At 61.0% G+C, this 57,671-nt stretch carries 44 protein-coding genes and 2 pseudogenes (2 of these 46 running past the window's edge); 21 read left to right on the top strand and 25 right to left on the bottom strand.

Features of this window, described 5'->3' with window-relative positions; all coding sequences use genetic code 11:
- The 10 genes from ACA047_RS08690 to ACA047_RS08645 all read right to left on the bottom strand — a co-directional run.
- Positions 1 to 692: the 5' end (the start) of a glycosyltransferase family 2 protein gene (locus tag ACA047_RS08690; protein WP_497358438.1), read on the bottom strand. The gene continues 2,230 nt to the left of window position 1, outside the view; 692 of the gene's 2,922 nt are visible here — the first part of the coding sequence; its start codon is at positions 690 to 692; its stop codon lies off the left edge, out of view.
- 117 nt (positions 693 to 809) lie between these two features.
- Positions 810 to 4,388 (bottom strand): glycosyltransferase, encoded by a 3,579-nt coding sequence (locus ACA047_RS08685; RefSeq protein ID WP_497358436.1) that lies wholly within the window; start codon positions 4,386 to 4,388, stop codon positions 810 to 812.
- A gap of 109 nt (positions 4,389 to 4,497) precedes the next feature.
- Positions 4,498 to 6,063, bottom strand: coding sequence for a flagellar hook-associated protein 3 (locus ACA047_RS08680; RefSeq protein ID WP_497358434.1), 1,566 nt, complete (start codon positions 6,061 to 6,063; stop codon positions 4,498 to 4,500).
- Between the two features lie 13 nt (positions 6,064 to 6,076).
- Positions 6,077 to 8,143, bottom strand: coding sequence for a flagellar hook-associated protein FlgK (gene flgK, locus ACA047_RS08675; protein ID WP_497358432.1), 2,067 nt, complete (start codon positions 8,141 to 8,143; stop codon positions 6,077 to 6,079).
- A gap of 10 nt (positions 8,144 to 8,153) precedes the next feature.
- Positions 8,154 to 9,455: a flagellar assembly peptidoglycan hydrolase FlgJ gene (gene flgJ, locus ACA047_RS08670; RefSeq protein WP_497358430.1), complete on the bottom strand. Its 1,302-nt coding sequence runs from the start codon at positions 9,453 to 9,455 to the stop codon at positions 8,154 to 8,156.
- Between the two features lie 10 nt (positions 9,456 to 9,465).
- The gene (locus tag ACA047_RS08665; protein ID WP_497360267.1) at positions 9,466 to 10,536 is read right to left on the bottom strand and encodes a flagellar basal body P-ring protein FlgI; all 1,071 of its coding nucleotides are present in this window, start codon (positions 10,534 to 10,536) and stop codon (positions 9,466 to 9,468) included.
- A 60-nt stretch (positions 10,537 to 10,596) separates the two neighbouring features.
- Positions 10,597 to 11,292, bottom strand: coding sequence for a flagellar basal body L-ring protein FlgH (gene flgH, locus ACA047_RS08660; protein ID WP_497358429.1), 696 nt, complete (start codon positions 11,290 to 11,292; stop codon positions 10,597 to 10,599).
- Positions 11,293 to 11,344: 52 nt separating this feature from the next.
- The gene (gene flgG, locus ACA047_RS08655) at positions 11,345 to 12,130 is read right to left on the bottom strand and encodes a flagellar basal-body rod protein FlgG (RefSeq protein ID WP_497358427.1); all 786 of its coding nucleotides are present in this window, start codon (positions 12,128 to 12,130) and stop codon (positions 11,345 to 11,347) included.
- Positions 12,131 to 12,179: 49 nt separating this feature from the next.
- Complete coding sequence (locus ACA047_RS08650) at positions 12,180 to 12,917, bottom strand: flagellar basal body rod protein FlgF (RefSeq protein WP_497358425.1); 738 nt, start codon at positions 12,915 to 12,917, stop codon at positions 12,180 to 12,182.
- A 242-nt stretch (positions 12,918 to 13,159) separates the two neighbouring features.
- Positions 13,160 to 14,719 carry a sigma-54-dependent transcriptional regulator gene (locus ACA047_RS08645; protein WP_497358423.1) on the bottom strand — a complete coding sequence of 520 codons (1,560 nt, stop codon included), beginning with the start codon at positions 14,717 to 14,719 and terminating at the stop codon, positions 13,160 to 13,162.
- Positions 14,720 to 15,010: 291 nt separating this feature from the next.
- On the opposite strand from ACA047_RS08645, the gene phhA reads away from it, so the two are divergent.
- The 3 genes from phhA (at position 15,011) to ACA047_RS08630 (ending at position 17,444) form a co-directional block, all read left to right on the top strand.
- On the top strand, positions 15,011 to 15,796 hold the full coding sequence (gene phhA, locus ACA047_RS08640; protein WP_497358421.1) for a phenylalanine 4-monooxygenase: 786 nt from the start codon (positions 15,011 to 15,013) through the stop codon (positions 15,794 to 15,796).
- Between the two features lie 98 nt (positions 15,797 to 15,894).
- Entirely contained in the window at positions 15,895 to 16,251 is a 357-nt protein-coding gene (locus ACA047_RS08635; RefSeq protein WP_003184087.1) for a 4a-hydroxytetrahydrobiopterin dehydratase, read from the top strand.
- Positions 16,251 to 17,444, top strand: coding sequence for an amino acid aminotransferase (locus ACA047_RS08630; protein WP_497358419.1), 1,194 nt, complete (start codon positions 16,251 to 16,253; stop codon positions 17,442 to 17,444). Before ACA047_RS08635 ends, ACA047_RS08630 begins: the two co-directional genes overlap by 1 nt.
- 54 nt (positions 17,445 to 17,498) lie before the next feature.
- Here the strand turns inward: ACA047_RS08630 and ACA047_RS08625 are convergent, their stop codons facing one another.
- Entirely contained in the window at positions 17,499 to 18,062 is a 564-nt protein-coding gene (locus tag ACA047_RS08625; protein WP_497358417.1) for an NAD(P)H nitroreductase, read from the bottom strand.
- A gap of 118 nt (positions 18,063 to 18,180) precedes the next feature.
- Here ACA047_RS08625 and ACA047_RS08620 point away from each other — a divergent pair, with 118 nt between their 5' ends.
- The gene (locus tag ACA047_RS08620; RefSeq protein WP_497358415.1) at positions 18,181 to 19,635 is read left to right on the top strand and encodes a TrkH family potassium uptake protein; all 1,455 of its coding nucleotides are present in this window, start codon (positions 18,181 to 18,183) and stop codon (positions 19,633 to 19,635) included.
- Here the strand turns inward: ACA047_RS08620 and ACA047_RS08615 are convergent.
- A complete protein-coding gene (locus ACA047_RS08615) occupies positions 19,592 to 20,650 on the bottom strand; it encodes an AraC family transcriptional regulator (protein ID WP_497358413.1) in 1,059 nt (352 codons plus the stop codon). The two genes, ACA047_RS08620 and ACA047_RS08615, sit on opposite strands and share 44 nt — an antisense overlap.
- Before the next feature lie 160 nt (positions 20,651 to 20,810).
- Between ACA047_RS08615 and ACA047_RS08610 the strand changes: the two genes are divergently transcribed.
- Entirely contained in the window at positions 20,811 to 21,122 is a 312-nt protein-coding gene (locus tag ACA047_RS08610) for an Mpo1-like protein (protein WP_497358411.1), read from the top strand.
- A gap of 136 nt (positions 21,123 to 21,258) precedes the next feature.
- Here the strand turns inward: ACA047_RS08610 and ACA047_RS08605 are convergent, their stop codons facing one another.
- Positions 21,259 to 22,077: a UDP-2,3-diacylglucosamine diphosphatase gene (locus ACA047_RS08605; RefSeq protein WP_497358409.1), complete on the bottom strand. Its 819-nt coding sequence runs from the start codon at positions 22,075 to 22,077 to the stop codon at positions 21,259 to 21,261.
- Between the two features lie 146 nt (positions 22,078 to 22,223).
- Here ACA047_RS08605 and ACA047_RS08600 point away from each other — a divergent pair, with 146 nt between their 5' ends.
- Complete coding sequence (locus ACA047_RS08600) at positions 22,224 to 22,973, top strand: helix-turn-helix transcriptional regulator (RefSeq protein ID WP_497358407.1); 750 nt, start codon at positions 22,224 to 22,226, stop codon at positions 22,971 to 22,973.
- 92 nt (positions 22,974 to 23,065) lie between these two features.
- The gene (locus tag ACA047_RS08595) at positions 23,066 to 23,959 is read left to right on the top strand and encodes a DMT family transporter (RefSeq protein WP_497358405.1); all 894 of its coding nucleotides are present in this window, start codon (positions 23,066 to 23,068) and stop codon (positions 23,957 to 23,959) included.
- On the opposite strand, the gene ACA047_RS08590 is transcribed toward ACA047_RS08595, so the two are convergent.
- Entirely contained in the window at positions 23,953 to 24,240 is a 288-nt protein-coding gene (locus ACA047_RS08590; RefSeq protein ID WP_497358403.1) for an Rdx family protein, read from the bottom strand. The two genes, ACA047_RS08595 and ACA047_RS08590, sit on opposite strands and share 7 nt — an antisense overlap.
- A 72-nt stretch (positions 24,241 to 24,312) precedes the next feature.
- Here ACA047_RS08590 and ACA047_RS08585 point away from each other — a divergent pair, with 72 nt between their 5' ends.
- Positions 24,313 to 26,502 (top strand): patatin-like phospholipase family protein, encoded by a 2,190-nt coding sequence (locus tag ACA047_RS08585; RefSeq protein WP_497358401.1) that lies wholly within the window; start codon positions 24,313 to 24,315, stop codon positions 26,500 to 26,502.
- A 78-nt stretch (positions 26,503 to 26,580) separates the two neighbouring features.
- Here ACA047_RS08585 and ACA047_RS08580 read toward each other — a convergent pair whose 3' ends face one another.
- From ACA047_RS08580 to recQ, 3 genes are all read right to left on the bottom strand, one after another.
- Positions 26,581 to 28,545, bottom strand: a complete 1,965-nt coding sequence (locus tag ACA047_RS08580; RefSeq protein ID WP_497358399.1) for a motility hub landmark protein FimV — start codon at positions 28,543 to 28,545, stop codon at positions 26,581 to 26,583.
- A 112-nt stretch (positions 28,546 to 28,657) separates the two neighbouring features.
- A complete protein-coding gene (locus ACA047_RS08575) occupies positions 28,658 to 29,092 on the bottom strand; it encodes a MarR family transcriptional regulator (protein ID WP_497358397.1) in 435 nt (144 codons plus the stop codon).
- A 117-nt stretch (positions 29,093 to 29,209) separates the two neighbouring features.
- On the bottom strand, positions 29,210 to 31,336 hold the full coding sequence (gene recQ / locus ACA047_RS08570; RefSeq protein ID WP_497358395.1) for a DNA helicase RecQ: 2,127 nt from the start codon (positions 31,334 to 31,336) through the stop codon (positions 29,210 to 29,212).
- A gap of 329 nt (positions 31,337 to 31,665) precedes the next feature.
- Here recQ and ACA047_RS08565 point away from each other — a divergent pair, with 329 nt between their 5' ends.
- Positions 31,666 to 32,253, top strand: a complete 588-nt coding sequence (locus tag ACA047_RS08565) for a UPF0149 family protein (RefSeq protein WP_497358393.1) — start codon at positions 31,666 to 31,668, stop codon at positions 32,251 to 32,253.
- Between the two features lie 8 nt (positions 32,254 to 32,261).
- Complete coding sequence (locus ACA047_RS08560; protein ID WP_497358391.1) at positions 32,262 to 32,657, top strand: YbaN family protein; 396 nt, start codon at positions 32,262 to 32,264, stop codon at positions 32,655 to 32,657.
- A gap of 1,022 nt (positions 32,658 to 33,679) precedes the next feature.
- Here ACA047_RS08560 and ACA047_RS08555 read toward each other — a convergent pair.
- On the bottom strand, positions 33,680 to 40,780 hold the full coding sequence (locus ACA047_RS08555; protein WP_497358389.1) for a retention module-containing protein: 7,101 nt from the start codon (positions 40,778 to 40,780) through the stop codon (positions 33,680 to 33,682).
- A 450-nt stretch (positions 40,781 to 41,230) separates the two neighbouring features.
- Here ACA047_RS08555 and ACA047_RS08550 point away from each other — a divergent pair, with 450 nt between their 5' ends.
- From ACA047_RS08550 to ACA047_RS08540, 3 genes are all read left to right on the top strand, one after another.
- Positions 41,231 to 42,589: a TolC family outer membrane protein gene (locus ACA047_RS08550; RefSeq protein WP_497358387.1), complete on the top strand. Its 1,359-nt coding sequence runs from the start codon at positions 41,231 to 41,233 to the stop codon at positions 42,587 to 42,589.
- A gap of 18 nt (positions 42,590 to 42,607) precedes the next feature.
- On the top strand, positions 42,608 to 44,767 hold the full coding sequence (locus tag ACA047_RS08545) for a type I secretion system permease/ATPase (RefSeq protein ID WP_497360265.1): 2,160 nt from the start codon (positions 42,608 to 42,610) through the stop codon (positions 44,765 to 44,767).
- A gap of 116 nt (positions 44,768 to 44,883) precedes the next feature.
- Positions 44,884 to 46,248 (top strand): HlyD family type I secretion periplasmic adaptor subunit, encoded by a 1,365-nt coding sequence (locus tag ACA047_RS08540; protein WP_497358385.1) that lies wholly within the window; start codon positions 44,884 to 44,886, stop codon positions 46,246 to 46,248.
- Positions 46,249 to 46,305: 57 nt separating this feature from the next.
- Here the strand turns inward: ACA047_RS08540 and ACA047_RS08535 are convergent, their stop codons facing one another.
- Both ACA047_RS08535 and ACA047_RS08530 read right to left on the bottom strand, forming a co-directional pair.
- Positions 46,306 to 46,902 carry a tRNA-uridine aminocarboxypropyltransferase gene (locus ACA047_RS08535; protein ID WP_497358383.1) on the bottom strand — a complete coding sequence of 199 codons (597 nt, stop codon included), beginning with the start codon at positions 46,900 to 46,902 and terminating at the stop codon, positions 46,306 to 46,308.
- A gap of 9 nt (positions 46,903 to 46,911) precedes the next feature.
- Positions 46,912 to 47,805 (bottom strand): LysR family transcriptional regulator, encoded by an 894-nt coding sequence (locus ACA047_RS08530; RefSeq protein WP_135844254.1) that lies wholly within the window; start codon positions 47,803 to 47,805, stop codon positions 46,912 to 46,914.
- 306 nt (positions 47,806 to 48,111) lie between these two features.
- Between ACA047_RS08530 and speB the strand changes: the two genes are divergently transcribed.
- The 3 genes from speB to ACA047_RS08515 are packed head-to-tail and all read left to right on the top strand — an operon-like array spanning position 48,112 to position 51,072.
- The gene (gene speB, locus ACA047_RS08525; RefSeq protein WP_497358380.1) at positions 48,112 to 49,062 is read left to right on the top strand and encodes an agmatinase; all 951 of its coding nucleotides are present in this window, start codon (positions 48,112 to 48,114) and stop codon (positions 49,060 to 49,062) included.
- 9 nt (positions 49,063 to 49,071) lie between these two features.
- Complete coding sequence (locus tag ACA047_RS08520; protein ID WP_497358378.1) at positions 49,072 to 49,497, top strand: YybH family protein; 426 nt, start codon at positions 49,072 to 49,074, stop codon at positions 49,495 to 49,497.
- A 51-nt stretch (positions 49,498 to 49,548) separates the two neighbouring features.
- Positions 49,549 to 51,072 (top strand): purine-cytosine permease family protein, encoded by a 1,524-nt coding sequence (locus ACA047_RS08515; RefSeq protein WP_497360263.1) that lies wholly within the window; start codon positions 49,549 to 49,551, stop codon positions 51,070 to 51,072.
- An 81-nt stretch (positions 51,073 to 51,153) separates the two neighbouring features.
- Here ACA047_RS08515 and ACA047_RS08510 read toward each other — a convergent pair whose 3' ends face one another.
- Positions 51,154 to 51,282 carry a PA1414 family protein gene (locus ACA047_RS08510; RefSeq protein ID WP_256222727.1) on the bottom strand — a complete coding sequence of 43 codons (129 nt, stop codon included), beginning with the start codon at positions 51,280 to 51,282 and terminating at the stop codon, positions 51,154 to 51,156.
- Positions 51,283 to 51,466: 184 nt separating this feature from the next.
- Here ACA047_RS08510 and ACA047_RS08505 point away from each other — a divergent pair.
- Positions 51,467 to 51,589 (top strand): annotated as a pseudogene (locus ACA047_RS08505) (hypothetical protein); the annotation flags it as partial.
- Here the strand turns inward: ACA047_RS08505 and ACA047_RS08500 are convergent.
- Together ACA047_RS08500 and ACA047_RS08495 are read right to left on the bottom strand one after the other, a co-directional pair.
- A complete protein-coding gene (locus ACA047_RS08500; protein WP_497358377.1) occupies positions 51,588 to 53,042 on the bottom strand; it encodes an NCS1 family nucleobase:cation symporter-1 in 1,455 nt (484 codons plus the stop codon). The pseudogene ACA047_RS08505 and the gene ACA047_RS08500 overlap by 2 nt on opposite strands.
- Positions 53,043 to 53,334: 292 nt before the next feature.
- Complete coding sequence (locus ACA047_RS08495; protein ID WP_497358376.1) at positions 53,335 to 54,171, bottom strand: CvfB family protein; 837 nt, start codon at positions 54,169 to 54,171, stop codon at positions 53,335 to 53,337.
- 351 nt (positions 54,172 to 54,522) lie between these two features.
- On the opposite strand from ACA047_RS08495, the gene ACA047_RS08490 reads away from it, so the two are divergent.
- The 3 genes from ACA047_RS08490 (at position 54,523) to ACA047_RS08480 (ending at position 56,569) form a co-directional block, all read left to right on the top strand.
- Positions 54,523 to 54,711: a PFL_1563 family small protein gene (locus ACA047_RS08490; protein WP_018607615.1), complete on the top strand. Its 189-nt coding sequence runs from the start codon at positions 54,523 to 54,525 to the stop codon at positions 54,709 to 54,711.
- A 193-nt stretch (positions 54,712 to 54,904) separates the two neighbouring features.
- On the top strand, positions 54,905 to 55,621 hold the full coding sequence (locus tag ACA047_RS08485; protein WP_497358374.1) for a TorF family putative porin: 717 nt from the start codon (positions 54,905 to 54,907) through the stop codon (positions 55,619 to 55,621).
- Positions 55,622 to 55,702: 81 nt separating this feature from the next.
- Positions 55,703 to 56,569 (top strand): DUF6279 family lipoprotein, encoded by an 867-nt coding sequence (locus ACA047_RS08480; protein ID WP_497358373.1) that lies wholly within the window; start codon positions 55,703 to 55,705, stop codon positions 56,567 to 56,569.
- A 60-nt stretch (positions 56,570 to 56,629) separates the two neighbouring features.
- Here ACA047_RS08480 and ACA047_RS08475 read toward each other — a convergent pair whose 3' ends face one another.
- Positions 56,630 to 57,022, bottom strand: a complete 393-nt coding sequence (locus ACA047_RS08475; protein ID WP_497358372.1) for a transcriptional regulator — start codon at positions 57,020 to 57,022, stop codon at positions 56,630 to 56,632.
- 87 nt (positions 57,023 to 57,109) lie between these two features.
- Here ACA047_RS08475 and ACA047_RS08470 point away from each other — a divergent pair.
- A pseudogene (locus ACA047_RS08470) lies at positions 57,110 to 57,295 on the top strand (DUF899 family protein); the annotation flags it as partial.
- A 21-nt stretch (positions 57,296 to 57,316) separates the two neighbouring features.
- Here the strand turns inward: ACA047_RS08470 and ACA047_RS08465 are convergent.
- Positions 57,317 to 57,671: the end of an exo-alpha-sialidase gene (locus tag ACA047_RS08465; RefSeq protein WP_497358370.1), read on the bottom strand. 2,177 nt of this gene lie beyond the right edge of the window; 355 of the gene's 2,532 nt are visible here — the last part of the coding sequence; the start codon falls outside the window, past its right edge — the gene reads right to left on this strand; its stop codon occupies positions 57,317 to 57,319.

The following is a 57,671-nucleotide window of genomic DNA, read 5'->3' as shown; positions in this document are numbered from 1 at the left end:
GCCAGCTGACCGGCCTCAAGGGTCGAGGGGCTTTCCAGGGCATGCAGCGCATAGGGAATCGGCAAGATACGGACCTTCGCCGCCGCCATCAACGCACAACCATGGCCGAGTTCCTGCCAGGCCGAATCGAAATCCGCGGGCAACGCGGCGTACCAACGCTGAATGATCTCGGTCCGGGCAACAGCATTGATCAACGACAGGGAATGGCTGGCATACGTGGCCAAACGCTCCTGGGCGCACGGTTCGGCGAAATCCTCAACGCCCTTGCGGTCCCGGCGGTAATAATCGACACGCGCCGCGTGGGCCTCGAAGGTCAGGGCATAGCCCTGGCATGCAGAGTAGTCACCATGGCCGGCCAAAAATTCCAGCGCCTGATCGAGCGCTTCCGGCAGCAGGAACGCATCGACATCAACCATCGCCAGATAAGGCGTCGCCACGCACTCAAGCCCGTGGCGCAGCTTGTTGGCGAAGTGACCGGTTTCGGGCCGATGCACATAACGCACACCGGCCAATGCCGCCACGCTGTCAGCATCCGATTCGGCGGACGAATCGAGGACAACCAGGCTGTACGGATAAGCCGCGTAGTAACGCAACGCCCGGCGCAAGGCTTCAGGTTGCTCATGAGCTAAAAGCACCAGGGTGAAACGCTCGTTCAACGGAGCGGATGAATCATGGGCAGTACTGCGTTGCATATGAATTCCTATAACGAGCGCGTCGCCGAATCGGCGGCATTATGTTCTTGGCATCCCGGCTCCAAACACCGGTCGTCGTTCTGTCGATCAGACTAGGACGTACCTCGTCACTGTCAATCAATCTGGCAACCAGCCATCGGCCCAGTAGCGCAGGTTATCGCCGCGCAGCATGAAATCGCGCAGCACCACTTCACGTAGCTGATCACCCATTCGATAACTGGCCTCAGGGTCCGACAGGTGCATGCGAATCGCGTCCAGCCACTCTTGCGTGCTGTTGGTCTTCACCCGAGTACAGGGTAGATGACCGCGATAGGCTTCGGTCTCGGTACAAATGACCGGATAACCGCAAACGCCGTATTCCAACAATCTGAGGTTGCTCTTGCAGTCATTGAAAATATGAAGCTCCAGCGGGGCCAGGGCCAGGTCGAGGTTCAGGCTCGCCAGCTTGGCCGGATACGACGAGAGCGCGACGCCGGCATGGTATTCATGCACATAAGGCCGAAGCGCATCCGGACACATGCCGAAGAAAACCCATTCGACTTCGTCGGCCAGCTCACGCACCACCTCGGCAATGATCTCCAGATCGCCCCGGTGGCTGGTGCCGCCGCCCCAACCAACCCGAGGCTTGATCGAGGTTCGGCGCTGGCTGGTGATACGGTTCCACAGATAGGGCGCCAGCATGTTTGGCACCACACGAATATCGTGATGAAGCTTGGATAACGCATCAGCCAGAGGAAACGTCGAAACCACCACCCGATCACACAAGGCGATGCCGCGCTCCAGCAGAGCCTGGATGTTTTCGGGCATGTTGCGGGTGTGATCGTTCTTTTCAGGGATCCGCGCAACATAGTCATCGAGTTCGTAAATGCGCATGGCATTCGAATAGGTTTTCACCTGGATGATGTCGTTGAACTTGCCGGTGTTGTAGCGCCCCTGAAGCACAATCACATCCGGCGATTGGCGCTCGATTTCGATGATCGAAGGCATTTCATAGGACACCCGCCCGACGATCCGTCCGGCGGCCTGCAATTCAATCAATGGCTGGCTGACGCGATAATGGCCGATGGCTGAACTGTTGAGGGCCAGACCCAGGATCGACGGCAACGGCTGGCTGCACAACGGGTTCCATCCCATGCGCTGGCCCGGCGCCAGGCCGAAGCTGTTACCGGCCAGGCTCAGGTTGCGGTTGTAGGCCGGGTCATTGGCGATCTTGGGTAGCCAGCGCTGATAAAACGACTCCTGCTCCTGCTCCAGACGCTGCTTCCAGGACGCCTCTCGGGCCACCCCGGCGGACGGTTTCAAGACCACGCTCGCATAGGGCGTCGTCACCACCAGATAACCTTGTTTGCCGACCTCCAGGCACAATTCAAGGACGTTGATGCCTGGGGTGTCGATCGCAGGCGGCAGGCCTCCAACGCTATCGAACACGGCCCTGCGCACCAGCAGGCAATGGCCACTCACGGCGCTCCAGTTCTGCACGACCTGCAAGCGCTGCATGTAGCCGCCGGCGGTGGGTTGCTCGTTCGCAAAGGGCCGACCGGCCAGGCCATCGAGCCCGAGCACCAGGCCGGCGTCAATGACCTGGCCCTGCAAATTCAGGGTTCGCGGGCCAACGATCGCCACTTCAGGGCGCTGGCCATGGTTGAGCAATTCGTCCAGCCAGGCCGCGTCATGGATTACACAGAACGGACTGAGCAGCAGCAGGTAATCACCACGAGCCTGCCGGGCGGCAAAGTTCCTGACCTGCGCCTCGTTGCCCGGTTCGGCAGACGTCAGGATTTGCAACTTATCGCTGCCCAGCTCGGCCATGGCCGCCAGCCAGTTGCGCATTTCGGCGGTTTCGCTGCCGTTGTCGACGATGATGACTTCGTAATGCCCATAGGCCGTGGTGGTCAACAAACTGTTGATGCAGCTTTCCAGCGCCGCCAATTGATCCTTGACGCTGATGATGATCGAAACCAACGGACGCCCGGAATGCAGGTATTCGATCCGAGGGATCAACGGCAATGGCCCCGGATGCAGCTGATGCTCCACGCCGATACGCTGCAAATGGGTCGTCAGCAACCTGGGGCTCTGCTCGATCACCTGCGGCAGCGAAAGCCATTGGGCGAACGCCAGTGTCGATTCCACCTGGATTTGCGCCAGATGCTCGATGACCTGCGGGCCATCGGTTTCCACCAGGCGCCAGATCAGGTCATGGGGCGCCAATTCCCCCTGGCCCGCGTCAAAACCGCCCAGCTCCAGCACACGCTGGCGCGAAAAGGCCAGGGCCCTGCCCACATAAGGGTAGGCGCGCATCAGGTCGAGATTGAAATCAGGCTTGAAGATCGGCTCCAGCGATTTGCCATCCTCCAGCGCCCCTTCGTCGCTGTAGACACAGGCAATGCCAGGCATCGCATTGATCCGCTCGGCCAATACCAGTAACGCCGATTCCCTGAGTCGATCACCGGCACGCAGCAGATAAAACCAATGCCCCCCCTCCAGGCGTGGCAACAGCTCATTGAACGCACGAACCCAGTCGGGCTGCAGCGCCACGCGCATCACATTGCCATCGATCGCGCCCCGGCCATTGGAGAACAACACCACCGGTTCGCTGGTGTAGATCTGCGCAGCGATGCTGTCCAGCGTCAGCGCCACCGCCTCGGCGTCCGTATCGAAATCGAACACCACCGGCACAATGCCCGGGCGCGGCGTCCAGAGTTCGACTTGCCGCAAGATGACCCGTTGACGCGTCTTGTCGAACTGCCTGCACTCCAGCCACTGGCTATAGAGTTCGTCGTAGCTCTCGGCAGCGGTGCCGACCTGATAAGCGACAATGGCCTGCCGACTGGCCATCAACGAATACAGGTTCAGCTCTTCCCATTCGTGGGGTTGGTCCGGCTTGACCTGATCAAGGGCCATGTAGCGTACCCAGCCCCACGCCGGCGCCTGCTCGCCGCTGCGCTGGGCCAGCATCTCAGCCAGCCACGTCCACTCGACAATCGACGCATCGACGATGTCGGGGCGTTGAGACAGTCTTTGCGGGTACAACCGCTCGAGGCTGCCAAGGCTGCACAACTCCACCAGGTTGCCGCGGCGCAGCAGACAAATGAACAAAGCCAGATCGAGCAACGCGACAAAACCCTGGCCAACCTGAGCCAACGCTGGCAGCAAGGATACGATGTCGGCCCGACGCATCAGGGCGCCGGTGAAACCACCAAAGATATTACGCGGCGTGTCCTCGATGGACGCCAGCAGGTCTTCGCCCTTGTACAAGGCTTCGAACAAGGCGATGCCTACGTTCTCCAGGCGAATCGGCAAGACATAACCGTCGGCATCGATAAAGTGGCGCTTACTGATGACCAACTGAACGTCGGCGTGCTCGCCGAGGACCTGAGCTTGTTGACGCACGCATGACGTGAGTAACTTATCGTCATCACACAGGAACTTGATGAACTCACCGCCCTCCTCTTCCAGGCAGCGCAGCAGGTTTTGCTGGAAACCCAGCCGCTCGGGGTTACGCAGGTAACGCACGACAACGTTCGAATCATCCTGCAACGCGTCGACGATCTGGCGGATCTCGTCACCGGGGCTGTCATCGCAAACGACGACTTCCAGATTTTCGTAATCCTGATCCAGGGCACTCTTGAGCGCCTCACGAAAAAAGCGAGGGTTGAACGCGGGGATGACGATGCTGACAAGAGGAGTTGGTTTCACGCGAAAGACTCTCGGCTGGCCGGTGCCGCCTCCCACGAGAGGCGACCTCCTGAGCCGTAAAAAAACGAAGGCTGGGGGCTACCTCATTGCACCATAACCCCCACGCCCATCAGATCTTGTTGAACAGGCCCAACTGAGCGATCTTGCTGAACGCCAGTTGCGACGCCTCCAGCATAGTCTGCTGCAGTGTCAGACGCGTCATTACCTCGGCCGAGTCAGAATCGCGGATTGCCGACTGAGTCTGGGTGTTGGCCGAGACCAGGCTCTGGTTAGTGTCGGACTGGGTATCGAGCGACTGACCGCGCCCGCCGACCGAACTCAACGAACTGGTCAATTGGTCAATGCCGCTGGCCAGGTTACTGTTACCCGAGGCCAGTGCCGCATTCAGTTTTTGGCCAGCGATGGCGCTGCCATCGACCGGTGTATTCAAAGCCGCCTTCAACTGGCTCACGGTGTCCAGAACGTTCTGGGTCTGGTGGGTATTGACCGAGATGCTGAATTGATCATCGGCGGCCGGTGCGCCATTGAGCGTGAAACTCACACCTGATGCCGTCGCAACGTTGCCCGCCAGGGTGCCGCTGGACACCGGTTTGCTGTCAGCGGTCAGGGGAGCGGCGTACAGGTCGAAATCGGTGGCGCTGGTGAACTTCAGCACCGCCGAACCCGTCGGGAAACTGGCGTGGTAAGCCGCCGAGTCAGTCACTGTGCTACCGGTGACCTGAGTCGCGGTAGAGTTGCCCGGGCTACGAGCCACGGAAAACGTATCGGGTTTGGCGGCCAGGGTGAAGGTGTGGCCGGGCAATACCGTGCCCGCGGCGTCACCGGTTTTCAGGTTGACGTTCAAGGTCAGGTCGACCCCGCGAAAGTTCACGTTCTGCCCGGCCTGGGTGTTAGGGTCAATTACACCGCCCTGGCTGGCTTCGGAGGTCACGTCGTTGCCACTCGAATCGGTGATTTTCAGCTGGGTGCCGCTGGCAAATTCCACGGTGTACGGCTCGCCACTGCGGAATTGGCTGTTGTAGGTGATGCTGGACGACACTTGGCCGTTAGTCAGCACCACTCGATTGTCGTCCACCGCCGGCGCGGTCATGGTGACCTGGCTACGACTGGTGTTGACGGCCTGCTGGAACACTTCCCAGCCGGTGCTGTTGGTGGCCATCGACATGGTGTCGCCGATTGGCAGGTCGAGGGTGGTCTGGTCACCGTTGTAGCTGTAGGTGCCATCACTGTTGCGAGTGAACGGTACAACATCACCTTTGGAGCCGGCGAAAATGTACTTGCCGTTTTCATCCTTGGTGTTCATCAGACTCAGCAACTGTTCTTCGATCGATCCCAACTCCGACGCAACGGATTTACGGTCATCGTCGGTGTAACTAGCGTTACCGGCGCTCACGGCCAGTTCCTTGGCGCGTTGCAGCACGTTGCCAATGCTGGTCATCACCGCCTCGGTCGTACCCAGGGTCGCCTTGATGGTGCTGACGTTGGCTTCGTACTGAGTCAGCATGGAAGCCTGGGTGCCCAATTGCAGCAGGCGCGAGGCACCGACTGGATCATCGGCGGCAGTATTCACGCGCACCAGGCTGCTGGCTTCTTCGCTGGTCTTGACCACCTTGGCGAAGTTTTTCTGGTAGTTCGCAGCCGTGCTTTCGTAAAACTGGGCGGTAGAAATGCGCATGGGTTACGACTCCTTAAAGACTGCTGATCAATGTGCTGAAAATTTGCTGCGCCGCCTTGATGATCTGCGAAGACGCGGTGTAGTACTGCTGATACTTGACCAGGTTGCCGCTTTCTTCATCCAGATCCACGCCCGACAGCGAGTCGCGAGCGGTCTTGGCGTTGTTCAGGATTGCCTCGGTGGCGGCGCTGTCGAGCTTGCCCTGGGCGGCCTTGGCGCCCACGCTTTCCACCAGCTTGCCGTAGGCATCGTTCAGGGAAATACCCTTGCTGGCAGAGCCGGTGTCCACGGTCTTGGCGGTCTGCAAGGCCGCCAGGGCCGTACCGTTACGGTTATCCATGCTGCCGGCCTGGCTGAGGCTGACACTGATGGAGGCACCATTGGACGGCGAGCCGGCGAAAGACATGTCGAAGGCGACGGTGCGCTGCACGGGCGGCACCGACGAATCCATGATCGGGTTGCCACTGGCGTCCTTGAGCGGAACACTCAGGCTCAAGGTGTTGCTTTCGCCGGGTTTGATCGTGCCATTGCTGATCTGGACGCCTTTGGCATCGAGCAACTGATAAGCCTGGCTGGTGCCATCGGAGGACGTCGCGCCAAACACCACTTTGACCGGCATCGAGTTCTTGATGCCGTTCTGGACGATGGTCGTGGTGGCTTCGTCGTAGATGTCCAGGTCCGACGTAATGGTCGGCTGGCCGCTGGCCGGAATGGTCAGCGTACCGCTGCCGCCTGGCACAATGGCCGCACCCAGCGGCGCGGCAATCGCCAGCCGCTTGGAGTCGGTCATCTCGGTCTTGATGCTGGTCGCCGCGTTGCGGGTCGGGGTGATCTTGAACGAGTCGCCGGCAGCAGCGGTGCCATTGGCGAAGGTCATCGAGAAACCGTCGATGACCGGCGGCGGCGTGGTCGCGGTGTTGAACGTGCCCATCGAAGTGTTGTCGGGCAGGCGCTGGACGACGTAGTCGGTGCCGCTGGTGAACGTCACTTTGTAATCGTTGGTGGTCAGCTTGCCGCTGTCGTCAATGGCAATGTTGAAGTTGCCGGAACCGGCACTGTTGTCCAGCGCGGCAATGCTGCGCTGGCTCATTTGCGCGGTGCTGTTGATGTTGGTGAACAGGTTGGCGCCAAAGTCACCGTTCAGGTCGATGCCCGAGGCCTGGATGGTGTTCATCTGGTCCGCGACCACCAAGGCCACGCGGCCCAGCTCATTCATGGCCGGGTCCAGCACGGTGCTGCGGTAGCGCATCAGGCCACCGATCTCGCCGCCGGACATCACAGAGGTGAGGTCCATGGTACTGGAACCGCTATTGAGCTGGATCCCCATGCGCGACGGGTCGTTCTTGTCCGGCACGGTTTCCAGGGTATTGACGGTAGTGCCCATCACCAACGGCTGGCCGGAACCCAGGTAGATGTCCAGGCTGCTGCCGTTCTCCACGACCTGAGTGCCGGTGAAGGTCGAGATCTGGCGAATGGTCTCGCCACGGGCATCGAGCAGGTCGTTGGGTGCACCGCCGGAGTTGGAGACTTCGGCGATTTTCTTGTTCAACTGGGCGACGGTGGCGGCGAGGTTGTTGACCTGTTCGACCATGCTCGTCAGGTTGCCGTTGATGTTCGAGTTCTGCTCGGTCAACTGGCTGGAGACCGAATTGAAACGGCTGCTCAACGCTTGGGCATCGCTGAGCAGCAACTGACGGGATGCATCGTCCCCCGGCTTGGCATTGACGTTCTGCACCGACGTAAAAAACTTCGTCAGTGCGCCGTTGAGGCCAGTGCCGCTGTCCGACAGCAGGGTATCGAGCGGGGTGATCTGCCCCTGATAAGCCGCCGCGTCGCTGTTGAGCGAGGTCGTGGTTTTCAACTGCGCTTCGAGGTAGGCGTTATACACCCGGCGCACATCGGCCAGGGTTGTGCCGGAACCGATGAACACGTTGCCGTACTGGTTCGACGCCTTGGTCGTCTGCACGGTCTGCTGACGCGAATAACCATCGGTATCGACGTTGGCAATGTTGTTACCCGTGGTCACCAGCGCGGACTGACTTGCGGACAGACCCGACATCCCTATATTGAGCAAACTCATGGTTCAGACCTTATAAAGTCGTGGTGGCGCCTGCAGAAGCGTAAGTTTGGGAACTGGTCATCTGCCGGGCTATATGCGAAATCTTGCGGGCGTAGTTCGGGTCGGTGGCGTAACCGGCCTTCTGCAACTCGCGTACAAACTGTTCCGGGTTATCGGCCGACTTCAACACATCTTGATAGCGACTGTTGCTTTGCAGCAGATTGACCAAGTCATGGAAACTGTCGCGGTACGAGGCGTAGGAACGGAACTCGGCCGTCTCCTTGACCATCTCGCCATTGCGGAATTCGCTGGTGATCGCCCGGGCCGAATCGCCTTTCCAGTTCTGGCTGGCTTTGATGCCGAACAGGTTGTGGCTGCTGCTGCCATCGGGCTGGCGCATGACCGATTTGCCCCAACCGGTTTCCAGGGCGGCCTGAGCCACCAGGTAACGTGGGTCGACACCAATGCGGTCGGCTGCTTCCTTGGCCATCGGCAACATGGCGTCGACAAATTCATCGGCATCGCGGAAGGCTTTGCGGGCCGGCGCCAGGGGTGGCTGTGCCACGGCGCGTCCATAAACCTGCATATCGCCGCTCGGTTGCGAAGCCTTGAGCGCAGCCAGCCAGTCGCCATTGGCCAGTTCGCCGCTGGCAGACTTGGTGGCGGTAACGGCGCGGTCTGGCAAGACGTTTTGCGCAGGGACCTCGGCATTGGCCGACGCCGAAGGCACCAGCCCGGCGAGCAGGCGGTCCGCCAGTTTCGGCGGCAAGGCCAGGCGGCGCTGGTTGATCAATTCCATATCGTTGCGGTGATCGCCCTCCCCTTGCGGCGCGCTCACTGCCCGCGAAGCCCACAGCGGGCGCTGGCCGTTGCTACGCGACAGAGGCCCGCCGGTGGGCTGCGTCCCGGCAGCTATCGGCGTCGGCACCGCAGCCTTGGCGACCTTGTCCAGCGCCTCTTGTTGCTTGGCGGCCGACAACGTTGCCGCCTCACCTGGTGCAAGGGGTTTGTTCTTGGACATCTGGCGCAGCAACACATCGGCCAGACCGATACCGCCGCCCTCGCGGGACATGGAAACGGCCAACTGCTGGTCGTACATTTCCTGGTACTGCTTGGCTTCAGGCGTATTGAGAGGGTTGTCCTTACCCAGGACCTCGGTGGCCGAACGCATGGACTTGAGCATTTCGCCGAGGAACAGCGACTCGAATTCCTGAGCCACTTTACGCAGGTTGCCGTCGCTGTTCTTGTCGCCGACCTTGAGCTGGTTCAGGCGGTTCAGGTCCGAGTAGGACCCTGAATCCACGCTGATCGAAGCCCCCTTGCGCATGTCCATGGCTCGCTCCTCAAATCACGATCAGGTCGGCTTGCAACGCGCCGGCCTGCTTCAAGGCTTCGAGAATCGCCATCAAGTCACCCGGCGCCGCGCCGACCTGGTTCACCGCCCGGACGATTTCATCCAGGGTAGTGCCCGGGCCGAACTTGAACATCGGCTTGGCTTCTTGTTCGGCATTGACCCGCGAACGGGGCACCACGGCGGTCTGGCCGTTGGACAACGGACCCGGCTGGCTGACGATCGGGTCTTCGGTGATGGTCACGGTCAGGCTGCCATGGGTCACGGCGGCCGGTGAAACCTTGACGTTCTGGCCGATCACGATAGTGCCGGTGCGCGAGTTGATGATGACTTTCGCCACCGCCTGGCCCGGGTCGACTTCGAGGTTTTCCAGGATCGACAAATAGTCGACCCGCTGGCTCGGATCCAGGGGCGCGGTGACACGGATCGAGCCACCGTCGATGGCCTGGGCCACGCCTGGGCCGAGCATGTCATTGATCTTGTCGACGATGCGCTTGGCGGTGGTAAAGTCGGAACGGTTGAGGTTCAGCGTCAGGCTGTTGCCCTGGTTGAAACCGCTCGGCACCGCACGCTCCACCGACGCACCGCCAGGGATGCGACCGGCCGACGGAACGTTGACAGTGATCTTCGAACCGTCACGCCCCTCGGCATCGAAACCACCGACCACCAGGTTGCCCTGGGCGATGGCGTAGACGTTACCGTCGATACCCTTGAGCGGCGTCATGAGCAGTGTGCCGCCGCGCAGGCTCTTGGAATTGCCGATGGACGAAACGGTGATATCCACCTGCTGCCCGGGCTTGGCGAACGCCGGCAGATCGGCACTGATCGACACCGCCGCCACGTTCTTCAACTGTACGCTGCCCGAGCTGTCCGGAACCTTGATGCCGAACTGCGACAACATGTTGTTGAAGGTCTGCAGGGTGAACGGAGTCTGGGTGGTCTGGTCACCAGTGCCGTTGAGGCCCACGACCAGGCCGTAGCCGATCAACTGGTTGGAACGCACGCCGGAAATGCTGGCGATGTCCTTCAGGCGCTCGGCTTGAGCGGTGAAGGCTGCCGACATCACCAGGGCACCGATCAACAGCTGTTTAAGATTCAACCGTTTAAGATTCAACTGGGCCACCTAGAAGGGGAACTTCGCGCTGAGGAAGAAACGGTCGAACCAGCCTGGCTGACTCGCATCGGCGAAAGCACCGGTGCCCGAGTAGGTGATGCGCGCATCGGCCACACGAGTCGACGAAACGGTGTTGTCGGTGGCGATGTCATCGGCGCGAACCATGCCGGAGATGCGCACCAGCTCGTCACCGGAGTTGAGAGTCAGCCACTTCTCGCCACGCACGGCGATGATGCCGTTAGGCAACACGTCGGCGACGGTCACGGTGATCGAACCGGTCAGGCTGTTGCTCTGGTTAGCCTTGCTATCGCCCTTGGTGGCCCGGTCGGAGTTGTAACCGGCGTTGAGGCTCAGGTCGCTGCCACCGAGTGGGTTATTGGTAGTGAGGCTGGAGCCGAACAACGACGTCAGGCCGACGCTGGTATCGCTGGTCTTGTCGATCTCCGACTTGGCGGCCTTGCTGGCCTTGGTGCTCTCGTTCAGGGTGATGGTGATGATGTCACCGACCCGGTATGCCTTGCGGTCGCTGTACAGATTCTGCTCGAAACCGGCCTGGTAGATCGAACCGTTGTTGGCGGCAGCCGGCAACGGCGTGCGCGGCAACACCGGAGCGTAATACGGGTCATTGGGCTTGGCCGTTGGCGCAACACAGCCCGCGAGCGCGGTGATCCCACTCAGTGCCAGAACAGATACGAAGCGATTCATGACCCTACCTCTTGGTGTTGCAGGCGACCTCAGGCCGCCTTACTAGACGTGATTACAGATTCTGCGTAACGAACGAGAGCATCTGGTCGGCGGTGGAGATCACCTTGGAGTTCATTTCGTAGGCGCGCTGGGTGGTGATCATGTTGACCATCTCCTCCACGGTGCTCACGTTGGAGGTTTCCAGGGTGTTCTGCAGCGTGGTACCGAAACCGTTCAGGCCTGGCGTGCCAACTTGCGGCGCGCCGCTGGAGGCGGTTTCCAGGAACAAGTTGTTGCCTGCCGCTTGCAGGCCGCCCGGGTTGATGAAGTCAGCGGTCTGCAGGTTGCCGATCACTTGCGACGCCGCATTGCCCGCCACAGTAACGGACACCGTGCCGTCGCGACCCACGGTGAAGGTCTGGGCGTCGTTCGGGATGACGATGGCCGGCTCCAGGGCGAAACCGCTGGCATTGACGATCTGGCCGGTGGAGTCGAGGTGGAACGTACCGTCACGGGTGTAGGCCGTGGTGCCATCGGGCTGCAGGATCTGGAAGAAACCGCGACCGTCGACGGCCATGTCCAGCGGCTGCTCAGTGGTTTGCAGGCTGCCGGAGTTGAAGTTTTTCTGGGTGCCGACAATGCGCACACCCGTACCCACTTGCAGGCCCGATGGCAATTCGCTGTCCTGGGTCGACTGGGCACCTGGCTGACGCTTGATCTGGTACAGCAGGTCCTGGAATTCAGCGCGATCACGTTTGAAACCCGTGGTCGAGACGTTCGCCAGGTTGTTGGAAATGGTGGTCAGGTTGGTGTCCTGGGCGGACAAACCTGTTTTGGCAACCCATAGAGCCGGAAGCATTCGATTCTCCTCGTACGCCTGTTTTTCGGCGCGACGCTGTAATTAATGATTAGATCTGCAAGACCCGAGCCATGGCTTCGTCGCCTTCTTTAGCGGTGTTCATCATCTTGATGTGAAGCTCGAACTGCTTGGAGAGGGCCAGCACCGACGTCATCTCATCCACCGCATTGACGTTGCTCGCTTCCTGGAAGCCCGACACCAACTGCACGTTGGCGTCGACCGGAGCGGCCTGGCCGTCTTTGGTACGGATCGAGCCGTCCAGGCCCTTGGTCATGTTCTTGAGGTCCGGGTTGACCAGCTTGATGCGGTCAACTTGAGCGACGACGCTCGGGCCTTCGCCCATGGAGCGGATGCTGATGGTGCCGTCCTGGCCGATTTCGATTTTCTGCTCTGGCGGCACGGCGATCGGACCACCGTTGCCCATCACTGCCATGCCGTTACCGGCGCGCAGCACGCCCAGGGCGTCAACGTTGAGGCTGCCGGTGCGCACATAACTTTCACCGCCCTCGGGATTCTGCACAGCCATCCAGCCCGGCCCGCTGACCGCCACGTCGAGGTCACGACCGGTTTCAATCAGCGCACCCGGACTGAAGTCGGTGGCTGGACGCTCGGACATGGCAAATGCCCGCGCCGGAAAGCTGTCGCCAAACACCGGCATCGAGCGCGCCTGCTCCAGGTCTTTCTGAAAACCGTTGGTGGAAATGTTCGCCAGGTTGTTGGCATGAGCCCGTTGCGCCAGTGCGTTCTGGCTGGCACCGGTCATTGCCACATAAAGGTACTTGTCCACTGTCGTTCCTCTGCATGCCGGACGTTTGCCGTCCACTGCTGTACTGCTGAGCCATAAGCAATTTGCAGACCAACTTTTTTCTGGCGCCGCAGGGCCTTGTAAACAAAGGACTTAAGGGATCTGGAGGGATTTTTGAAATGTATCGAAGACGAAAAACCGGCGGTGTTGTGCCGCTTACGGCAAGTACCGGCCTATGACACCTGGCACGATCCCCTGTGGCGAGGGAGCACCACGGCGACAGCTCAGGCGGGGTCCTTGCCCACTTCATACTCGCGCAACTTGTTGGCAATGGTGGTATGGGAAACCCCCAATCGCTTGCCCAGTTGCCGGCTGCTGGGGTGTTCGGAGTACAGGCGCTCCAGCACCGCTTTCTCGAAACGCCCGACGATTTCGTCCAGTCCACCCTCAAGGGAAAAATCGCCAAGGGGTTGGCGCACGCCGTAGTCTGGCAGGCGAATGTGCTCGGCCTTCACCGTCCCGCCGTCGCACAGGGAAACGGCCTGGAACAGCACGTTTTCCAGTTGTCGGACGTTGCCCGGCCAGTGGTAGTGACTGAGGCGGTCCATCGCCGCCGGGGCCAGTTTCGGCAGTGGACAGCCAATCTGGCGACTGGCCTGGTCAAGAAAATGCTCCACCAACGGCGTCAGGCCATCGAGGCATTCGCGCAACGGCGGTATGTGCAGGGAAAGCACGTTCAGGCGGTGGTACAAATCCTGACGGAATTCCCCCCGGGCGCAGAGCTCGGACAAGTCGACCTGGGTTGCGCAAATCACCCGGACGTCCAGGTACACCTCTTCATCACTGCCTACACGACGGAAGCAACCGTCCTGCAAAAAGCGCAGCAGTTTCACCTGCAAGCGCGGGCTCATTTCCCCGACTCCGTCGAGAAACAGCGTTCCCCCGGACGTCAACTCCAGCAGACCGAGCTTACCTTCCGCACGAGCGCCTTCGAACGCTCCGGGGCCGTAGCCAAACAGTTCGGTCTCGGCCATGGACTCCGGCAGCCCGGCACAGTTGAGCGCCATCAGCGGTGATTGCCCCCGCGGGCTCGCCAGGTGACAGGCGCGGGCCAGCAATTCCTTGCCGGTGCCGGTTTCGCCTTCTATCAACAGCGGCGCATCCAGCGGCGCCATGCGCCGGGCCTCCCGAACCACCGCCGCCATCACCTTCGAACTCTGGAAAATACTGTCGAAACCACGCAGTTCCTGCTTGCGCACGTTATAGATACGCTCGCCCACCCGGTCAGCCCGATGCAGCGTCAGTACCGCCCCGGCCATGGCCTCGCTGTCGTCGTGCTCCGATTGCAGCGGGGCGATATCGGCCAAAAACACATCACCCTTGACCTTGACCCTTAGCCCGTTGATGCGCGACTGGTTGGCGCGAACCAGTTCCGGCAGGTCGAAATCCTCGGCATACCGGGACAGGGGAATCCCCGGCACCTCGTCCACCCGCACCCCGAGCAACTGCGCCGCCGCCCGATTGGCCGCGACGATGGAGCCGCCCATGTCGATGGACAACACCGGAAACTCCAGGGCGCCGAGCAGCGCATTGAGCTCCATATGCCGACGTTCGCTGGGCATCAGCCCTACGCGCTTGACGCCGAACACCCCGGCAATGCCTTCGAATTTCGGACGCAACGCCTGAAACTGAATATTGATCAGGTTCGGGCAGTGCAGGTAAATCGCATTGCCATGCTCGCCACCCACTTCGCCGCGGGCGACGTTGATGCCGTATTCCATGAGCAGGTTGAGGATGTCTCGCAGGATGCCGATGCGGTTCTGGCAATGGACTTTGATGCGCATAAAAAGGCCCGATGCGTATTAAAGAGAGAGGCACGTCCGGCGTTTTTCTGCCTGAGCGCATAAATAATCGTCAAGATTATGTGACAGCTGTAGGCCGATTCCCACCTGAAAATCGCTACAGCGCGGGATAGCCACCCAATCCGTAACGAAAACTTTACGAAACTCCGATCCGTCGGCCTTATGGAACACCGCTTGTCTACTGCGCACACGCCTGCCTCGGGTTATCTCTAATGCATCGCTGGACATAACAACAACACGCCTTCCCTTGAGGGAAATCAGCAGGAGAGCAGCATGAAGCAGACGCAGTACGTGGCCCGCGAGCCCGATGCGCAAGGTTTTATCCACTACCCCGCCGAAGAACATGCGGTGTGGAATACGCTGATCACCCGCCAGCTGAAAGTCATCGAAGGCCGTGCTTGCCAGGAATACCTGGACGGCATCGACAAGCTTGGCCTGCCCCACGACCGCATCCCGCAGTTGGGTGAGATCAACAAAGTGCTCGGCGAGACCACGGGCTGGCAAGTCGCCCGGGTACCGGCGCTGATTCCCTTCCAGACCTTCTTCGAATTACTCGCCAGCAAACAGTTTCCAGTCGCGACCTTCATTCGTACCCGTGAAGAACTGGATTACCTGCAAGAGCCGGATATTTTCCACGAGATCTTCGGCCACTGTCCGCTGCTGACCAATCCCTGGTTTGCCGAATTCACCCACACCTACGGCAAACTCGGCCTACAGGCTTCCAAGGAAGAACGCGTCTACCTGGCGCGCCTGTACTGGATGACCATCGAGTTCGGCCTGGTGGACACCCCTCAAGGCCGGCGCATCTACGGTGGCGGCATCCTGTCTTCGCCCAAGGAAACCGTGTACTGCCTGTCCGACGAACCGGAGCATCAAGCCTTCGATCCGCTGGAAGCCATGCGCACGCCGTATCGCATCGACATCCTGCAGCCCTTGTATTTCGTGCTGCCCGAACTCAAACGCCTGTTCGACCTGGCCCACGAAGACATCATGGGCATGGTCAAGCGCGGTCGCGAACTGGGCTTGCACGCACCGAAATTTCCGCCAAAAGCTGCGTGAACCGCGACTTTTGACCTTAATTGAGTCTGTTGCACAGCGCAGCTTTGCTTTAGCGTGGGTGCATCGACGTTTTCACCTATTCGATCCAGGAACACACCATGAACACTCTGAACCAAGCCCATTGCGAAGCCTGCCGCGCCGACGCCCCGCAAGTCAGCGACGAAGAACTGCCAGTACTGATCAAGCAGATCCCGGACTGGAACATCGAAGTGCGCGACGGCGTGATGCAGCTGGAAAAAGTTTTCCTGTTCAAGAATTTCAAGCACGCCCTGGCGTTCACCAACGCGGTCGGTGAAATCTCCGAGGCCGAAGGTCACCACCCTGGCCTGCTCACCGAATGGGGCAAAGTCACCGTGACCTGGTGGAGCCACTCCATCAAGGGCCTGCACCGCAACGACTTCATCATGGCCGCCCGCACCGATGACGTGGCCAAGACCGCCGAGGGCCGCAAATAATGCATTTCGATGCCATCGGCCGGGTGCCCGGCGACCCGATCCTCGGCCTGATGGACGCCTACCGGGTGGACAGTAATCCGAGCAAGTTCGACCTGGGCGTGGGCGTCTATAAAGACGCCCAGGGCCTGACGCCGATTCTTCAGTCGGTAAAACAGGCCGAGCAGCGTCTGGTGGATCGCCAGACCACCAAGACCTACATTGGCGGTCATGGCGACGCCGCTTTCGGCCAGTTGATCAATGAGCTGGTGCTGGGCGCCGACTCAACGCTGATTGCAGAAAAACGCGCCGGCGCCACCCAGACCCCGGGCGGCACCGGCGCCCTGCGCCTGAGTGCCGACTTCATCGCCCAGTGCCTGCCGGGCCGTGGCGTATGGTTGAGCAACCCGACCTGGCCAATTCACGAAACCATCTTCGCCGCTGCCGGCGTCAAGGCCAGTCATTACCCCTACGTGGGCGCCGACAATCGCCTGGACTTCGAGGCAATGCTGGCAACCCTGAGCCAGGCGCCCAAAGGCGACGTGGTGCTGCTGCACGCCTGCTGCCACAACCCCACCGGTTTCGACCTGTCCCATGATCAATGGCGCCAGGTGTTGGAGGTGGTGCGCAGCCGCGACCTGTTGCCGTTGATCGACTTCGCTTATCAAGGCTTCGGGGATGGGCTGGAGCAGGACGCTTGGGCGGTTCGACTGTTTGCCCAGGCATTGCCTGAAGTGCTGGTCACCAGTTCCTGCTCGAAGAACTTCGGTCTGTATTGCGACCGCACCGGTGCGCTGATCGTCTGCGCCCGCGATGCCGACAAGCTGCTGGACATTCGCAGCCAACTGGCAAACATCGCCCGCAACCTGTGGTCGACGCCGCCAGACCATGGCGCGGCAGTGGTGGCGACGATCCTGGGCAACCCGGAACTCAAAAGCCTGTGGGCCGACGAAGTACAGACCATGCGCCTGCGCATCGCCCAATTGCGCAGCGGCCTGCTGGAAGCCCTCGAACCCCATGGCTTGCGAGAGCGCTTCGCCCACATCGGCGTGCAACGCGGGATGTTCTCCTACACCGGCCTGACGCCGGATCAGGTCAAGCACCTGCGCGAGCGCCACAGCGTGTACATGGTGGGCACGGGGCGGGCTAACGTGGCGGGCATCGATGCCACGCGCCTGGACCTGCTGGCGGAGGCGATTGCTGAGGTTTGCAGATAAATGTGTGGCGAGGGGATTTATCCCCTCGCCACAAAAGCTGCGCCAGACCTATTCCTACAGGCCTGTCCACTCGCTGACAAACTCCGCGGCTTGTACCTTCGCAGCCGTACGCGCTTCTTTCTGCGGTGTGCCCAGGTAGAGGAAGCCAATCACCTCTTCCCCTTCCTCAAGACCAAGCCCCTTGGCCACATGAGGCGAGTACGACAGTTCACCCGTACGCCACACCCCGCCAATGCCCTGTGCATAAGCCGCCAACAGAATCCCGTGGGCCGCGCAGCCGGCCGCCAACAGTTGCTCGGCTTTCGGGACTTTGAAATGGTCCTGCAAGCGAGCAATCACCACCACGACCAGAGGCGCGCGCAACGGACCATTGAGGGCCTTTTCCACGACCGCGTCGGGCACCTGCGGGTCATTGAGCCGGGCCGCTTCGGCCAGGAGTTCGCCCATGCGATGACGCGCTTGCCCTTCGACCGTCAGAAAACGCCATGGCCGCAACTGGCCGTGATCCGGAGCCCGCATCGCAGCGGCGAACATAACCTCGCGCTGTTCAGCGGTGGGCGCCGGCTCCACCAGGCGCGGAACGGAAACACGGTTGAGCAAAGCGTCGAGAGCCTGCATCGGCCACCTCCTGAAAAAATGTTTGGCTATTCTAACGGGAAGCGCCGCCGGCTGCCGGTTTACATGCCGAGTGTCGCGGGTAGAATGGCGCCCTTCCCTTTCAGCCCGAGCGGACTTCATGGCGTTGCCGACCCTGCGAATCATTGGTTTCATCATCGGCATCTTCCTGATCACCCTGGCGATCTTCATGGTCGTGCCCATGGTCACCTTGCTGATCTTCGAGCGCACCCGCGACCTGCCGTCGTTCCTCTGGTCGAGCATGATCACTTTCGTCGCCGGTCTGGCCCTGATTCTTCCCGGGCGCCCGGAACACGTGAATCTGCGCCCGCGAGACATGTACCTGCTGACCGTCAGCAGTTGGCTGGTGGTGTGTATCTTTGCCGCGTTGCCTTTTTTGCTGACCCAGCGCATCAGCTATACGGATTCGTTTTTTGAAAGCATGTCGGGGATCACGGCCACCGGCGCCACGGTCCTGAGCGGCCTGGACACCATGTCCCCCGGCATCCTGATGTGGCGTTCGCTGCTGCACTGGCTCGGCGGTATCGGGTTCATCGCCATGGCGGTGGCGATCCTGCCGCTGTTGCGCATCGGTGGCATGCGGCTGTTCCAGACCGAATCATCGGACCGCTCGGAAAAAGTCATGCCCCGCTCCCACATGGTGGCGCGGCTGATCGTGGCGTCCTACGTGGGCATCACCATTCTCGGCACCCTGGCGCTCTGGTGGGCCGGGATGAGCCCGTTCGATGCCATCAATCACTCGATGTCGGCGATCTCCACCGGCGGTTTTTCCACCTCGGACCTGTCCCTGGCCAAATGGCCTGAACCGGCGGTGCATTGGGTCGCCATCGTGATCATGATCCTTGGCAGCCTGCCGTTTGCCCTGTACGTCTCGATGTTGCGGGGCAATCGTCGGGCGCTGATCAAGGACCAACAGGTTCAAGGGTTTATAGCGGTGCTGTTGGTGACCTGGCTGGTGCTCGGCACCTGGTATTGGGCGACCACCGACCTGCATTGGCTGGACGCGCTGCGGCACGTGGCGCTGAACGTGACGTCGATCGTTACCACCACCGGTTTTGCCCTGGGGGACTACAGCCTGTGGGGCAATTTCTCACTGATGCTGTTCTTTTATCTGGGGTTCGTCGGCGGCTGTTCGGGCTCCACGGCCGGCGGGATCAAGATCTTCCGCTTCCAGGTCGCTTACATCCTGCTCAGGGCCAACCTCAATCAATTGATCCACCCACGCGCGGTGATCAAGCAGAAATACAACGGTCACCGCCTCGACGAAGAAATCGTGCGCTCGATTCTGACGTTCTCATTCTTCTTCGCCATCACCATCTGCGTGATCGCCCTGTTGCTGTCGCTGCTGGGCGTGGAATGGATGACTGCGCTGACCGGCGCGGCCAGTACCGTGTCCGGCGTCGGCCCGGGGCTGGGGGAGACCATCGGCCCGGCCGGCAACTTTGCACCGCTGCCGGATGCGGCCAAGTGGATCCTCTCGGCTGGCATGCTGCTGGGCCGACTGGAGATCATCACGGTGTTCGTGTTGTGTATCCCGGCGTTCTGGCGTCACTGACCGGTTTGGCTGCACTCGCCCGTGCCCGGTACTCGCCGGGCGTGGTGTCGAACCAGCGGCGAAAGGCCCGGAAAAAATTGCTCGGGTCGGCAAAACCCAACAGATAGGCGATTTCCAGCAACGTCATGGCCGGCTGCGTCAGGTACTGCTCGGCCAGTTCACGACGGGTGTCGTCCAACAGGCTCTGGAAACTGGTGCCCTCTTCCTGCAGGCGCCGCTGCAAGGTGCGTTGGGACAGGTGCAGCCTCTGCGCCACCACGTCCCGCTTGGGCTCGCCCTGAGGCAGCAGCCGGCACAGCACCTGTCGCGCCTTGTGGGTCACACGGCTTTCCGAAAAACGCGCCAGGTACTCACCGGCAAATCGGTCGTGGAGCAGCGCCATCGCCTCGTTGGCCGTGGGCAGCGGTGCTTCCATGTCGGCCCGTTCGAAGATCAGCGCGTCATAGGGAGCACCGAATTGCAAAGGCGCAGCGAACACTTGTTGATAAGGTGCCAGGTCCGCAGGTTCGGCGCCTTGCAACAACACTTTCACCGGGTGCAGGGTGCGCCCGGTCAGCCAATTGGACATGGCCAGCGCACAGGCCAGGGACGCTTCGGCACTTTGCCGTGTGGGTGGGATATGGTCGCCATGCACCGTCAGAATCAGCCCGTAGCCATCGTCCAGCAGGCGAAAGCTCAAGTCGGCGCTTTCGGCAATGATCCGCTGATACCGCACCAGCCGCTGGAAACCTTCCACCAGCGTACGGCTGGACATCAACGCGTAACCCACCACATGGAACGACGCTGGGCGCACCACTTTGCCCATGTTCAGGCCGATGGCGGGGTTGCCCGACAACTCTACCGCCCGTTGCCAGAGCAGCGTCATCGAATCCTGGGGGAAGCGCGCATCAGGATCATCCAACGCATCAAAGTCCAGCCCCAACTGCTTGAACAACACCCGACAATCCAGGCCGTCCATTTCCAACGCCTTGACGATCCCCATCGCCCAGCTTGAAGAAGTCGTTCGTTCGTTCATGACGTTTTACTTGCATGACGAGCCGCAGGGTGCGGCTGGATTTGCGAAGGATACTAAAGTGGCGCCCATTGTCACTGGCCGTTACAAATGATCCCTCTAGACTTCAATCAAACCGTTGTACACAACAATAACCACAACAATAACCGCAGAGCCCGAAGTCGTGGAAAACACCAAACGATTCAACACGTTCGCTGAGTTCTACCCGTATTACCTCAACGAACACAACAACAGCACCTGCCGACGATTGCACTTCATCGGCACTTCCCTGGTTATTCTTATTTTCGCCCTGGCGCTCGTCGCCGGTACTTGGTCGTGGTTCATCGCCCTGCCTGTCGCCGGTTACGGCTTCGCCTGGGTCGGGCACTTCTTCTTCGAAAAGAACCGTCCCGCCACCTTCCAGCATCCGTTCTACAGCTTGCTCGGTGATTTCGTCATGTACCGCGACATGATGCTGGGCAAGGTTGCGTTCTAGGTATTGAAAAAAGCGTGGCGAGGGAGCTTGCTCCCGTTGGGCGAGAAGCGGCCCTGATTTGGGCTGCTGCGCAGTCAGCGGGAGCAAGCTCCCTCGCCACGGTATGTGTGTTTCCTTAAGAGGGTGTCAGACCGGCCTACACCGGCTCAGTCACTTTCAACTCAGCCTTGATCAATGCCTCCCGCGCCTGAGCCTCCGCCAACCGATACAACTCGATCGACCCATCCCAATGCTCGATCAACGCCGTGCACGACTCAACCCAATCGCCACAATTGAGGTACTCCACCTCGCCCACCTTGCGGATCTCGGCGTGGTGAATATGCCCGCACACCACACCGTGCAGCTCGCGCTTCACGCATTCATGGGCGATGGCTTCTTCGAAATCACTGATGAAACTGACGGCGGTTTTGACTTTGTGCTTGAGGTACGCCGATAGCGACCAGTAACCGTAGCCATAACGGGCCCGCCAATGGTTGAGCCAGCGGTTCAGCGTGAGGGTGAACTCGTAGGCCGAGTCCCCGAGGAACGCCAGCCAGCGGTGATAACGGGTGATGACGTCGAACTGATCGCCATGGATCACCAACAGGTGCCGACCGTCGGCGGTGACGTGCACCGCCTCATCCACCAACTGGATATTGCCCAGGATCAGCTTCGAATAACGCCGCAGGAATTCGTCATGATTGCCGGTGACGTAGATCACCTCGGTGCCGCGCTTGCTCATGGTCAGCAAGCGGCGAATGACGTTGGTGTGCGCCTGGGGCCAATACATGCCGCTGCGCAGCTTCCAGCCGTCGATGATGTCGCCCACCAAGTAGATCTTGTCGGCGTGGTAGCCCTTGAGAAATTGCGACAAGTGCTCCGCCTGGCAATCCCGGGTGCCCAGATGCACATCGGAAATCCACAGGGTACGAACACGCTGTTTGCGGTTGGGTCTGGCGAGCTCGGCGCTGGTCATGGGCAACCCCCTCTGATCGTTTTTCCCACTGTGCACCCCAGCGGTTAATGGCCCATGACAAACACAAGTCGATTACATGACAACGCGAGCCGCCGCGCCCTCGGTGTAGACCGGTGTAGACTGAGGGCCTGCCCCGGGAGACCGCGATGAGACCGATCCTCACGCTACGCCACTACAGCCACGACTTGATCGTCCACAGCCATGACCATGCCCAACTGGTGTTCGGCTTGTCCGGCTTGCTGGATTTCGAGGTCGAAGGTTACGGCAGCCAGGTGGTGCAGCAGAGTTTCGTGGTGGTGCCGTCCGGTGCCCATCACGCCTGCGGTAGCCCCCATGGCAGCCGGTGCCTGGTGCTGGATGTGCCGAGCGATGACTGGGTCGGGCAATGCCTGGGCGATCACGCTGACACCAGTCGCCGATTGCTGGACAACGCCGCTCGCCTGCCCCTGGATGCCGGGCAAAGCCAGTTGGTCAGTTGGCTGGCGGGCAGCCCGGTGGACGACCCGGTGATCGCCCAGCAAGGCGCGGTGCTGCTTCTGGCCAGCCTCAATGGCGCTCGCCACGAAACGGTCGGCGGCCGGCGCCTGCCCTACGCCGCGCTCAACGCCCACATCGACCAGTACGCCGCCTATCCCCTGCAAGTGGCGGACCTGGCGCAGGTCGCCGGGCTCTCCAGCGCCCGCCTGCATGCACGCTTCGTCACCGAATGTGGGCAAACCCCGATGGATTACATCCGCAGCCGCCGCTTGCACAAAGCCGTAGCGCTACTGCGCGATTCGGAGCTGCCCATTGGTGAGATCGCCCATCGGGTCGGCTACAGTTCCCAGAGCGCCTTCGCCGCCGCGGTGCTGCGCGAATTCGGCACCTCACCGGGCAAGCTGCGGCGTCAACGCTAGACTCGCGCTAGAAATCGCTAGGATCGCGACAGACAAAAACGGCCGACAAGGGGTTCAATACCCTGATGCTCAACCGTTGAACAAGGACCGCAATGACTCCCCGTACTGCCTTGGGCGCCCTGCACATTGGCGCACTCATGTTTGGTCTGACCGGTGTATTCGGCAAGCTCGCCGCCGCCTCGCCGACGGTCATCGTGTTCGGTCGCGCCGTATTCGCCGTGCTGGCCCTGGCGTTTTTTGCCCGGTTCGCCAGCAAAACCCGCTGGCAGAAACTGCGGGCGCAGGACGGCCGGCGTTTACTGCTCGGTGGATTGTTGTTGACCGGGCACTGGGTGAGCTTCTTCATTTCGGTGAAAATCGCCGGGGTCGCGATCGCCACCCTGGGGTTCGCCAGTTTCCCGGCCTTCACGGTGTTGCTCGAGGGGCTGATTTTCCGCGAGCGGATTCGCGCCAATGAAATCCTGTTGGTGCTGCTGGTGAGCATCGGCCTGGTGCTGGTTACGCCGGACTTCGACCTGGCCAGCGGCGCCACCACCGGCCTGCTGTGGGCTGTGGCTTCGGGGCTGCTGTTTTCCCTGCTGTCACTGACCAACCGCGCCGGCTCCGCGCACGTGCCACCGGTGCAGGCCGCGCTGTGCCAAAACGTGGTGGTGGGGTTGTGCCTGCTGCCAATGGCCGCGCCGCAACTGAGCGCCGTGCGCCCTATCGACTGGCTATGGATCGGCCTGCTGGGGGTGTTCTGCACCGGCCTGGCCCACAGCCTGTTCGTCGCCAGCCTGGCGGTGATCAAGGCCCGCACCGCCGCGGTGGTCTTCACCCTGGAGCCGGTCTACGGCATTACCATGGCCTGGCTGCTGTTCGATGAAAACCCAACCCCGCGCATGCTCCTGGGCGGCGTGGTGATCATCGTTGCGATCGTAGTGTCGAGCCAACTGGGCGGCGGCTCGAAGAAACCGGGTGTGGCCGTCGAAGCCGCGTCTCACTGAGTCCGGTCGTTGTGGCCCAGGTCCCGCTCCGGGTCGATCCGGTCGCGGACCCGCTGCTTGAGGACCTTGGCCTCTGGAAAACCGCCATCGGCCTTGCGCTCCCAGATCTGCGTACCGTCGCAACTGATATGAAACACCCCGCCGGTGCCGGGTACCAAAGACACTTTGCCCAGGTCGTCGCTGAAGGTGCTGAGCAGTTCCTGGGCCAGCCAGGCGGCGCGCAGCAGCCATTGGCACTGGGTGCAATACGTGATGACGACTTCCGGTTTGTGCTCGGTCATTTGCGGGTGAACTCCTGGGTTCGAAGGCATCGCTATAATACCCGCCTTTGACTGCCCACCCCGAGATTGACGATGCGCCGCCTGCTGCCCTGTCTGTTTGTGTTGCTATTGCCCCTGTTCGCCCACGCCATCGAAGCACCGCGCCCGAAAATCGGCCTGGTGTTGTCCGGTGGCGCGGCACGAGGCCTGGCCCACATTGGCGTGCTCAAGGCCCTGGAAGAACAAGGCATCAAGATCGACGCCATTGCCGGCACCAGCATGGGCGCCGTGATCGGCGGGCTGTATGCCTCGGGCTACAAGATCGACGAACTGGAAAAACTCGCCCTGGGCATCGACTGGCAACAGGCGTTGTCCGACGCCCCGCCACGCGAGGACGTGCCATTTCGGCGTAAGCAGGATGACCGGGACTTTCTGGTGAAACAGAAACTGAGCTTTCGCGACGACGGCAGCCTCGGCCTCCCGTTGGGCGTCATTCAGGGGCAGAACCTGGCCCTGCTGCTCGAAAGCCTGCTGGCCCACGTCAGCGACACCCGGGACTTCGACAAATTGCCGATCCCTTTCCGCGCCGTGGCGACCGACATCGCCAGCGGTGAAAAAGTGGTGTTCAGCAAGGGCCACTTGCCCAAGGTCATCCGCGCCAGCATGTCGATCCCGGCGGTCTTCGCCCCAGTGGAACTGGACGGCCGGTTGCTGGTGGACGGCGGCATGAGCGACAACATCCCGCTGGACGTGGCCCGGCAAATGGGCGTGGACGTCGCCATCGTAGTCGACATCGGCACGCCACTGCGCAACCGTAAACAACTGGTCACGGTGATCGACGTGTTGAACCAGTCGACAACGCTGATGACCCGGCGCAACTCCGAAGAACAACTGGCGACACTGGGCAAGGACGACCTGCTGATCCAACCGGCCCTGGCCAGCTTCGGCGCCACCGACTTCGGCCGGGCCCGGGAAATGATCGACGCCGGTTACCGTGCCACGCAGATCCTTGAGGCCCGACTGGCGCGCCTGCGTCCCGCCGAACCGGTCGACCCCGAACTGATGGCCGCGCGCACCCCGGGCGAGCGCACGCCTGTCATCACGGCCATTCGCGTGGAGAACGACTCGAAAGTCGGCGACGACGTGATTCACTATTACATTCGCCAGCAAATCGGCAAACCGCTGGACCTGGGTCGCTTGCAGACCGACATGGGCACGCTGTACGGCCTGGACTACTTCGAACAAGTGCAATACCGCGTGGTGCACAAGGGCCCGGACCACACGTTGGTGATCAGCGCCCGAGGCAAACGTACCGGCACCGACTACCTGCGGCTGGGGCTGAGCCTGTCGGACGACATGCGCGGCGACAGCGCTTTCAACCTCGGCGCCAGTTACCGGGTCAACGGCATCAATCGCCTGGGCGCCGAATGGCTGACCCGCGCGCAGATCGGTGGCAAGCAGGAACTGTACAGCGAGTTCTATCAGCCGCTGGACGTCGGTTCGCGCTACTTCATCGCACCCTATGGGCAATTCGAGTCGCGCAACGTGGAGTCCATCCTGGACAGCGACCCGGTGGCCCAGTATCGCGTCGAGCGCTATGGTTTTGGCCTGAACGTGGGCCGCCAGATCGGCAACAACGGCGAAATCCGTTTCGGTGTCGGCCAGGACTGGGGCAAGGCGGATGTGCGCATTGGCGATCACGACCAGCCCAGCGAGGACTTCAATGAGAGCTTCTACGAGCTCAAATACTCGTTTGACGCCTTCGACAGCGTGTATTTTCCCCATGAAGGAGAAGACATTAGTGTGTACTGGCGCCAGTACGAACCGGGGTTGGGTTCCGACCAGCGTTATCGCCAGTGGGAACTCAAACTGGACAAGGCCCTGAGCAGCGGCCCGGATACGCTCATTCTGGGCGGGCACTACGGCCGCACCCTCGACACGGCCGAGGTCGTGACTTCAAGTTTTGTACTCGGCGGTGCGCAGCAGTTGTCGGGCTTTCGCGAAGACGGGATATCCGGGCAGAACATAGGCCTGATGCGCGCGGTGTATTACCGCCGGCTCACGCCGCGGGCCTACCTGCCGCTGGACTTTCCGCTGTACATCGGCGGCTCGCTGGAACGCGGCCGGGCCTGGAACAACGACAACGAGTTCGACAGCGGCTACATCAACGCCGCCAGCATTTTCCTGGGGTTTGATACGCCGCTGGGGCCACTGAAATTCAGCTATGGCTTTAACGATGATGATGAGCAGGCGGTGTATCTGAATTTGGGGCAGACGTTTTGATCGGGCATGACGAACGCAACTTGTGCCCGCCGCAGTTCGACTGTGTGTGCGGGCTTGCTCGCGAAGAGGCCAGCAGGCTCAGCGAATCGCGGCCAGCAGTACCCGGGCGGTCTGCTTGAGGGGCTCGTCACCCTCTTGGAGCAGTTCTTCAAGCAGCGCGACGGCGGTCTTCAGGTCGCCATCATCGATGCAACTCTGCGCCTGCTCCAGTTTGACCGAGTGTTCCGGTGTCTTGGGTTCCAGTGAGATAGGCTCGAGGGACATGGCGTCGAGGGACATCGGTTCAAGGGGCAGCGACTCCAGCTCCAGCGACTGCTCTTCATCGGCAAACCCGTCAAGGAAGGCATCGTCCAGCGATTCGGTTTCCAATGGCGCGCCCCATTGCAGATCCGGCTCGTCGAACCCCGAGAGCGACAAGCCCTCAGCAGCGTTGATCGCAGGCGATGGGGCAGCGCTTTTTTCAGTGGTGGGGTTCTGGACGTCGGTCAAATCCCAACTGGTTTCCAGGTTCAGCTCGAATTCGTCGCTGGGCACAGGCTCGGGTTCCGGGACCGGCGCCAGGGGCTCTGCCGACGCCACCACGGGAGCGGTAATCGCAACCCTGGGGTAGCGCCCGCGGACCTCCTCCAGCATCCAGGCATCGACGCCCTGCGCCAGCAAATGATGTTCCTGGGCCTGGAAACCGATGACATCGCCCTGCTTGCCCAATACTTCCAACAACTTGAGGCCCAGGTCGGTGCGTTCCGGCTCCGCCAGCAATGCGGCGCGCAGCAGCCCCGCAGCCTCGGTGAAACGACCATAGGTCAGGTAAATCCCGACCCCTTCCAGCACATCCCCCAAGGGAGCGTCACCGTTATTGAACGACGTGGCGGCTTCGGGCTGCTCCGTGCCGGCTGTCGGTGCATAGGGCTCATTGCCGTCTTCCAACACCGGCTCAGGACGTTCGGGCATCGGCTCTGAGGCGGCCTGCTCGTGCTGCCGACGACGAATGAACAGTAACAGCGCGAGCAGCCCCAGCAGGCTCACCAACCCCGTCACCCACAGCCAGTTGATGCCCTCTGGCTCTGTGACCGGTTCTGTCGCTGGCTCGGCATCAACCGTCGGTGCGGGTGCGGGTGGCTCCGATTGCGCCTGGGCCGACGCAACGGGCGCTGGCGTGACGGCGACCAGTTGCGTCTGCAATTGGCTGATCTGCTTGCGCTGGCTGGCGATCTCTTCGTCCTGGGCCTGGAGCCGGGCCTGCAGTTCGTCGATGGTCTTCTGTTGCTGCTGGTTTTGCAGCACGCTGGCGGCCAATTGCTCGTCAGACCCGATAGACGCCGGGGCTGCAGCGGTTTCAGCAGGCGCCGGCAGCACGGCCGAATCGGGCAATAACAAGCGCTGACCGATGGAGAGCCGGTCGCTGCCGGGGTTCAGGGCCTGGATCCCTTGCATCAGTTCATTGGCCGAAGCGTTGCTGCCAGCGTCGTGCAGACGTTTGGCGATGACCCAGGGGTTGTCCCCCCGCACGACGGTATAACGCTTACCTTGTACAGCCGGGGGTGGCTTGATGGCAGGTGTTGCCTGGGTCGACATCGAAGACTGGGGGGCGGTGGAAGGTTCATCACGGGCGGGCACGATGCCCGGCGTGCCCGGCGGGTCGATCAGCACGGTGTATTCGCGCAGCAGGCGCCCGTTGGGTTGATTGAGCTGTACCAGGAAATTGAGGAACGGTTCCTCCACCGGTTTGCTGGAGGTCACCCGAATGAAACTGCGCTCGCCACGCAACACCGGCGTAAAGCGCAGGTTACTGAGAAAGAACACCCGCTCTACACCGGCACGATTGAAATCGCCCAAGGTCGCCAGGCTGGCCGACAGATCGCCCTCGCTGATCCCGGCCACGTCGACCAGAGCGATATCGGCACGCAATGGCTGGTTCAGGGCGGAGTGCAGCGTGATCTCCCCCAACCCCAGCGCAGACGCCACAGCCGAATACCCCAAGGCACCCAAGACGACCGACACGTTGACCCAACTGCGCAACGTGGACTGCAAACTTTCAAGCATGGGCATCCCTTTGATCACCAGACTGAGCGTAAACGCATCCAATACGAACGCTTAGTACTGGTTATAGTTCGCGAACCGCCGAATCTCAAAAGTCTGACACCGGGGATATGCCTCAGGATTTTTCCAGGTTGGCCAGGATCGTGCCGTGAACCCGCATGCACACCCGCATGTCGGCTTCATTGATGCCCTGGAACAACTCCCGGCGCAGTTGCTCAGCAATGGTTTCGATTTGCTCGATCAGTGGTCGGGCCGGTGCGCAGAGCACGATTTTCTTGGCCCGGCGGTCTTCGGCTACGGCCTGACGCTGCACCAGCCCCTGGGTTTCCAGGCTGTCGAGCAACCGGGCCAGGGTCGGGCCTTCGACGCCGACGCTCTGGGCCAGTTCACGCTGGGTCGGCGCCTGTTCGAAACGGGCCAGGTGCAGCAGCACCAACCAGCGCGCCTGGGACAGGCCCAGCCCGGCCAGACGGCGATCCAGCTCAGCACGCCAGCCTCGGGACATTTGCGCCAGCTGCATGCCAAAACGGTGTTGATCGGTTAAAGGCATAAAAAAACTCATCAGATCTGAAATAGAAAAAACTAATTATTAGTCAGCTAAGCATGAGCTTCGGATTCAAGCAAGGTTTGCCCTGTACTGAATCGTTAAAGGAACGTAACTCACTGATCAGACTTCGAATTCCGACTGCAACGCAGCCCTGACGCAATACAGAACGCCTTCAGGTACCCGACCGACAAACAACGCGGCGATTTCCGACACCGGAGGCAGCTCGCCTTCGCCATCCAGAAACGCGTCCTGCACCTCCCCCATCAGCTCCTCGGGCAGGTCCAGAGCCTGTTCCAACGACAATTGCTGCTTGGCGATGGCCTCGGCCAGCATCGTATAGACGTTCTTTTCCGAGCACTGCAATTGCCCGGCGATCTGCAATGGCGTCATACCGGCCCGGGCCAGGGTGATCAATTCGTGGCGTACATCGGCCACCACTTTCGGCGCCTCTGCCTCGCCGCCCAGCACCTGGAGGAAGGCCTCGCCATAACGTTCCAGCTTGCGCGCGCCCACGCCACTGACCCGGGCCATTTCCGCCAGGGACGTCGGCTGGCTGCGGAGCATTTCCAGCAACGTCGAGTCGGGAAAAATGACGTACGGCGGCACGCCATGCTCCTCGGCCAGCTTGCGACGCAAGGCGCGCAAGGCTTCCCACTGATCGCGCTCTTCGCCGCGCACCAGTTGGCTGGCCTGGCTCTTGCTGCTCTTGACCGCCGTTGCCGGCTTGAGGTCGCGGCGCAGTTCGAGGGAGACCTCGCCTTTGAGCAAGGGCCGGCAGCTCGCACTCAAGCGCAGGCCGCCGTAGCCTTCCAGGTCGATGTCCGCCAGGCCGCGCGCCACGAGCTGGCGGAACAATGACCGCCACTCGCTCTCGGAGCGGGCCTTGCCGACCCCGAACACCGCAAGATGCTGATGGCCGAAGCTGCGGACCTTCTCGTTGTCCTTGCCCAGCAACACGTCCACCAGATGCCCCACGCCATAGCGCTGGCCGGTGCGATAAATGGCCGACAACGCCTGGCGGGCCGGCTCGGTGGCGTCCCAGGTCTCCACGCCGTCGACGCAGTTGTCGCAATGCCCGCAAGGCTGGGGCATGTCTTCGTCGAAGTAGGCCAGCAAGGTCTGGCGACGGCAGCGGGTTTCTTCGCACAGCGAGAGCATGGCGTCGAGCTTGTGCTGCTCCAGGCGCTTGTGGCGCTCGTCACCTTCAGAGTTCTGCAGCATCTGCTTGAGCATCACCACGTCCTGCAGGCCGTAGGCCATCCAGGCATCGGCCGGCAAGCCATCACGGCCGCCACGACCGGTTTCCTGGTAATACGCCTCGAGGGATTTGGGCAGGTCCAGGTGAGCGACGAAGCGTACGTTGGGCTTGTCGATGCCCATGCCGAACGCCACGGTGGCCACCATGATCAGGCCTTCTTCGTTGAGGAAGCGCTTCTGGTGATAGGCCCGCAGGTCGTTGGGCAGGCCGGCGTGATAGGGCAATGCCGGAAAACCCTGCTCGCAGAGAAACGCCGCCACTTCATCGACCTTTTTGCGCGACAGGCAATAGACAATGCCGGCGTCGCTGCGCCGCTCGGCAAGGAACGCCAGCAACTGCTTGCGCGGCTGCTCCTTGGGCACGATGCGGTAGAAAATGTTCGGCCGGTCGAAGCTGGAAAGGAACCGCTCGGCGTTCTGCAAGTGCAGGCGCTCGACGATTTCTTCGCGGGTCCGTTTGTCGGCGGTGGCGGTCAGGGCGATACGCGGCACGTCGGGGAACAGTTCTGCCAGTTGCCCCAGTTGCAGGTATTCGCGACGGAAATCGTGACCCCATTGGGACACGCAGTGGGCTTCGTCGATGGCGAACAGGGCGATTTCCAGGCTCTGCAAGAACGCCAGCATGCGCGGCTGCACCAGGCGTTCGGGCGCCAGGTACAACATCTTCACTTCACCGCGCTTGATTCGCGCCGCCAGGTCTCGCTGCTGCTCGGCGCTCAAGGTGGAGTTCAACGCAGCGGCGGCAACGCCCAGTTCCTCGAGGGTGGCGACCTGGTCGTCCATCAATGCGATCAACGGCGAAACCACCACCGCCAGGCCGTTGCGCAACAGCGCCGGCACCTGGAAGCACAAGGACTTGCCGCCGCCGGTGGGCATGAGCACCAGGGCATCGCCACCGCTGGCCACGCGCTCAATAATGGCACCCTGACGGCCACGGAAACTGTCGTAGCCGAAGATGTCCTTGAGGACGCGTTGAGCCTGTTCGAGCATAAAAACTCCAAAAATCACCGAAACATCCCTGCAAGGCTGGTTCAGAATCACAAACGCTGCACCGGCAAATCGTAAGTGCGCGTTTCGAACCGGCGAGACGCCGCAGGGCATCACAAAACGCGGCAGTATACCCGAGGCCTTCCCTGCAAAGGGCCCTGCTGACAAGAGGTGTTGAGGCGAGCGCTGGATGAAAACCTCGCCACGGGTTGTATACCTTGGCATTTGGGGCAAACCCGCCGCCACAAAAAGGCAAATACGCCACGCGGCTGGCCTGGGCGCTCAAGAAGGCCTAGAATTCCCGCATTGTTTATTCCCCAAGGTAGCCCGTAATGTCCTTCGCTGAGCAACTGACCCGCCTGCAAGTCTTCCTCGACGCCGATGAGCTGCACGAAGAAGCGCTGGATTACGTGGCCGCTCACGGCTATCTGACCGCCCTGTCGATCTGCTCCGAAACGGTGCCGGAGCGTGAGTGGATAGACGCCCTGTTCGCCGAAGAGCCGCATTACGCCGACGAAGCCCAGCGCGCCGAAATCGAAGCGACGCTGGTAGGCCTCAAAGCCCACATCGCCCGTCAACTGGCCGCCGACGAAGAATTCGAGCTGCCGTGCGAACTGGACCTGGGCGATGACCCGGACGATTCGGAACTGCGCGGCTGGTGCATCGGCTTCATGGAAGGCGTGTTCCTGCGCGAAGCGGCCTGGTTCGAAACCGCCGAAGAAGAAGTCAGCGAAATGCTGCTGCCAATCATGGTCGGTTCGGGCCTGTTCGACGAGCAACCGGAGTTTTGCGACATCGCCGCCGACGCGAACCTGATGGACGACATGATCGTGCAGATCCCGGAAGCCCTCACCGCCCTGTACTTGCTGTGCAACGCACCGGACGAGAAACCGGCGATCCTCAAGCCTCGCCACCACTGAGTGGCCGGGTGCGCGCGCCCATTGGCAACCGCTCACTGATCCTGCGTTACGCTCTACTGGCCGTCGGCTGGCTGAGCGTAGTGCTGGGGGTCATCGGCATCTTCCTGCCGGTATTGCCCACCACCCCTTTCCTGCTGCTGGCCGCCGCCTGCTTCGCCCGCAGCTCGCCCCGTTTCTACCAATGGCTGGTAAAGCATCCCCGCCTCGGCCCGTGGATCAGCGACTATCTCAATGGCAACGGCATCCCGCTTAAAGGCAAGGTCTACGCCATCGGGCTGATGTGGACGAGCATCTTGTTGTCTTGCTACCTGGTGCCCCTGCCGTGGGCGCGGGGGTTCATGTTGACCAGCGCAGTGCTGGTGACGGTTTATATCCTTAAGCAGAAAACACTGCAAAAGCCCTGAATGTGGGCGAGAGCCTCTTCGCGATGGCCTCTAACCCCACCGCTTGTCAGATAACGATACCCACCTGTTATTTCTGACAGTAGTTGCCCGACGCTCGCCGTCACCGGTATTTGTTTCGGTGTAGGACGTTGCAGGACTGGGCTACGTTGCCTTGCTCCGTTGCCTACAACTACGCCAGAATCCGCCGGCTTGTGCGCCTTGGGGTCGGGTTCTATCGTTTGCGGGGCGCTGACGAATCAGCGATCGGGTTTGGTAGCCCGGGGTTTCGGTGCATAGCGTCACCTCTTGCAAGTGCAGTCATACGCTTCGCTTTTTGGTGGCCATGCGCAGGGCCCTTTCGGAGGCGCCGGTTCCGATACCCGGTCTACCAACCTTCGTATGGCCACCACCCATCGTTTGGTCGCGAAGGGGTGATGGCTCCTTTCCAAATGTATCGGAGCTTCAACTACGTTCAAAGTAACCCCCAACCCGCCGGACACCGATCCGACATCCCCAGGCGCCCCCTTCAATTCGAAAGAATTCGATAAAGCCACCGAGCGCCCTCGACTTTTACCTCAAGCCCAAACCGACCGAGCCCGAGGCTGATCTGCCTTTAAGAAGCCAGATTTTCAACGTAGTGAACGGTGTCGATACCTAATGTCTGCTGGCAAACCGCGCGCTGGACAACGTCGACCCACGCTAGCCGGCACGCCCCCCTCACCACAAAGGATCTGAGTGGCCTCAGAAAGTTGCTCGTTCCCATGCTCCGCGTCACGCTTCAAAAACGGAACGCGGAGCGTCCCTGGCGGCATTCCCACGTGGGAGAGTGGGAACGATCAGGCACGAACATCCCGCGCTCACCGACACAGCCCCCCGTGGCGAGGGAGCTTGCTCCCGCTGGGTGGCGAAGCCGCCCCAAATGGAATAATGCGGTCTTCCAGGCAGACCGCGTCAGCCGGCTTTACGACGGCTGCGCCGCCGAGCGGGAGCAAGCTCCCTCGCCACTGGACTCTGAGTGTCTCCTAGAGAGCACGAACCTCACCTCACACCGTATCCACTTTCAACGAATGGTCGTTCAACATCCCGTTGATGATGGTCGCCGTGTCCGTGCCTGCAATCATCCCATCCACGCCCGGCGTGACGCCGTAGTGGCTGGCCAGGTTGACGCCGGCCAGGTCAATGGTCTGAGTGGTCGCCGCGCCAGCGGTGGTGCTGACGTCGATGCTGGTGATGACCGAAGCGCCGCTGCCGGTGACGGTGAAGTGCAGGTAGTCGTCCAGTGACGCGGTGCTGCCGTTTTCCCCAAGCAGGAGTTGGGACAGGTCGAGTTTGTCGGTGCCTGATGTGAAGTCCGTGATCACGTCGTGGCCGCTGTTGTCGGTCAGCCACTGGAAGGTATCGGCGCCGCTGCCGCCAGTGAGGGTGTTGTTGCCCAGGCCGCCGATCAGGACATCATCGCCGCCACCGCCATTGAGCACGTCATGGCCCAGCCCGCCGTTGATGCGGTTGCTGGCGCTATCACCCGTGAGGGTGTCGTTGAAGTTCGAGCCGATGAGGTTTTCGATGCTGGCCAGTGTGTCGGTACCGGCGCCCTGGGTGTTCTGCGCCGCCAGCAGGCCCAGGTTCACCGTGACTGCGGCGCTGGCGTGGGCGTAGCTGGCGGTGTCGTTGCCCGTGCCGCCGTCGAGCAGGTCGTTGCCCGTGCCGCTGTAGAGCAAGTCATTGCCCGCCCCGCCGTGCAGGGTGTTGTTGCCCGAGTCTGCACTCAGTATGTCGTTGCCGTCGCCAGCATTGAGAACGTTGTCGCCGGTGCCGGCCAGCAGCACATCGTCCCCCGCCGTGCCGGTGAGCGTGTGGCCGGCCTGGTAGCTGATGCCCACCGCCGCGCTGTCGCTGCCGCCGTGGTTGTCGCTGGCGGTATAGCTACCGTGGTAATCCGAGGTGCTGTCTTGCCCCCCGGCGTAGTTGACGGTCATGGTCAGTTGGTAGTTTTCCGAGCCCTTGGGGTTGCCGCCGCTGGGATTGGCGATGTTGGTGACGTGGATCTGGTAGTTACCATCCGCCGCTGCGGTGAACGAGGCACCGTCGGTGATCGCAATGAAAGGCCCACCGTTGAGGGAGTATTCCAAGGTGATGTGACCGGCCGCCAGGTTGTGGTCCAGGGTGAGGGTTTCGCCCTGTTTGAGGCTGATGTTGAGCCGATCCTCATCGTTAGCGTTGTTGTTGGAAACCGCCCCCAGCGCGCCGCTGACCACCAGCACCGCGGTCATGGTCGCGGCATTGGCGACGAAGGCGCTGCGGTTGAGGTTGATCGACTGCACGTTGTTGCCGGTGAAGCTGACCGTGCCGGTGCTACCGGTGAAGTCCGCGCCCCTGGCGGCCCAGCCGGTATTGAAGCTGGTGGGTGAAGCGGTGAGCGGATCGCCGTTGGCGTCGCTGTCGTTGCCCAGCAACAACTCCCCCGGGACCACGATATTGCCCGACAGCACGTTGGTGATGATGTTGTCGTCGACCGCCACGGGCGGGCTGTTGGGAACGACTTTGATCACCAGGCTGGAACTGGCCAGGTCGCCGTCGTTGTCGCTGACGGTGTAGCCGATGTTCTCGGTGATCAACGTGCTGGTGGCGGTCTGGGACGTGTAGCTGTACTCGCCGGTGTCGAAATTCACCACCAAGGTGCCATTGTGACTGGTGGCGATGCTCACCGTATTGTTGGTGGTGTTGAAAGTGCCATGGTTGGCGCCGCCGCTGGCGGTCAGCGCACCCTGGCCACCGTTGGCGGTCGGGCTGTAGCTGTACGTGGTGCCATCGACCACCAGGCTTTTGACAAACCCGCCGTCGGCACCGAACGAGCCGCCCTCGCCCAGCAAACTGCCGGTCACCGGTATGCCTTGCACGGTACCGGAGAGCACCGAGTTGAGCTGGTTCAGGTCGGTGACCACCACCGCGTTGGTGTTGGTGTGGGTACTGCCGTCATAGGCCAGCGGGTCAAGGTTGGCGTTGCTGACGCCGCTGCCCAGGCCGATGGCGTAGTTCTTGATGCCGTTGGCGTCGAGGAACGCTTTCCACGCGGCCTCGTCTGCCGAGCCGGTTTCCTGGCCCGAAGTAGGTTTGCCGTCGGAGAAGAAATAGCCAATGTTCTGCGCCCCGGTCAGTTGCCCGGAAGTGACAAACGCGGTCTTGGCCGCCGCCAACGCTGCGTCGTAGTTGGTCCCGCCGTCTGCCGTCAAGCTGGTGAGGAGCGACTTGGCAGTCGCCACGTCTACCCATACCGACGTCTGGTTGGTGGCGCTGCTGCTGAACGTCACCAGCTGGACTTTCACATCCCCCAGGGCATCGTATTTGTCGAGCAAGGCACTGATGGCCTGTTTCGCCAGGTCCAGCCGCGAGAGCCCCGGCACGCCAGAGGGATCGACCATACTGCCGGAGATATCGAGCACGATCAGCAGGTTCGAATCGATCTCCACCGCCGTCACCGAACGCTCGAACGCGACGGCTTTGGGCACGTCGTCGACGATGCTTACCACCAGGCTACCGGTGACGCTATTGCCCAGGGCATCGGTGGCTTTATAGGTGAAGCTTTCGCTCAACACGTTCGAGCCATCGTTGGCGTTGGGCGTCGTCGTGGCTGGCGAAGTCAGGGTGTAGGTGTACGAGCCATCGGCATTGAGCGATAACTGACCATAAGAACCAGTGGCGCTGCCGACCAAAGCGAAGGTCACGGCGCCGGTGGTACCGGTGACCGAGTCGACGAGGCTGCCGGTGGCGGTTTCGCTGGTGGCGCTTGGGTTGCTGCCGGTGACGGTGCCGGGGGCCAGGTCTTGACCATCCTGATTCAGGTCGAGGGCCTTTTCGTAGACGGTGATGTCCTGGTCGGTTTTGGCGGTGAGGCAGCTGTTGTCGACGTCGATGGTGATGGTCGTGGTGCTTTCATCGCCGTCGGCATCGCGTACGGTGTAGGTGAATACATCGGTCGCGCCCGCTGCGCCGACGGCGTTCGGGTTGCTGTGGTAAACGGCGTTGCCGTTGGCGTCCAGGGTGAGATAGCCGTAGGTGCCGTTGATTTGGGTGTTGAGGCCGCCGATGGCCGAGGTCGAGGTGTCGTTGCCGGCGCGCACGCCGATGATTGCACCACCGTCGGCGCCAAGTACGTCGTTGTTCAGCACATTGCCACTGATCGTCCCGCCCTCTTTCACCGAATCAGAATCGGCATGAGCCTTGGGCACGTCGTCGACGATGTTGATGACGATGGTGCTGGTGACGGTGTTGCCCAAGGAATCCGTGGCTTGGTAGGTGAAGCTTTCACTCAACACGTTAGCGCCATCGTTGGCGTTGGGCGTCGTCGTGGCTGGCGAAGTCAGGGTGTAGGTGTACGAGCCATCGGCATTGAGCGATAACTGACCATAAGAGCCAGTGGCGCTGCCCACCAAAGCGAAGGTCACGGCGCCGGTGGTACCGGTGACCGAGCCGACAAGGCTGCCGGTGGCGGTTTCGCTGGTGGCGCTTGGGTTGCTGCCGGTGACGGTGCCGGGGGCCAGGTCCTGGCCATCCTGATTCAGGTCGAGGGCCTTTTCGTAGACGGTGATGTCCTGGTCGGTTTTGGCGGTGAGGCAGCTGTTGTCGACGTCGATGGTGATGGTCGTGGTGCTTTCATCGCCGTCGGCATCGCGTACGGTGTAGGTGAATACATCGGTCGCGCCCGCTGCGCCGACGGCGTTCGGGTTGCTGTGGTAAACGGCGTTGCCGTTGGCGTCCAGGGTAAGATAGCCGTAGGTGCCGTTGATTTGGGTGTTGAGGCCGCCGATGGCCGAGGTCGAGGTGTCGTTGCCGGCGCGCACGCCGATGATTGCACCACCGTCGGCGCCAAGTACGTCGTTGTTCAGCACATTGCCACTGATCGTCCCGCCCTCTTTCACCGAATCAGAATCGGCATGAGCCTTGGGCACGTCGTCGACGATGTTAATGACGATGGTGCTGGTGACGGTGTTGCCCAAGGAATCCGTGGCTTGGTAGGTGAAGCTTTCACTCAACACGTTAGCGCCATCGTTGGCGTTGGGCGTCGTCGTGGCTGGCGAAGTCAGGGTGTAGGTGTACGAGCCATCGGCATTGAGCGATAACTGACCATAAGAGCCAGTGGCGCTGCCCACCAAAGCGAAGGTCACGGCGCCGGTGGTACCGGTGACCGAGCCGACAAGGCTGCCGGTGGCGGTTTCGCTGGTGGCGCTTGGGTTGCTGCCGGTGACGGTGCCGGGGGCCAGGTCTTGACCATCCTGATTCAGGTCGAGGGCCTTTTCGTAGACGGTGATGTCCTGGTCGGTTTTGGCGGTGAGGCAGCTGTTGTCGACGTCGATGGTGATGGTCGTGGTGCTTTCGTCGCCGTCGGCATCGCGCACAGTGTAGGTAAATACATCGGTCGCGCCCGCTGCGCCGACGGCGTTCGGGTTGCTGTGGTAAACGGCGTTGCCGTTGGCGTCCAGGGTGAGATAGCCGTAGGTGCCGTTGATTTGAGTATTGAGGCCGCCGATGGCCGAGGTCGAGGTGTCGTTGCCGGCGCGCACGCCGATCACGGCGCCGCTCGCGGCTGGCCCGTCGGCACCGCCCACATCGTTGTTCAGCACGTTGCCACTGATTGTCCCGCCCTCTTCCACCGAGTCTGCATCGGCATGAGCCTTGGGCAAGTCATCGACGATGTTCACATCCAAATTGCCGTTGGCCGTGGTGCCGTTGTCATCGGTGACGACTACGGCAAATTGTTCGCTGAGGCTGTTAGCACCGTTGGCATTTGGATGAGCTTCGTTGTCCAGCAAGGTGTAGCTGTAACTCACCACGCCTGTGGTGGAATCAAAGCCAGTGATGGTCAACGTATTGCCCAGTGCAGTTGTGACGGACTGTGGGAAACCCGCTGCAACGCCGCCCGTCACCACGTTGATGCCGCCGACGCTCAAGGTCTGCACACCATCCAATGCGCTAATCGTAAAACTGCCGCTCTGAGTCAGCGCCGGGGCATTCGGACTGCTGCCATCGCTGAGGTTTTTCTCCTGAACCGTCAGTTCTCCGCCCTCGGCGTCCAGGCCACTGATGACCACCGGGTCGTCGTTGTTATGCACTTGCAGCACAAGGTTGGCAGTGCTGGTGTCGCCGTCGGCGTCGGTCAGGGTGTAGGTGAAGGTTTCGCTGCCATTGCCGCCGCCGTGCAAACCTTTGAAGTCTGTGTCAGCCGTGTTGAGCGTGTAGGTGTAAGAACCGTCGGCGTTGAGCACCAATGTGCCGTAGGTGCCGGTGAAGGTGCCCGGCGTGACGGGGCCCGAAGTCACGCGATCCGCACCTTCGGTATCGTTGGTCAACACGCTGCCGGTCAGGGCCAGGTGGGTTTCTGAAGAGGTCCCGGCGTTGCTGTCGTCCACGGCCTTGGGCAGGTCATCGACGATGTTCACATCCAAATTGCCGTTGGCCGTAGTGCCGTTGTCATCGGTGACGACTACGGCAAATTGTTCGCTGAGGCTGTTAGCACCGTTGGCATTTGGATGAGCTTCGTTGTCCAGCAAGGTGTAGCTGTAACTCACCACGCCTGTGGTGGGTTCGTAGCCAATGATGGTCAACGTGTTGCCCAGTGCAGTTGTGACGGACTGTGGGAAACCGGCTGCAACGCCGCCCGTCACCACGTTGATGCCGCCAACGCTCAAGGTCTGCACACCATCCAATGCGCTAATCGTAAAACTGCCGCTCTGAGTCAGCGCCGGTGCATTCGGGCTGCTGCCATCGCTGAGGTTTTTCTCCTGAACCGTCAGTTCTCCGCCCTCGGCGTCCAGGCCACTGATGACCACCGGGTCGTCGTTGTTATGCACTTGCAGCACAAGGTTGGCAGTGCTGGTGTCGCCGTCGGCGTCGGTCAGGGTGTAAGTGAAGGTTTCGGTGCCGCTTCCGCCGCCGTGCAACGCGACGAATTGCGGGTCGCTGGTGTTCAGGGTGTAGGTGTATGTGCCGTTGGGGTTGAGCACCAGGGTGCCGTAGGTTCCGGTGAAAGTCCCGCCAATGATCGGCCCACTGTCCGTGCCCGTGGGGATACGGTCGGCGCCCTGGTGGTCGTTGGGCAAGACGTTGCCGGCGAGGGTAACCAGGGTTTCCGATGCCGTGCTGGCGTGACTGTCGTCGATAGCCTGGGGCACGTCGTCGGTGATGTTGACGTCCAGGGTCCCGGTGGCTGTGTCGCCGTCGGTATCGACGGCCACGACCGCAAACTGTTCGGTGATGCTGTTGGCACCGCCGCCGGCAGGATGGGTTTGATTGTCCGTCAGGGTGTAGCTGTAACTGACCACGCCCGTGGCGGGATCGTAGCCAATGATGGTCAACGTGTTGCCCAGCGCCGAGGTAATGGATTGGGGAAAGCCTGCGGGCACACCGCCGGCGATCACGCTGATACCACCGATGTTCAGGCTGCTTAGCCCGTCGGGAGCGGAAAGGGTGAAGGTGCCGCTTTGTACCAGCGCCGCCGCATTACTGGCCGAACCGTCGGCCAGGTTGGCCTCGTTGGTGGTCAGCTCGCCGCCGTCTACCGTCACGCCGTCGAGGGTCACGGGGTTGTCTGGCGTTTCGGGGGGCACCGGTGGCACGGTCCCATCGTTGCCGTTGTTATCCGGATCACCGGCCAGACGTTCAAGAGGAAACTCGGGAATCGCGTTGAACCCGGCAGTGGGAAAGCCGATCTGCGGATCGACCTCGTCGCCCACTTCCTCCAGCAATACAAAGCTGTGCCCACCCCCCAGACCGCCCACCGCGTTACCGGCACCGGGACCAGCAGCCGTGGCTTCGCCGGCCTGCGTCGGGTCGGCACCGGCGGCGATGGCTTGTTGCAGTTTTTGTACATCGGTCAGTTGCGCATCACTCGGTGCCGACGCTTCAGGCGTGTCGACATGGGGCGCGTGGTTGGCAAGCAGCTGCGGGGTCAGGGTCAGGTTGCTTTCACGGCCCAGGGTCAACGCCTGACCGTTCTGCAAATGCACGGCCACAGCCGCTTCGGCACCGGTAATCAGATGCTCACCGGCATAGAGCCGATCGCCTTCGACCAAAGGCCGCCGCAGGCCACCGGCCGTTTCTGCGAAAACCTGCCCTACTACCTTGCTGACGGTACCGATGAGCGCTGCCATGTGCATTTCCTCCGTTGCCAACCGTGGTCGGCACCTGTCTGGGTGAAGAATTCGTGCTCAGGTTGCAACCAAAAAAACTGGAAAATTTGCCAGCTTTTGCAGAGCCAGAAGCGCTAGCCATTCGCCATAATGACAAAAAACCGTCACTCAAAACGGCCCTGCTTTTTTCCCTTTTGACACTTCTTCACATCGTTTAAAAATTTTCATGGAACTTTTATTGACGCCTAAAAGCCGTCAGAGCCCGCATATTCAAAGGCTTTCGCTCTGAACAATGTGACGTTTTTTTCCAAGCACATAAGTTTTTTTCGGAATAATAATTATGAAAAATTCTTCTTAGGTTTTTCGTAGGATGTTCTTAGCTGTGTTGTTACAAGGTTGAAACGGTTTTGATCTTAAATACGCCAATATTTTGGCGACAGCCCAGCATTACAGACTTCAGGAGATGTACCCATGCGCGTTCTCCCCCCCTTCTACAGCGCGATTTTCCTGGCCATTGCCTGCTCCTCTCAGGCGCAGGCAATGTCGTTGACCGAAGCAATCCAGAGCACCATTGCTACTCACCCAGAACTGGCACAACGGGTGGACAGTCGTTTGTCGGCCAATGAAGAGGTCAAGGTCGCCAGGGGGGGCTTTTTCCCGTCGGTGGATTTAAATGCCGCCTACGGTCGCGGCTACAGCGACAACACCAACACCCGGGCGCTGGGTAATCACCACACCAACATCCTGAACTACACCCAGTCGGAGCTGCGTCTGCGGCAGATGCTCTTCGACGGGTTCAACACCGCCAATGAAGTGGAACGTACCAAGGGCGTGGTCAACTCCCGGGCCTATTACGCCCAGGGCACCGCCCAGGACTTGGCCCTGCGCACCATCGAGGTCTACCTGGAAGTACTCAAGCGTCGGGAACTGGTAACCCTGGCCAAGAACAATATGCAAGCGCACTTGCGGGTCAACGACCAGATCGGCCTACGCACCCAGCGCGGGGTGGGCAGCGCGGCCGACTCCGACCAGTCCAATGCCCGCCGGGCCCTCGCGGAAAACAACTACGACACCGCCGAGGTGGACCTGGCCGACGCCGAGGCGAACTTCTACAGCGTGGTCGGGCGCATGCCCGATGAACTGGAAACGCCACCCTCGACCAAAGGTGAGATACCCGCCGACCTGCGCGAAGCCCAGCAAAGCATGATAGATAACCACCCCTACCTGAAATCGGCCCAGGCTGACGTGCAGTCTGCCGAGAGCCAATATGAAGTGGCCAAGTCGCCGTTCTACCCGCGTTTCGACGCCGAAGCGGCGGTGGGTGCCAATAACAACATCGCCGGCGAAGAAGGCCACGACAACAGCTGGCGGGTCGGTGTGGTGATGAACTACAACCTGTTTCGCGGTGGCAGCGACAAGGCCCGGCTGGCCTCCAACGCCCACCAGATCAATCAGGCCATGGATATCCGCAACAACGCCCTGCGCCAGCTCAACGAAGACACGCGCCTGGCCTGGAACGCGATGATCAACGCCCGCAAACAGACCCCCACCGCCCGCGAATATGCCGACACCACCGCCCGTGTGCGTGCCGCGTATCAGGATCAGTTCGGCCTCGGCCAGCGGACCTTGCTCGACCTGCTCGACAGCGAAAACGAGCTGTACAACGCCAACCGTCGCTACACCGAAGTGCGCTACACCGAGGAGTACTCGATGTACCGGGTGCTGGCGAACATGGGCCAGTTGTTGAGCAAGCAACGGGTGGTGCTGCCGGCCGATGCGGTCGCCCAGATCGACGTCAAAAACGAAGCACGGCTGCCTGAACTGAAGTAGCTCATGGGAGCGATCACTGTGACCAGCATGGAACCCGCAACCCCCGGCGCCGATCCGCGCCTGAACTTCGATGATCCGCTGCTGGACGGTCTGTTGATCCTCTGCAAACTCCATGGTGCGACGGTCAGCCGCGCCAGCCTCAGCGCCGGGCTCCCTATGGCGCACCAACGCCTGAGCCTGGACCTGCTCCCTCGCGCAGCGGCCCGGGCGAGTTTGCAGGCGCGCTTGCTGCGCCGCGACCTGGCCGACATCTCGGCACTGAACCTGCCGGTGATGCTGATTCTGGCCGGTGGTCGCTGTGCGGTGCTACGGCGTTGGAGCGAAGACGGCCAGGCGCTGATCCTGCCCAGCGAAGCCGATGGTGGCGAGCAATGGGTCAGCCGCGAGGAGCTGACCGGCGACTACAGCGGCCAGGCGCTGTTCGCCCGGCCGCGTCATGAACTCGAAGACCTGCGCGCGCCTCTGGTGCCACGGGTCGAGGCCTGGTTTCGCGACACCTTGAAACTGTCGCGCTGGCTGTATAGCGACGCAATCCTGGCCAGTTTTTTGATCAACCTGTTGGGGTTGATGGTGCCGTTGTTCGTCATGCAAACCTACGACCGCGTGGTGCCAAACCAGGCCACCTCCACGTTGTGGGTGCTGGCCGTGGGGCTGTTGATCGGCACCGGGTTCGAGCTGGTGCTGCGGGTGGTGCGCGCCCATCTGCTGGACACCGCCGGCAAGAAAACCGACGTAATTCTCTCCGCCACCCTGTTCGAACGCATCACCGGCATGGCCATGAAGGCCAAACCGGTGACCATCGGCGGGTTCGCCCAGAGCATCCATGACTTCCAGGGCCTGCGGGAATTTCTCACCGCCGTGACCCTCACCAGCCTGATCGACCTGCCCTTCGCCGTACTGATGCTGGTGGTGATCGGCCTGCTGGGTGGCTGGCTGGTGGTGATCCCGGTGGTGGCTTTTCCAATCACCATTGTCTTCGCGATGATCATCCAGGTGCGGCTGCGCGACACCGTACAAAAGAGTCTGGCCCTGGGCGCCCAACGCCAGGCGCTGCTGATCGAAACCCTCGGTGGCCTGGAAACCCTCAAGGCCTGCAACGCCGAAAGCGAGCGCCAGCATCAATGGGAAAGTACCCACGGTGCCCTCACCCGCCTGGACAGCCATGCCCGCAACCTCTCGGCACTGGCGACCAACGGCACGTTGTTCCTGCAACAACTGGCCGGCATGGCGACCATCGTCGCCGGGGTCTACAGCATCATTGCCGGCAACCTCAGCGTCGGCGCGCTGGTGGCGACCTACATGCTCGGCAGCCGAGTGCTGGCGCCGCTGGGGCAAATCGCCGGGCTGATCACCCGCTACCAGCAGGCCCAGCTCACCATGCGCAGCACCGATGCCTTGATGGCATTACCCCAGGAGCGCGATGCCAGGCAACGACCGCTGGACCGTACCCAATTGCAGGGCGCACTGGACGTCAACGGCGTGACGTTCCATTACGACGGTCAGAACGCCCCAGCGCTGGCGAACGTGAGTTTCAGCCTCAAGCCCGGCGAACGGGTCGGGATCATCGGCCGCAGCGGCTCGGGTAAAAGCACCCTGGCGCGCCTGGTGATGGGGTTCTATGCACCGCAGGAAGGCCAGTTGCTGCTCGATGGGCTGGACCTGCGGCAACTGGACGTCGCCGACCTGCGCCAGCAAATCGGTTACGTCGCCCATGACCTGCCGTTGCTGGCCGGCAGCCTGCGAGACAACCTCACGCTTGGGGCCCGCTACATCAGCGATGCCCGCATGCTGGAAGTGGCGGATTTAACCGGTGTCACTGAACTGGCCCGCCAGCATCCCCAAGGCTTCGATCGCCCGGTGGGCGAGCGCGGGCAGTTGCTTTCCGGCGGTCAGCGTCAGACCGTGCTGCTGGCCCGGGCCTTGCTGCTCGACCCGCCGATCCTGTTGCTGGACGAACCCACCAGCGCCATGGACAACAGCAGCGAAGACGTTTTGCGGCAAAAACTCCACACCCGGATCCAGGGCAAGACCGTGCTGCTGGTCACCCACCGCACCTCGATGTTGAGCCTGGTGGACCGGCTGGTGGTTTTGGACAACGGACGGATCGTTGCCGATGGGCCGAAAGAAACGGTGATTGATGCACTGCGCAAAGGGCGGGTGGGGTCTGCGGCGGTGTAAGCCGCTCTAACTGTCAACACAACACCTGTGGGAGCAAGGCTTGCCCCCACAGATAACTCTTTCAAACCACAGGTTATGTGTTCGGCCTTATCTCCTTTAACTGACGGGTATCGCCCATGTCTGCTCAAACACCCGATTCAGCCGCCCGAAGCTACTTCGGCAGTTTCAGCAAAAGTGCCGAAAGCGAATTCATGTCCGAAACCGCCGGCGCCGCTTTGCAGGATTCGCCCCGGCGCTCGCGCGTCACCGTTTGGCTGGCCGCCGGGCTGATCATCACCGGGTTGGTCTGGGCCAAGCTGGCGGTCTTGCAGGAAGTCACCACCGGCGAAGGCAAGGCGATTCCGTCGAGCAAGATCCAGGTGATCCAGAACCTGGAGGGCGGCATCGTCACCGAGATTTTTGTGCGCGAAGGCCAAATGGTGAACAAGGGCGACACCCTGCTGCGCCTGGATGACACGCGGTTTCTGTCGAACAAGGGCGAGAGCGAAGCCGACCGTTATGCATTGACTGCCCAAGTCGAGCGCCTGTCGGCCGAGGCCGAGGGCCGGCCATTCACGCTTTCAGCAGAGGTGACCACCAAAGCTGCGCAAGTGGCCGAGGACGAGCGCTCGCTGTACGAACAACGGCAACGGCGCCTGGCCAGCGAGCAACGGACGCTGACCGAACAACTGCGCCAGAAAACCCAGGAGCTGGCGGAATTTCGCTCCAAGCAGGGCCAGTTCAGCTCCGCCCTGGCGTTGCTGCAAGAGGAAATGAACATGTCTGCGCCGCTAGTGAGCACCGGGGCGGTATCGCCGGTGGAGATGCTGCGGCTCAAACGCAGCGCCGTGGAAATCCGTGGCTCGCTCAACGCCACCACCCTGGCGATTCCCCGGGCCGAATCGGCGATCAACGAAATCAAGAGCAAGATCGACGAATCGGAGCAGTCCTTCCGCTCCGACGCGGCCAAGGACCTCAACGAGAAACGCACCGAGCTGTCGAAAATCACCGCCTCGAGCATTGCCATCGACGACCGCGTGTCACGCACCACCGTGGTCTCGCCGGTGCACGGGGTGATCAAGCAGTTGAAGGTCAACACCATCGGCGGCGTGGTGCAGCCAGGCAGTGACATGGTGGAAATCGTGCCCCTGGAAGACAACCTGCTGATCGAAGCCAAGGTCCGCCCGCAGGACGTGGCCTTCCTGCATCCGGGCCAGAAAGCCATGGTCAAATTCAGCGCCTACGACTACACGATCTACGGCGGGCTCAGCGCCAAGCTCGAACTGATCGGCGCCGACACCATCACCGATGACAAAGGCAACAGCTTCTACCTGATCCAGGTGCGCACGGATAAAAACCACTTGGGCGGGGACGCCAAACCGTTGCTGATCATTCCGGGGATGGTGGCGACGGTGGACATCATTACCGGAGAGAAAAGTGTCTTGGATTACTTGCTCAAACCGGTGTTGAAAGCCCGGACTGAGGCGATGCGCGAGCGGTAGGCCTTGAGCTGAGACGTTCTTTGATTGTCCTACCGCTATCGCGAGCACAGACACTACTTATTCCTGAGCATGGTTACGCTGGAAAGTCTGCTCCCCCATCGCCGCAATCTGCCCCTCGATCAACGCCTCGAACGGCCTCAGCAACGGCTCGAAGCTCGTCGGCGCTTCGAGGGTCTGCAGCGCCTGGACAATCGCCTCCACCGTCGACAACGCCCCCGGCCCCGGGGCCTTGCGCAAGCGGTAACGAGACACGGCGCCTGCAGCCAACGTCACCCTCGGCAGCGCCGCCAGCAGCGGGTTGAGGTGCAGCAACTTGCGCGCCTTGCGCCAGGTGCCGTCGGGCACGACCAACAGCAGCGGATCATCGGATAGAGCATAGGTTTGCATCGGCTGCGCATCGTCGCCGGGAAACAACAACCGCGCCTGATAACCCGGCCGGTTGAGCAACCCAGGCAAGCCCTCGAATACCTCCCCCACGATCAACTCCGCATTGTTGAGCCCCAGCGCTGCCAGGCGGGCGGTGTTCAAGGCATGGTTCACTTCACTCGGGTGCTGCAACAGCAAGACCCGGGTGCGGCTGTCGAGGCTGGGGATCAGCGGGCACAGGCAATGGCTTTGTGGTCGCTGACAGCGCGGGCAATGGACTCTGGACATGACGGCACCTCAGGCCTGGTTGAGTTGCGCCTTGAGCAGGTCGCGGAAAGTCTGGATCAGCGGCTCGCGGCTGCGGCCACGGCGCACGATCATCGAAAACGGAGCCTGATAGCCGAAGGTGGCCGGCAGCAGCACCCGCAAATCACCCTTGTCGGCCCAGGCCTGGGCGTAGTGCTCGGGCAAGTAACCGATGTAGGCACCGGACAATACCAAAATCAGCTGCGCTTCCATGCTTTCCACCGTCGCCGCACTGTGCTTGAAGCCGTGGCGAGCCAGTTCAGCCTGGCTCCAGTAACCGCGACCGACCATGCGCTGCTGGGTAATGACTTGCTCGGGGATGCGCCGCTCGTTGAACAAGGGGTGACGGTTGCTGCAGTACAACCAGTGTTGCTCGCGGTACAGCGGCATGTAGACCAGCCCACTCATGCGTGTGGAAAACGCACCGATGGCCAGGTCCAGGCGGTTGTCCTGCACGCCGAGTTGTAATTCGTAAGGGCTCATGACCGACAAATGCAGGTGCACCGCCGGGTGCTCCTGGCTGTAGGCGCCGATGGCTTCGGCGAACGGCAGGGCCTTGTCGCTGACGGTGGAATCGATCACCCCAAGGTTCAGCGTGCCGCGCAATTCGCCCTTGAGCGCTGCGGCGTATTGCTCGAACCCTTCGAGCTCAGCTAACAGACGCAGGGTTTCCTGATGGAACAACTCGCCCTTGCTGGTCAGGCTGAACCCACCCCGCCCGCGATGGCACAGCACCAGGCCCAAGGCCGATTCAAGCTGGCTCATGTAGGTGCTGATGGCCGACGTGGAGAGGTTGAGTTCGTGCTGAGCATTGGCGAACCCCTGGTGCCGGACCACACTGACGAAAATGCGCAGCAGCTTCAGGTCGGGTAAAGCGTTGGCCATGGTTCTCTCCATACAGGCGGGTCACTGCGAGCTTTTGTGGCAAAGGGATTTATCTGTGGGAGCAAAGCTTGCTCGCGATACAGGCGCCTCGGTTCCAGAGGAAACCGCATGAACTTCATCGCGGGCAAGCCTTGCTCCCACAGGCTTCCCACCATTTCACTTCAACAGATCAATCGCGAGTCTATCGCCCCGCCAGCCATTAGTTTAGAAAAACCTGAACTAAGTATTTGCCAACAGAGATTCTTCCCGGCATCGGCTTTTCGCAGAATCGGCCCCTGATAAATAAAACAACGATGAGGCCTACCCGTGGACAAGATTCTTCACCAGCCACTGGGCGGCAATGAAATGCCGCGCTTCGGCGGCATCGCCACCATGATGCGTCTCCCCCACTTGCCCACCGCCGCAGGCCTGGACGCTGCCTTCGTCGGCGTGCCGCTGGACATCGGCACCTCCCTGCGCGCCGGTACCCGTTTCGGGCCCCGCGAGATCCGCGCCGAATCCGTGATGATCCGCCCCTACAACATGGCCACCGGTGCCGCGCCGTTTGACTCGCTGTCAGTGGCCGACATCGGTGACGTGGCGATCAACACCTTCAACCTGCTGGACGCGGTGCGGATCATCGAAGCGTCGTACCACAAGATTCTGGAACACAACGTCATCCCCCTGACCCTGGGCGGCGATCACACCATCACCCTGCCGATCCTGCGGGCCATCCACAAGAAACATGGCAAGGTCGGCCTGGTGCATATCGACGCCCACGCCGATGTGAACGACCACATGTTCGGCGAGAAAATCGCCCACGGCACCACCTTCCGCCGCGCCGTGGAAGAAGGCCTGCTCGATTGCGACCGCGTGGTGCAAATTGGCCTGCGCGCCCAGGGCTACACCGCCGATGACTTCAACTGGAGCCGCCGGCAGGGTTTCCGAGTGGTCCAGGCCGAAGAGTGCTGGCACAAATCCCTGACACCGCTGATGGCCCAAGTGCGCGAGAAAGTCGGCGGTGGCCCGGTGTACCTGAGCTTCGACATCGACGGCATCGACCCCGCCTGGGCCCCTGGCACCGGCACCCCGGAAATCGGCGGCCTGACCACCATCCAGGCGATCGAGATCGTGCGTGGCTGCCAGGGCCTCGACCTGGTCGGTTGCGATCTGGTAGAAATTTCGCCGCCGTATGACACCACCGGCAACACCTCGCTGCTGGGCGCCAACCTGCTGTACGAGATGCTCTGCGTACTGCCCGGCGTGGTTCATCGCTGAGGCGCGGTCATGAACGAACAGGATCAAGTGCTCAAGGCCGCCGCGCAACTGGTGTCGGCTTTCGCTCGCAATGACCGCGACGCCTATTTCGGCGCGTTCACCCCCGACGCGAGTTTCGTGTTCTACACCCTCAAACAGCCACTGCTGTCACGCGATGCCTACCAGGCGTTGTGGGGCCGCTGGCGGTCCGAGGATGGCTTCGAAGTGCTGTCGTGTGCTTCGAGCAACGCCTTCGTCAGCCTGCAACGGGACGTGGCGATTTTCATCCATGACGTGACCACCGAGTTGCGCATGCAAGGGGAGCAACACTTTAGCCAGGAGCGCGAAACCATCCTGTTCCGCAAGCAGGAAGGACGCACACAAGAACAACAAGGCCTATGGCTGGCCTGCCATGAACATTTGTCCGCAATGCCGGAAGGGCTGCCACCCCCTTAGCCAAAAACAGGCGACGTTCAGATCGATGAACGCGCTTCGATATCGGAGCAGATCATGAATAACAATAACGACAACAGCCTTACGCAAATCGAAACCTTCGGGGTCGAACAGATCCCGGAGCTCGAACGAACCGCCAGCCCAATCGATCTGTTTCGGCTGATCTTTGGCGGCGCCAATACCTTTGCCACCGCCGTGCTCGGCAGTTTCCCGGTGCTGTTCGGCCTCTCGTTCCAGGCCGGGGTCTGGGCGATTGTGCTGGGGGTGTTGGTGGGTTCGATCATCCTCGCCCCCATGGGCCTGTTCGGCCCGCTCAACGGCACCAACAACGCCGTGTCCTCGGGGGCGCATTTTGGCGTACATGGGCGGGTCGTCGGCTCGTTCCTGTCGCTGCTGACCGCCATCGCGTTCTTCTCGCTGTCGGTATGGAGCTCGGGGGATGCGTTGATCGGTGGCGCCAAGCGGCTGATCGGCTTGCCGGAAACCGACCTGAGCCTGGGCCTGGCCTACGGCCTGTTCGCCCTGCTGGTATTGACGGTGTGCATCTACGGCTTTCGCTTCATGCTGTGGGTCAATCGCATCGCCGTGTGGGCCGCCAGCCTGCTGTTTTTGCTGGGCATCTTCGCCTTCGCCCCGACCTTCGACAGCCAGTTCGCCGGCACCGTCGGCCTCGGCCAGCCAGGCTTCTGGGCGGCGTTCATCGGCGCGGCGCTGGTGGCCATGAGCAACCCGATTTCCTTCGGCGCGTTCCTGGGTGACTGGTCGCGCTACATCCCACGCAACACGCCCAAGCGCCGCATCATGCTGGCGGTGATCATTGCGCAATTGGCGACGCTGATCCCGTTCCTGTTTGGCCTCGCCACTGCCACCATCGTGGCGATCAAGGCGCCGGACTACATCGCGGCCAATAACTACGTGGGTGGCCTATTGGCGGTATCGCCGAGCTGGTTTTTCCTGCCGGTGTGCCTGATTGCAGTGATCGGCGGCATGTCCACCGGTACCACTTCGCTGTATGGCACCGGGCTGGACATGTCCAGCGTGTTCCCACGGGTGCTTTCGCGAGTCAAGGCGACGCTGCTGATCGGCGTACTGTCGATTGCCTTCATCTTCATCGGGCGCTTCGCCGCGAACCTGGTGCAGAGTGTGTCGACCTTCGCCGTGCTGATCATCACCTGCACCACCCCATGGATGGTGATCATGATCATCGGCCTGCTGGTGCGGCGCGGCTTCTATTGCCCGGATGACCTGCAAGTGTTCACCCGGGGCGAAACCGGCGGACGCTACTGGTTCAGCCACGGCTGGAACTGGCGTGGCCTGGGAGCGTGGATCCCCAGCGCACTGGTGGGGCTATGCTTCGTCAATCTGCCGGGGCAGTTCGTCGGACCGCTGGGCGAGCTGGCCGGCGGCATCGACATCAGCCTGCCGGTGACCCTCGGCCTGGCCTCGGTGATATACCTGGGACTTCTTGGACTGTTTGCGGAGCCGGCGACGGTGTATGGGCCCGATGACCCGCGCAGCAAGGGCTCGAACTCCCCCGTTGCTCAGCCGAGCGCTGAACCTGTGACGAGGGGGATTTAGCGCCCAAAAAAAGATCGCAGTCTTCGGCCGTCTCGTCTAAAACGGTCGAAGACTGCGATCTCTCCAATATTCTGCGGTGTTTTACCGGCGCCGCGGCTGGCGGCGGCGTTGCTCGTCATCGGTGCGGATCGGTATCGGTTGCATGGGCGGCTCGATCAAGCCAAGCGCGACACCCAGGTCGTGAAGCCAGTTCTGGATTTTCTCTTTCATCGTGGTGCCCCCTCAGGGTGGTACGAGCGGCAGAATTCTGTGGGCCCTTCGCACTGATAATAGTCCGAAGTCCTACGCAATGCTCGTCAGACATTGCAATGATCTGTTACTGAATTGATCCCAATCCAAAGCCGGGCGTTCAAACCGGTTGTGCCGTCATCAGAGGGGATCTCGGACAGATCAACTGCTGCTGCTCGATCCAGGCGTTGAGGTTGGCCCCGACCAGCCCGGCCGCTTCGCCCTTATGCCCCTGTTACCTCACTTAATCGGCGAAGGTCAGCTCGACTTGACCACCGCTGGTCTGATCAAGCCTGGCCGGCCGGGCTCAATGACTTATTCAAAAGCGTCGCCGATTCGCGCCGCGCCAAGGCAAAATACAGCACCCCACCCAGGAAGCAACCGGTGAACCAGGCGAAGTTGGCCATCGGTTGCAGCAGCGGCGTGAAGGTGATCGCCACACCCATCAACGTCGCCGGAATCAGCGCCTTGACCGCCGTCCAATTGATGCCGCCACTGTAGTAATAACGCCCGCTCGGCCCGTCGTTGAACAAGGCGTCGACGTCAATCTGCTGCTTTTTGATCAAGTAGTAATCCACCAGCAGAATCCCGAACAGCGGGCCAATGAACGCCGCCAGCACGTCCAGGGTGTAGTGGATGACTTCGGGGTTGTTGAACAGGTTCCAGGGTGTGATGAAAATCGATGCGACTGCCGCGATCATACCGCCGGCACGCCAGCTGATCTTGCTGGGCGCGACGTTGGCGAAGTCGAACGCCGGGGATACGAAGTTGGCGACAATGTTGATGCCGACGGTGGCGGTCACGAAGGCAAAGGCCCCCAGCAGCACCGCTACATTGTTGTCGATGCGCGCCACGGTGGCGATCGGGTCATGGAGCATTTCGCCAAACACCGGCAGGGTCCCGGAAACAATCACCACCGTCACCAGGGAGAACGCCAGAAAATTCACCGGTAGCCCCCAGAAATTGCCTCGGCGCACGTCAGCCATACTCCGGCAGTAACGGCTGAAATCACCGAAGTTCAGGGTTGGGCCGGAAAAGTACGACACCACCAGTGCCGTCGCCACGATCACCTGGCCAAACGCCTGCCAGCCAGACAAGGACTTTTCCGCCAGGGAGAAGCTGATGTTGCTCCAACCCGCCTTCCACACGATCCAGCCGGCCAACAGGAACATCACGGCGTATACCACCGGTCCGGCCCAGTCGATGAAGCGGCGGATCGAGTCCATGCCGGTCCAGAACACCAGCGCCTGGACGAACCAGAGGCTGAGAAAACCGAACCAGCCCAGGTAGGACAAACCGGCGAAATGCGGCGTGGCGTAGGCTTCCATGGAAGGGAAAAACCGCAGCACAACGATAATTAATGCACTGGAGGCCAGGTACGTCTGAATGCCGTACCACGCCACAGCGATCAAGCCGCGGATCACCGCCGGAATATTCGCACCGAACACCCCGAACGCCAGCCGGCAGATCACCGGATACGGCACCGCCGCTTGCTGGCTGGGTTTGGCGACCAGGTTGGCAATCAGTTGCACAATGCAGATCCCGCCCAACAAGGCGATCAACACCTGCCAACTCGCCAGCCCCAACGCGAAGAGACTCGCGGCAAATACATAACCGCCAACGCTGTGCACGTCGCTCATCCAGAACGCGAAGATGTTGTACCAGCTCCACTTCTGCGGCAGCGGGCCCAGGTCTTCGTTATAGAGACGGGGGCTGTAGCCGTTGGGCATTTGCTCGGACATTGCGGGGCTCCTTTTGAGTACCGCCGTGCCCCCGAATCAACCTGCTCACCATACTGCGCACGGGAGCCGGCATGGTTTGTATACGCGTTGCTACGCAGAATGCGTGCCACAGGAGGGAAATGTGAGACAAACTGCGGTGTACGGTGGGGAGTAAAGCGCAAAGAAACAGGAGAAGCGCCCATGAACAGGGCGTAGCTGCATGCTAACGGTGCAGAATTTTGTATACAGCGATATATCACCCGTGGTGAGGGAGCTGCTCCCTCGCCACAGGTTTATGCTCGGCTGATAAAGATCAGCTCAACTCAATCCGGTCAGCATGAATAACAATCTGCCCATTCTTGTACAGCGCACCAATGGCCTTCTTGAAGTTGCCCTTGCTCACGCCAAACAAGCTGCTGATCAACGCAGGATCGCTCTTGTCGCTGACCGGTAGCGTGCCATCGTTCTCCCGCAACTTGGCGAGGATCTTGGCATTCAGGCTGGTGGCGGCCTCCTGGCCCACCGGCTGCAGGCTCAGGCTGATCTTGCCGTCCGGGCGGATTTCCTTGATGAAACCTTTTTCCTGTTTGCCGGCACGCATGAACTTGAAGATTTCGTTCTTGTGGATCAAGCCCCAGTGCTTGTTATTGATGATCGCCTTGAACCCCATGTCCGTGGCTTCGGCGACCAGTAAATCAACTTCCTGCCCCGGCGTGTAGTGGGCCGGTGTCTTGTCCAGATAACGATCCAGGCGCGCCGTGGCAGTAATGCGGCGAGTGTGCTTGTCGAGGTAGACGTGCACCACGCAGTATTCGCCGGCGGTCATCTGGCGCTTTTCTTCGGAATACGGCAGCAGCAAATCCTTGGGCAGGCCCCAGTCCAGGAACACGCCGATGCTGTTGACTTCAACCACTTTCAGACTGGCAAATTCACCGACCTGAACTTTAGGCTTTTCAGTGGTAGCGATCAGTTTGTCGTCGCTGTCCAGATAAATAAAAACATTGAGCCAGTCTTCATCTTCGCTCGGAATATCCTTGGGGATATAACGGTTGGGCAGCAGGATTTCGCCGTCCGCACCGCCGTCCAGATATAAACCGAAGTTAGTGTGTTTAACCACTTGCAAACTGTTGTAGCGCCCGACTAAAGCCATTTCCAATACCCTCATTGCGTGGGCGGCATTCTACCCGGTTTTGCGGCGCGATTCGTGGCCGCAGGCAAGGTTTGCCGGCAAAGGTCCTGCGCAGCCGTTGATTTTCCTGCATTTGCGCCGAAGGTTCGGCCATTCGTCAGGCGGGCAACGGCCCGTGCAGCCCATTTAGCCAGCGCCACAGGCGTTATGTTTTTCAGACGGTTGTTATTTAAAACAGTGGCTTAGGGCAATAAGTAGCGCATAAACCGGCCCGTATTCCAGCGCCACGGAGATCCTTCAGAAGGATATTTACCAAGCAATTGTCAAGTATTTCCTGTACGATGCCTGGCCCAATTAATTATTTACAGGTTAATGGCCGTCATGCGCGTAAAAGCATCCAACAGCAAAGCAAAGCCAGCTCCAGCCGTTGAAACCAGCGAGTCGATCAACGACCAGATCGCTGCGTTCCTCAAGTCCGGCGGCGAAATCCAGCAAATTGCCAAAGGCGTCAGCGGCCAGACATTCGGCCCGTCCAAGCAGATCAGCCTGGGCAAGAAGTAACCTTCGCGTCACCTGGTCCCAAAGCGCTTTGAGCTTCGAAGCGCTTGGACTGGAACCCCTCCGCACTCTCCATCCTGCATAAATCGACGAACGGCCATCGCTGCCGGGTATTCGCCGGTATGCTTTCACCTCTCTAGCTCAAGCGTTTCAGCTTGGTTACCGTTCCTGCTCCTCGCTATCCATGGAGTGAAGCATGCGCATTTCTATTGTTCCGCTGACGATCAGCCTGCTAACGTGTTCCCCAGCCCACGGGCAGGTGTTCCAGCGCGAGCTCGGCGAGTTCGACCTTAAACTCGGCACCACCCCCAGCCGCAGCATGGCCCAGGGCCTGGTCACCCCGTCGAGCAGCGGCTCGTTTCATGGCGGCCTGGACCTGAGCCACGACAGCGGCTGGTACATCGGCCAGTGGTCACCCAGCGCCGGCCTGAGCACGTCCGACGACCTTGAAATCGATTCCTACATGGGCTTTAAACACCCCTTCGACCAGACCCTGGGCTACGAAGTCGGCCTGATCCACTACAGCTATCCCACGGTCGATACGCTCGACAGCCAGGAATTCTACGGCGGCCTGACCGTGCTCGGCAGCCGTTTTGGCGCGGCCCTGAGCAACGACCCGGACAAACAGAACAGCACGCTGTTTGCCGACCTGGGTGGCAACGTGCCGTTCGGCATTGGCATCAGCGCCAAATACACCACCCACCAGCTCAACACGCCAGTGTCGGTGGAGAACGGCTATGTAGGCAGTTTTAGCGACTGGTCGTTGAAAATTTCCCGGCCCTGGAAAGGTATCGACCTTGACCTGATCTACAGCGACTCAAGCCTCAGCGGCAGCCGTTGCTCGGCCTATTCCGGCCACAATAGCGAATGCGACAGCCTGCTTACCCTCAAGATGGCCCATCCTTTTTACTAAACGTTACTTATTTAATCGGCTGAACTGCCGCGCACCTGCGATGCTCAAACAGGACACCTACGCCTTCGCAAGGACTCGCTCATGTCGCGCTGGTTAACACGCATCGCCATGTTCATCGCCCTGTTCCTGACGCTCACCGCCTGTAGCCGAGTAGGCCTGGCCTACCGCAACCTCGACCTCATCATCCCCTGGACCCTCAACGATTACCTGGACATCAAGGGCGAGCAAAAAGACTGGTTCAACGAACGCCTCAAGGACCACCTGACCTGGCACTGCACCACCCAATTACCTGGCTACCTCGACTGGCTGGACCGCTTGAAAACCATGGTGCAAACCAATCAGGTGACCGACGAAGCCCTGCAACAGCGCACCCAGGAAGCCAAGGCCGCCATCGCCGAAACCGCCCGGGCAATCACCCCGTCGGCCATCGAATTGCTGCAAGGATTGAGCGACGAACAAGTCGCGGACATGGATGCTGCTTTCGTCAAAGACCAGCGCAAACGCCAGCAGCAATACCTCAAGCCGACGTTGCAGGAGCAGATCCAGGAACGCAGCGAACGCATGGAAAAACGCCTGAACGACTGGCTCGGCCCGCTCAACGAAGCCCAACGTCAACGTGTGATGGCCTGGTCCACCGCCCTGGGCGAGCAGAATCAGCAATGGATCGCCAACCGCGCCCACTGGCAAAACCAGTTCAGCGAAGCCGTGGCCCAGCGCCACAGCCCCAACTTCGCGAAACGCATCGAGCAATTGCTGGTGGACCGCGAAAGCCTATGGACCCCCGCCTACCGCGAGGCCTTCAGCAAAACCGAAGCTCAGGCCCGCAGCCTGCTGGTGGACCTGATGGCCGACAGCACCGCACCCCAGCGCGAACGGCTGCTGAAGAAAATCGACGGGGTGAAGAAGGATTTCAGTGACTTGAAGTGCCTGAAAGCGGCACGCACCTAACTGAGATCCAATGTGGGAGCGAGCAGGCTCGCTCCCACATTAGACGTCGGCATATATCCGTCAGGCAATCTGCGCCTTCGAAGCCAAATCATCAAACGTAAACTCATCCAGCGCATCGCCCTGATCATCCAGCACCTGGCGCGGATGATCATTGCCCGGGATGCTGCTGTCGATCAGGCTCAACAACCGCGAGCCACGCACCGTCAGCACAAAGTTCTCACCATTACCACCCTCTTCCTCCGGACGGGGCTCAATATAGCCACGCTCCAGCAGCAACTTTTCGTATTCCCCGGCGACCTTTTTCAGATGATCGAGATTCCCGATCTCCTCGCCTGCAACCGCTTTCTCCGCTGCGTGCTGCTCCGCATAAGGCCGAGGGGTAAAGCTGTGGCCGGCGCCGTTCTGCACTTCGTGCAACAACCGTTCGATCAAGTCCCAGTTATAAGTCGTCATCCTGATCCATCCTCCAAAGAGTGAGATGCCTACTTAAGGTGTGACCGAGGGGGTTCGCCACCGTTCAGCCGGGTTTACCGGTGGCTCGTTTCACAAGCCGACCAACACCGGGCCCACCATGATGTGGCCGTGGTGGCAGTGTCCCGCGCGCCATTCGCCGAATTCCAGCCATTCAAACGCCGCATGGGCTGGGCGTTCGACTGGGTCTCGTCGGAAGGCTGCGACTTCAACCATGACTTCGGCGTCAGCTTCAAAGCCGAAGACGTCACCGCCCCTTCTTCAAATGAAATGTGCCTATTGCTTATCTCCCTCCTGTTTCTCGACTGCATCCTGACTCTGAAAGCCCAAAGAGTATTTCTGGGCCCGCGCCTTCATGGTGCGAGGATCTGGCAAACCTACGGTTTCAGGGTTCGAAAAGCCGGTGGCGCGAGCGGAGCTACCAATATTGATCGCATCAAACAGGAAACTGAAGCCTTGTTTCAATTGGCTCTGGGCGATGCCGTGACACCCCATGCAACCGCCCATGGTCAGGCTTTGAGTGCCGTGATCATAATCCGGCACCCTGATGTTCTTAAAGTCGCGGGTATTGGTCAGGATGCTGTCCTCTGGAATGGGGAATGAGTTGCCTCCGCGAAACAGCTGGATCCCC

The sequence above is a fragment of the Pseudomonas sp. LBUM1664 genome, from assembly GCF_059695895.1.
The sequence above is the reverse complement of the archived record's forward strand: the minus strand, read 5'-3'. Positions and strand labels throughout refer to the sequence as shown.

What these genes read in the sequence shown, in the direction of transcription:
- ACA047_RS08475 (WP_497358372.1), bottom strand. Translation starts at nt 57,022, where the DNA reads ATGACGACTTATAACTGGGACTTGATCGAACGGTTGTTGCACGAAGTG.
- ACA047_RS08585 (WP_497358401.1), top strand. Translation starts at nt 24,313, where the DNA reads ATGCGCCGCCTGCTGCCCTGTCTGTTTGTGTTGCTATTGCCCCTGTTC.
- ACA047_RS08625 (WP_497358417.1), bottom strand. Translation starts at nt 18,062, where the DNA reads ATGCAGGCTCTCGACGCTTTGCTCAACCGTGTTTCCGTTCCGCGCCTG.
- ACA047_RS08590 (WP_497358403.1), bottom strand. Translation starts at nt 24,240, where the DNA reads ATGACCGAGCACAAACCGGAAGTCGTCATCACGTATTGCACCCAGTGC.
- ACA047_RS08520 (WP_497358378.1), top strand. Translation starts at nt 49,072, where the DNA reads ATGAACGAACAGGATCAAGTGCTCAAGGCCGCCGCGCAACTGGTGTCG.
- flgG (WP_497358427.1), bottom strand. Translation starts at nt 12,130, where the DNA reads ATGCTTCCGGCTCTATGGGTTGCCAAAACAGGTTTGTCCGCCCAGGAC.
- recQ (WP_497358395.1), bottom strand. Translation starts at nt 31,336, where the DNA reads ATGCTCGAACAGGCTCAACGCGTCCTCAAGGACATCTTCGGCTACGAC.
- ACA047_RS08595 (WP_497358405.1), top strand. Translation starts at nt 23,066, where the DNA reads ATGACTCCCCGTACTGCCTTGGGCGCCCTGCACATTGGCGCACTCATG.
- ACA047_RS08630 (WP_497358419.1), top strand. Translation starts at nt 16,251, where the DNA reads ATGCATTTCGATGCCATCGGCCGGGTGCCCGGCGACCCGATCCTCGGC.
- ACA047_RS08600 (WP_497358407.1), top strand. Translation starts at nt 22,224, where the DNA reads ATGAGACCGATCCTCACGCTACGCCACTACAGCCACGACTTGATCGTC.
- ACA047_RS08480 (WP_497358373.1), top strand. Translation starts at nt 55,703, where the DNA reads ATGTCGCGCTGGTTAACACGCATCGCCATGTTCATCGCCCTGTTCCTG.
- ACA047_RS08635 (WP_003184087.1), top strand. Translation starts at nt 15,895, where the DNA reads ATGAACACTCTGAACCAAGCCCATTGCGAAGCCTGCCGCGCCGACGCC.
- ACA047_RS08550 (WP_497358387.1), top strand. Translation starts at nt 41,231, where the DNA reads ATGCGCGTTCTCCCCCCCTTCTACAGCGCGATTTTCCTGGCCATTGCC.
- ACA047_RS08575 (WP_497358397.1), bottom strand. Translation starts at nt 29,092, where the DNA reads ATGCCTTTAACCGATCAACACCGTTTTGGCATGCAGCTGGCGCAAATG.
- flgK (WP_497358432.1), bottom strand. Translation starts at nt 8,143, where the DNA reads ATGAGTTTGCTCAATATAGGGATGTCGGGTCTGTCCGCAAGTCAGTCC.
- ACA047_RS08620 (WP_497358415.1), top strand. Translation starts at nt 18,181, where the DNA reads ATGGCGTTGCCGACCCTGCGAATCATTGGTTTCATCATCGGCATCTTC.
- ACA047_RS08580 (WP_497358399.1), bottom strand. Translation starts at nt 28,545, where the DNA reads ATGCTTGAAAGTTTGCAGTCCACGTTGCGCAGTTGGGTCAACGTGTCG.
- ACA047_RS08605 (WP_497358409.1), bottom strand. Translation starts at nt 22,077, where the DNA reads ATGACCAGCGCCGAGCTCGCCAGACCCAACCGCAAACAGCGTGTTCGT.
- flgJ (WP_497358430.1), bottom strand. Translation starts at nt 9,455, where the DNA reads ATGGACATGCGCAAGGGGGCTTCGATCAGCGTGGATTCAGGGTCCTAC.
- ACA047_RS08500 (WP_497358377.1), bottom strand. Translation starts at nt 53,042, where the DNA reads ATGTCCGAGCAAATGCCCAACGGCTACAGCCCCCGTCTCTATAACGAA.
- ACA047_RS08495 (WP_497358376.1), bottom strand. Translation starts at nt 54,171, where the DNA reads ATGGCTTTAGTCGGGCGCTACAACAGTTTGCAAGTGGTTAAACACACT.
- ACA047_RS08555 (WP_497358389.1), bottom strand. Translation starts at nt 40,780, where the DNA reads ATGGCAGCGCTCATCGGTACCGTCAGCAAGGTAGTAGGGCAGGTTTTC.
- ACA047_RS08535 (WP_497358383.1), bottom strand. Translation starts at nt 46,902, where the DNA reads ATGTCCAGAGTCCATTGCCCGCGCTGTCAGCGACCACAAAGCCATTGC.
- ACA047_RS08565 (WP_497358393.1), top strand. Translation starts at nt 31,666, where the DNA reads ATGTCCTTCGCTGAGCAACTGACCCGCCTGCAAGTCTTCCTCGACGCC.
- ACA047_RS08510 (WP_256222727.1), bottom strand. Translation starts at nt 51,282, where the DNA reads ATGAAAGAGAAAATCCAGAACTGGCTTCACGACCTGGGTGTCGCGCTT.
- ACA047_RS08485 (WP_497358374.1), top strand. Translation starts at nt 54,905, where the DNA reads ATGCGCATTTCTATTGTTCCGCTGACGATCAGCCTGCTAACGTGTTCC.
- ACA047_RS08645 (WP_497358423.1), bottom strand. Translation starts at nt 14,719, where the DNA reads ATGCGCATCAAAGTCCATTGCCAGAACCGCATCGGCATCCTGCGAGAC.
- flgH (WP_497358429.1), bottom strand. Translation starts at nt 11,292, where the DNA reads ATGAATCGCTTCGTATCTGTTCTGGCACTGAGTGGGATCACCGCGCTC.
- ACA047_RS08680 (WP_497358434.1), bottom strand. Translation starts at nt 6,063, where the DNA reads ATGCGCATTTCTACCGCCCAGTTTTACGAAAGCACGGCTGCGAACTAC.
- ACA047_RS08490 (WP_018607615.1), top strand. Translation starts at nt 54,523, where the DNA reads ATGGCCGTCATGCGCGTAAAAGCATCCAACAGCAAAGCAAAGCCAGCT.
- ACA047_RS08615 (WP_497358413.1), bottom strand. Translation starts at nt 20,650, where the DNA reads ATGAACGAACGAACGACTTCTTCAAGCTGGGCGATGGGGATCGTCAAG.
- ACA047_RS08540 (WP_497358385.1), top strand. Translation starts at nt 44,884, where the DNA reads ATGTCTGCTCAAACACCCGATTCAGCCGCCCGAAGCTACTTCGGCAGT.
- phhA (WP_497358421.1), top strand. Translation starts at nt 15,011, where the DNA reads ATGAAGCAGACGCAGTACGTGGCCCGCGAGCCCGATGCGCAAGGTTTT.
- ACA047_RS08665 (WP_497360267.1), bottom strand. Translation starts at nt 10,536, where the DNA reads ATGTCGGCAGCCTTCACCGCTCAAGCCGAGCGCCTGAAGGACATCGCC.
- ACA047_RS08530 (WP_135844254.1), bottom strand. Translation starts at nt 47,805, where the DNA reads ATGGCCAACGCTTTACCCGACCTGAAGCTGCTGCGCATTTTCGTCAGT.